The sequence below is a fragment of the Variovorax sp. LG9.2 genome, from assembly GCF_035018885.1.
Lineage (GTDB): Bacteria > Pseudomonadota > Gammaproteobacteria > Burkholderiales > Burkholderiaceae_C > Variovorax.
This window is the reverse complement of sequence record NZ_JASJXB010000021.1, coordinates 1-57671: the sequence shown is the minus strand read 5'-3', so window position 1 is coordinate 57671 and position 57671 is coordinate 1. Positions and strand designations below refer to the sequence as shown.

Sequence of the window (57671 nt, the reverse complement as noted above, 5' to 3'; positions counted from 1 at the left end):
CGCGCTGCCTGCATAGCGGGCGGTTTGCTCTTCGACAAATGTGAGGATGGTGGCGTCTGGCTTGGCCTCGATGACGCCCACCGCCTGGCGGTCGATGAACAGCACGTAGTCCGCCGGGCCAGTGCCGGTCGGATACTCCCGCACCACGACACCCAGACTGGCGCCGAGGTTGAGCTGCTTCATGTCCTGCACCACCCAGCCGGCTGCGACAAGCTTTTCGTCGATGTGTTGGCGGGCTTTGGCTTCGGGTGTCATGCAGCGTGCATTGTGTGCGAGCCGCGACAATCGACACCAGATGCCACCGATCTTCCCCGACTCGACCGCGGACGCAGAAAATCCACCTGAGCCCGCCATCGAAAGGCACGCTCCTCGCGTCGGCGCGTTCGACCCGCTGAGCCTGCCGGTGTTCCGCATGCTGTGGAGCACCTGGCTCATCGCCAATGTCTGCATGTGGATGAACGACGTGGCGGCGGCGTGGATGATGACCACGCTCACCACGACGCCGATCTGGGTCGCGCTGGTTCAGTCGGCCTCGACCTTGCCGGTGTTCCTGCTCGGACTGCCGAGCGGCGCATTGGCGGACATCCTGGATCGGCGGCGCTGGCTGATCGCCACGCAGTTCTGGCTGGCCGGCGCCGCCGTCGTGCTGTGCGCAGCGAGCGTGCTCGACCTCATCAACGCGCCGCTGCTGCTGGCACTCACCTTCGCCAACGGCATCGGGCTGGCGATGCGCTGGCCGGTGTTCGCGGCCATCGTGCCGGAGCTGGTGCCGCGCACCCAATTGCCGGCAGCGCTCGGCCTCAACGGCATCGCGATGAACGCATCGCGCATCATCGGCCCGCTGCTGGCCGGCGCGATCATCGCCAGTGCGGGCAGCGTCTGGGTTTTCGGACTCAACGCGGTGCTGTCGGTGGCCTCCGGCTTTGTCGTGATGCGCTGGCGGCGCGAGCACATACCCAATCCGCTCGGGCGTGAAAAGCTCATCGGCGCGATGCGCGTCGGCGTGCAGTTCGTGCGGCAATCGCAGCGCATGCGCGCGGTGCTCGTGCGCATCTCGATCTTCTTCCTGCATTCCACCGCGCTGCTCGCCCTGCTGCCTTTGCTGGCGCGCGGCCTGCACGGCGGCGATGCCGGCACCTTCACGCTGTTGCTCGCTTCGATGGGTGCGGGTGCGATCGTCGTGGTGCTGTTCCTGCCGCGGTTGCGCCAGGCTTTCGACCGCGATCAACTGGTGCTGCGCGGCACGCTCATCCAGTCGGCCGCCACGGCTGTGATGGCCTACGCGCCCAACACCTGGGTCGCAGTGCCCGCCATGTTCTTCGCCGGTGCCGCCTGGATCACTGTGGCCAATTCACTGTCGGTGTCGGCCCAACTCGCATTGCCGGACTGGGTGCGAGCCCGCGGCATGTCGATGTACCAGATGGCCATCATGGGTGCGACCGCTTTCGGTGCTGCCGTGTGGGGCCAGATCGCCACTGTCGGCACGCTGCAGACCGCCTTGCTGATCGGTGCCGTGAGCGGCGTTCTGATGATGGGCCTGGCGTTGCGCTACGTGGTGGATGGCGGCGGCAGCGACGAAGACAACGACCTGAGCCCCGCGCGTGAAGGCTGGGCGCAGGCGCCTGCGCATCCGGCACCGGGCGAAGGCCGCGTCGTCATCACGGTCGAGTACATCATCGATCCGGCACGGGCCGCGACCTTTCATCTGGTGATGCAGCAGACGCGCCGCACGCGCCTGGCCGAAGGCGCGATCGGCTGGGAACTGCTCAACGACATTCGCGAGCCGGAACGCTATGTCGAGCAGATCGTCGATGCGTCGTGGACCGAGCATCTGCGGCGCTTCAACCGTGCGACCGCCGCCGATCTGGCGCTGCGTGAACGCCGGCTCGCGTTTCATCTGGGAGAAGGCCCACCGGTCGTCACGCGCTACATAGTCCGGCGCTGACGCGCTCTGCGTCAGGGCTTCTTCGTGGGCAATTCGATGCCAGGGAAGATCTTGATCACCGCGCTGTCGTCTTCCTTCGCAAAGCCGGCGGTCGAGGCTTGCATGAACATCTGGTGCGCGGTGCTCGACAACGGCAACGGAAACTTAGTCGCGCGCGCCATGTCGAGCACGATGCCGAGGTCTTTCACGAAGATGTCGACGGCCGACAACGGTGTGTAGTCGGCGGCGAGCACGTGGGCCATCCGGTTTTCGAACATCCAGCTGTTGCCGGCGCTGTGCGTGATGACTTCGTACAGCGCGGCCGGGTCGACGCCTTCACGCAGGCCGAGTGCCATCGCCTCCGCCGCCGCGGCAATGTGCACGCCGGCCAGCAACTGGTTGATGACCTTGACCTTGCTGCCCGCGCCGGCCTTGTCACCCAGGCGGTAGACCTTGGCGGCCATTGCATCGAGCACTTCGCCGACCTTGGCATAAGCCTCGGGTGTCGCGGCCGTCATCATCGTCATCTCGCCGCTGGCGGCCCGCGCGGCACCACCGGAAATTGGCGCATCGATGTACAGCAGGCCCATGGCCTTCAGGCGGGACTCGAAGGCGATCGACACGGTCGGGTCGACGGTGGAACACATCACGAACACACTGCCGGGCTTCATCGTGGACGCGACGCCGTTTGCGCCTTTGTCACCAACACTGCCGAACAGCACGCTCTCGGTCTGCGCCGCGTTCACGACCACCGAGACCACCACGTCGCACTGCGCACCCAACTCGGCCAGCGACGCACAGGCGGCGCCGCCGTCTTTAGCGAACGCATCGGCAACTTCTTTGCGCACATCGAACACGCGCAGGTCGAAGCCCTTGCGGCGCAACGATTGCGCCATGCCGCTGCCCATGGCACCGAGGCCGATCAGACCAATCTTCAACGTCATCTTGTCGTCTCCTTTTGTTGTGTAGCTAAGCCAGTAGTTTTTCCAGATCGACATCGACTCGCGTCGCTTCGCGGTCGAGCACGTTCACGCAATACAGCACCTCGATCCATTGCTCTGCGCGCACCGCTGATTCCAGTTGACGCGAAGCCTGTGCCGCGCCAAGCGCGAAGATGGCCGAGAAGGCGCCTTTGAGCGCGTGAACGTGCTGTAGCAGCACCGGCGCGTCACGCGCGATCGAGGCCTTGCGAATGGCGCGGCGCCGCAGCGCGATGTCTTCTCGCATCACGCCGGCGAGTTCACGGACAGACGCCATGTCGTTGCCCATGGTCTCCATGAGCCGCGCAAGGTCCAGTGCCGATGCGCCCTTGCGCTCGGGAGCAGGCGCAGAGGCGATAGGCGCTGGCGCTGTCACCACGGCGGTGATCGTCTTGCGCACCGACGGTGCCGAAAGTGAAACGGGCGCCACTGGCGCCGGCCTGCTCGGAAAGGCGCTCAGGTCGAAATCGAATTCAGGCACGAGCACTTCAGGCACCTCGCTCGACGCGCGCATCGCCGACTGCATGGCCTCGGCCAGCCGCGCGGGCGACACGGGCTTGGAGACATAGCCGTCCATGCCCTCGGCAAGGCAACGCTCGCGATCGCCGGCCATCGCATGCGCGGTGAGCGCGACGATGGGCGTGCGCGGGCGGCCGGGCATCGCCGCTTCGCGCGCGCGAATCTGCGCGGTGGCATCGAAGCCGCTCATGACCGGCATCTGCACGTCCATCAGCACCAGATCGAAGCGCTGCCGTTGCCACGCGCTCACGGCCTCCTCGCCGTTGCGCACGACCGTGAAGGTGCACCCCATGTCGCCCAGCAGCCGGCGCATCAACAACTCGTTGACGGCATGGTCTTCCGCCAGCAGCACGTTCAGGCCGTGCACCGTGAGCATGTCGAGCGGAGCCGGCTCCGACAGCACGCTGAAGTCGTCGTTGGCCTCGTCGAACACGGCGGTGAAGCTGAAGGTGCTGCCCTGCTGCGGTCGACTCTCGACCCGGACCTCGCCCTCCATCATGTTCACCAGCCGCGCACAAATCGCCAAGCCCAGGCCGGTGCCGCCGTGTCGCCGTGTGGTCGATGCATCGGCCTGCGTGAAGGCCTCAAAAATCTGCCGCTGCTTGTCCTCCGGGATGCCGATGCCAGTGTCGCGCACCGAGAACAGCAGCCGCTGCCGACGCGGCGGAAGATCGCCCTGGTCGTCGTCGACAGCCAGCGTGACATGGATGCTGCCGCGTTCGGTGAACTTGATGGCGTTCGACATCAGGTTCGACATCACCTGGCGCAACCGCCCGGGGTCACCCACGACCACCGGCGGTACATCGGGCTCGATGTCGATGTCGACACTCACGCCTTTCTTTTCCGCAGCCGGGACGTGCAGCGCGACCACGTCGTTGATCCAGCGTTCGACGTCGAAGCGGATCTGCTCGAAGACCAGCTTGCCGGCTTCGATCTTGGACAGGTCGAGCACGTCGTTCAGCAAGCCCAGCAAGGCGGTGGCCGAGCTGTCGACCAGTTGCAGGTAGCGCCGCTGCTCGGCATCGAGCTTCGACTGGTGAAGGAGCCGAGTGAGTCCGAGGATCGCGTTGAGCGGCGTGCGCACTTCGTGGCTCATGTTGGCGAGGAACTCGCCTTTGGCGCGGCTGCTTTCCTCGGCCTCGGCGCGCGCCTTGTCGATCTCGGCCAGCATCTCGCGGCGCGCCGTGATGTCGCGGTTGTAGCCGGTGAGCTTCAGCGGGGCACCGGCGGCATCGCGCTCGGTGATCATTCCGATGCTCTCGATCCAGATCCACCCGGTGGCTGCCGCCACGCGGTGCTCGACCGAATAGCGATCGTTGTTGCCATTGAGGGCAGCCTCGAATGCGGCGCGCACCGCCAGCACATCCTCGGGATGCACCCGCGACAGCAGTCCGCGCAGATCCCAAAGACTGTCGGGCGCGGCATCACCGATCATCTCGTCCCAGCGCAGGCTGAGAAAAATGCGGCCGCTCGGCACATCGCACTCCCACTGCGCAACGCGCGCTGCCTCGGCGACCAGCATGTGGCGCCGCGCCGACACCAGCGTCTTGCGCGAGGCTTCGATTTCTTCGGCCTGGCGCAGCGTCAACGCGTCGAGCGCATCGCGCTCTTCGGACAGCCGCTCGATGCGGACCAGCGCACCTTGCAAGGCGTCGTCGTGCTCAGCATTTGTCATTTCAGATGCGGGTTGTAACTTCGAGGCGTAATAATGAAAACGAATTAGTGCTCGATCAAAAAATCATTTGCCGAACAAATCCACGGCGCCTTTTGGCGCATAAGCCAAAACGAGTATGCACGCGAACGTTGGACTTAAAAACGATGAGGATGATGCCGAGGCAGAGAGCGCCACGGTGCTGCTGGTCGACGACCAGCCAGTCATCGGTCTGATCGTTCGCAAGATGCTGTCGAGCGACACAGCCATCGGATTCCACGAGTGCAACGACGCCACCGCAGCGATCGACACGGCGCGCGCTTGCCGTCCCACTGTCATCCTGCAAGACCTCGACATGCCGGACGCCAATGGGCTCGATCTGGTCATGGCCTATCGCTCGATCCCCTCGCTGCGCAACATCCCGATCATCGTGCTGTCGTCCAACGACGAGCCAGCGATGAAGAAGGCGGCCTTCGCCATCGGCGCCAACGACTACCTGGTCAAGCTGCCGGAGCCGATCGAGTTGATGGCGCGCGTGCGCTACCACTCACGCTCCTACATGGCTCTGCTTCAGCGCGACAACGCCTATCGCGCACTGCACGAGAGCCGGACGAAGCTGCGGCAAAGCAACATGGAGCTGCAGCGCCTGACCAACTCGGATGGACTGACCGGCCTCGCAAACCGTCGCTACTTCAACACGTACATCGAGCAGGCGTGGGCCACATCCCAAAAAGACGCCTCCGTGCTGTCTCTGTTGATGATCGATGTCGACTACTTCAAGCTCTTCAACGATGCGTTCGGCCACCTCGCAGGAGACGACGCGCTGCAGCGGGTCGCGCAAGCGGTGCAGGGCGCGATGGTCGAACCGATGAGTCTTGCCGCGCGATTCGGCGGTGAAGAGTTTGCCGTGATCCTCCCCCTCGTCGGTGCCGAAGCGGCCTGTGAAATCGGCGAACGCGTGCGCCGTGTTGTCGAGGCATTGGGCATTCCGCATCCTTCGGTCGCAGGCGCCAATGTCACCGTGAGCATCGGAGTTGCGACGATGACGGCCAGTGTCGCGACGCGCTCGACCGATCTGATCGCCGCAGCGGATGCCCGGCTCTATTGCGCCAAGTACGACGGACGTAATCGGGTGGTCGGCGCGGCTTAGCGGTCGCGGCGATTGCGCTTGTCCGCAATCGCACATATGCAACAGCAGGGCGTTGTGCACGCCATGTTGGTTGGCAACAAGGAGGTCGTCCGCGAAAATGAAATCTCTCAGATTCGCTCATGATTTCCCACAAAACCCTCTTGAAGTACCACGAACGTTCTACTTGCTCGGTTCAGTGGCCCGAATTCGATCGGGCATTCGCTGCCGACTCGAGTGACGGCCTTGAATTTCCATGACGACCGAAGGCGATCAGCCCGAGGACATCGCTTGCCTGTTCCGTAAGTTCGGCGGCGATCCGACGACATACAAGGAGTTCGCGCCACGCGACGAGCCCGCTGCCGATGTGGGCGTACGGCCACTGATTTCGCCTTTCCCCGCGACTGCACCGGCGCCCGAGCCTGTGCCGCCCTCCGCCGTGACGGCACGGCGTGGCTTGCTGTCCCGATGGCGCAGACCCAGCTGACCAACGTCGTCACGCTGCCGCCCGAGCCGCCACCGGCCGAGTCGCTGCTGCTCGACCATCCGGTGCTGCGTGTCGTCGCTTGGGTCGCCACCTTCGCGCTACTGCCCGCCGTCGTCATCACGCCGCTGACGCTGCACCAGCAGCTCACGCTGTCGGTTGTCATTTTGATCACCGGTCTCGTCGTCAACCGCTTTGCCGGACGCTTCGCCAGCCTGGTGCTTATCTTTCTTTCCGTGGTGGCATCGTCGCGCTACATGTACTGGCGCGTGACCGAGACGATGACCATGGACAGCGCGCTCCAGGTCGTGCTCGGCGCGGGTCTGTTGATGGCGGAGGTCTACGCCTTCATCGTGCTGCTGCTCGGCTATGTCCAGACCGCTTGGCCGCTCGGCCGCAAGCCCGTACCCATGCCGGCCGACCCGGCAGTCTGGCCGACCATCGACGTCTTCATCCCGACCTACAACGAGCCGCTGTCGGTGGTGCGCCCGACGGTGCTTGCCGCGCAGGCGATCGACTGGCCGCGCGACAAGATCAACATCTTCGTGCTGGACGACGGGCGGCGCGAAGAGTTCCGCGTGTTCTGCGAGGCGGTCGGCGTAGCGCACGTCACCCGCACCGACAACAAGCACGCCAAGGCCGGCAACATCAACGCCGCGCTGAAGAACACCAGCGGTGAGTTCGTCGCCATCTTCGACTGCGACCATATTCCGACGCGGTCGTTCATGCAGATCGCATTGGGCTGGTTCGGCCGCGAGCCCAAGCTCGGCATGGTGCAGTTGCCGCACTACTTCTTCTCGCCCGATCCGTTCGAGAAGAACCTCGATACCTTCGGCACGGTGCCGAACGAAGGCGAGTTGTTCTACGGCCTTATCCAGGACGGCAACGACCTCTGGAACGCGACCTTCTTTTGCGGCTCGTGCGCCGTGCTGCGGCGGACCATCTGCGAAGAGGTCGGCGGTATCGCCACCGAGACGGTGACCGAAGACGCGCACACCGCGCTCAAGATCCATCGGCTCGGCTACAGCACCGCGTACCTCGCGCTGCCGCAAGCGGCGGGCCTGGCGACCGAAAGCCTGTCGGGCCATGTCGGGCAACGCATTCGCTGGGCGCGCGGCATGACCCAGATCTTTCGCATCGACAACCCGCTGTTCGGCAAGGGCCTGAGCTGGGCGCAGCGCCTTTGCTACCTCAACGCGATGCTGCACTTCCTGTACGGCCTGCCGCGCATCATTTACCTCACAGCGCCACTGGCTTACCTGTTCTTCGGCGCGAGCGTGATCCACGCCTCGGCCTCGATGATCTTCGCCTACGCGCTGCCGCACGTGTTCCACGCCAACTTCACCAACAGCAGGGTGCAGGGGCGGTTCAGGTATCTGTTCTGGAACGAGGTGTACGAGGCGGTACTGGCCTGGTACATCTTCAGGCCGACGCTGGTCGCGCTCATCAATCCCAAGCTCGGCAGCTTTAACGTGACGGCCAAGGGCGGCCTGATCCAGAAGCAATATTTCGACGCCGAGATCGCGCGCGCGAGCATGTTGCTGATGGCGATCAACTTCGTCGGCGTCGTCGTCGGCTTGTGGCGTCTCACCTTCGTGGATGCCGACAACATCGCGACGGTGTGGCTCAACCTGGCGTGGACCGTCTACAACCTGATGATCCTCGGCGCCTGCGTGGCGGCCGCCAACGAGTCGCGCCAGGTGCGCAGCGCACATCGCGTCGCGCTCGAAGTGCCGGCCACGCTGTACTTTGCCGACGGCCGTTCGATGCACTGCACCACCTCCGATTTTTCGACCGGCGGCCTCGCCCTCGACCTGCCGACCGAGGTGCTGGCCGAGGATGCGACGCCGTTCGAAGTCGCGCTCTATCGCGGCAGCACCGAGTACCGCTTCCCGGCCGTCGTTCGCTTCAACAGCGGCAAGCGGATGGGCCTGCGCTTCGACGCCATGAGCTTCGCGCAGGAGCGCGCGCTGGTGCAGTGCACCACCGCCCGCGCCGACATCTGGGTCGCGCGCTGGGGCAACCATCCGCGCATGGCGGCTCACCGCGTCATGGCACGCATCGCGCACATCAGCGCCATCGGATTCAAAGACATGTTCGCTCACTATCTTCATGCCGCAGCCGGCAAGTTCCACGCGCCGGCGCCCGCCACGGCCGCCCTGCGCGACGCCAAGGATCCGATCTGATGCGCGCCGCTCTCGTTGCCCGTTCCGGCGTCGTGTGCGGCGTCGTCGCGCTGCTCGTTTTGGCGACTGCACCGGTCGACATCGCATGGGCGCAAGCCCGGCCTGCGGCGAGCGCCGTGCCGGCATTGCCCGCGGCTGTTCCAGCCGCCAGCGGCGACCCCCGCACGCTCAACCTCACACAGCTCGGGCTCAACTACGCCATCAAGCTGCGTGGCGTCAGCGGGACTGTCGGCATTCCGTTCAGCGTGCGTGCCGACGAGCTCGTCACCGCTGCTTCTCTGCGGCTCAACTACGCCTTCTCGCCGTCGCTCATTCCCGCGCTGTCGCACCTCAAGGTGAGCGTGAACGATGTCGAGGTGACGACCTTGCCGTATGGCGCGGCCGAGGCAGGCAAACCGCAGACCGTCGACATCCCGATCGACCGCCGCCTCATCGCGGACTTCAACCGCATCAACATCGAGCTGGTCGCGCACTACACGAACGAATGCGAAGACCCCGACCACAGCAGCCTGTGGGCCACCGTCGACGCGTCGAGCGCGCTGACGCTCAACGTGACGCCGCTCAAGGTCACGAGCGACCTCGCGACGCTGCCGCAGCCCTTCTTCGACCGGCGCGACGTGCGGCGCGCGAGCATTCCGTTCGTCTTCGCCGGAGCGTCGGCCTCTGCAGCGTCGACCACCGCTGCGCTGAGTGCGGCCGGCATCGTGTCGTCGTGGCTCGGCGGGCTTGCCGGCTATCGCGGCGCGACCTTTCCGGTGACGACCGGAGAGTTGCCCACTGCGGCGCACACAGTCGTCTTTGCCACGCCGGAGAGCAGCATCGCAGGCCTCATCCTGCCAGCGATCAAAGGACCGACTCTGACCGTGGTCGACCATCCACGCGACCCGGCCTTCAAGCTGTTGCTGGTGATGGGCCGCAACGCTGCCGAGCTGACCACCGCTGCATCGGCGCTGGCACTCAACAGCCGCGCGTTCACCGGCGCGACCTCGACCATCGCCGACCTGCAGTTGCCCGCGCCGCGCAAGCCGCACGATGCGCCGCGATGGATTTCAAGTGACCGCCCTGTCATGCTCGGCGAGCTGGCACCAGGGCCCGTTTTTTCCGTGTCGGGCTACACGCCGGATGTGGTCAAGGTCGATCTGCTGATCCCGCCAGACCTCTTCACCTGGCGCAGCCGCGGCATCCCGCTCGACCTGCAATACCGCTACACGCCCCGCGTGCGGCCCGACCAATCGACGCTGAACCTGAGCGTCAACGACACCTTCATCGGATCGTTGCCGCTGCGTGCGGCCAACATGGCGAGCGATGCCTGGTGGAACGTGTTCGCGCTGAAGTTGCTGCCCGATGGTTCGGCCCTGCACAGCACCCAGCTGCATCTGCCGCCGCTCGCCATGGGCTCGCGCAGCCAGCTCCGGATGCACTACTACTTCGAGCAGCCGAGGACCACCTGCACACCCGTACTGGACAACGTGCGCGGCGGCATCGACCCGACCTCGACCATCGACGTATCGAGCTTTCCGCACTACATCGCGATGCCCGAACTGGCCGCTTACGCAAATGGCGGCTTCCCGTTTTCGCGGATGGCCGACCTGGCCGAAACCGCGGTCGTGATGCCCGATCGCGCGGAGCGGGGCGACATCGAAACCTACCTCGCGCTGATGGGCCACATCGGCGACGTGACCGGCTACCCGGCCCTGCGCGTCACGGTCGGCTCGGCTTCCAACGTCGATCAGTGGGCCGACAAGGATCTGCTGGTGCTCGGCAACCTGAAGAACCAGCCGCTCTTCACCCGATGGGCCGCACAGATGCCGTTGCGGCGCGACCCTGCCGCAGCTGCAGGCCAGGGCGCCGAGCAGTTCCACATCGGTACCTGGTTCGAAGACACGCTGAATTTGATCCAGGGCTCGCGTCAACGCGAAGACCTGCCCACCAGCACCACGCAGATGTCGGTGTTCGAAGAGCGCACCGATGCCGTGCTGGCGGGCTTTCAGTCGCCGCTTCGTGCCGGCCGCAGCGTGGTCGCGGTGGTGGCCAACGAAGCCTCGCAACCAGCGCTCGTCAACGCGCTGCTGACGCCCGATCTGCTGCAACGCATCCAGGGCAGCATGTCGATCGTGCGGTCGGCGCAGGTGAGCAGCCTGCTGAGCGGCGAGACCTACTACGTGGGCACGCTACCGCCGTTCACCTGGCTGCAATGGAACCTGTCGCGCAGCCCGTTGCTGCTGGCAGGGCTGGTCGTGCTCGTCGCGCTGCTGGGTGCCGGCGTCTCTTTCGCCAGTCTGCAATTGCTGGCCCGCAAGCGCTTGCGTCGCCAATGAATCCATTTGTTTCCTCCATCGCAGACCGGCGTCGCTGGCTGGCCGGCCTGGCGCTGTCACCGCTTGCTGCGAGCCTTGCCGCATGGCCTGCCTGGGCGCGCGCTGGCGCCGGCGACTGCATCACGTCGTCCGACTGGTCGCGCTTTGCCGCACGCCACATCCAGGCCGATGGCCGCGTGATCGACTTCGACACGCCGCAACAGCAGTCGACCTCCGAGAGCCAGTCGTACGGCCTGTTCTTTGCGCTGGTGCACAACGACCGCGACACCTTCGCCCGCGTGCTGACATGGACCGACACCAACCTGGCCGGCGGCAGTCTTGCCACGCGCTTGCCGGCCTGGCAATGGGGACGCCAGCCCGACGGCAAAAGCTGGGGCGTGCTCGACAGCAATCCCGCTTCCGACGCTGACCTGTGGCTCGCCTATTCCCTGCTCGAAGCGGGCCGCCTGTGGAACCTGCCGCGCTATCGCTCGCTCGGCCGTGCCGTGCTGCAAATGGTCGCGCGCGACGAAGTCACGACGCTTGACGGACTCGGCCGCATGCTCTTGCCTTGGCCGCAGTCAGTGGCCAAGGGCCCGACCTGGCGGCTCAATCCCAGCTACATGCCCCTGCAATTGCTGCGCTACTTTCAGCAGGAGTCGCCGCGAGGGCCGTGGGGCGAGATTGCCGACAACACGCTGCGCATGGTCGGTGCCGTCACGCCGCAAGGCTTCGCGCCCGACTGGTGTGCCTGGTCGAGCGACGACAAGGGCTTCGTCGCCGACCCGGACAAGGGTCCGGTCGGCAGCTACGACGCGATTCGCGTGTACCTGTGGGCCGGCATGCTGGATGCCGAAGACCCGGCCCGCACTTCGCTCCACAAGCACCTCTACGGCCCGCGGCACGCCATCGAGCAAGGCAAGCCGATGCCCGAGTACGTCGACACGGCGACAGGCGTCGGCCGCGGCATCGGCCCGACCGGCTACAGCGCGGCGCTGTTGCCGTACCTCAAGGCGCAAGGCGCCCCCGTGCCTTCTTTGCCGCCGCTGTCCCCGACGCACAAGCCGCTCCCGTACTACGAACGCGTGCTGATCCTCTTCGGCCAGGGCTGGCTCGAGGGCCGCTTCGCCTTCGGCAAGACCGGCGAGCTGCAAACCCATTGGAAGTCTCCATGTCCTTCCGCACGACCGACATGAACACCCCCCTCCATGCGCCCTTCGCTTTGTCGCCGACCTCGGTGCGGCAACGCGCTCCGGCACGGCAATGGATCGTCCGGCTCGGCTTGCTCGGTACCTTGTGCGCAGGGGCCGGCGCCGGTGGTTCGGCTTTCGCGCAGAGCGACGCGCGCTCGGCCCTGATCGAGCAAGGCAACTACTGGCAGAGCCTCGGTCGCGCGGAGCTCGCGGAAGCGAGCTGGACGAAGCTGCTGCGCGTCGATCCGAAGTCGGCCGATGCGATGTACGGCATGGCGCAGGTCGAGCTCACTCGCGGCAATGCCGAAGCCGCACGCGGCTGGATCACACAACTGCAAAGCGCGCACCCGACCGATGCGCGTGTGGCGCGTCTGCAGCAGCAGGCTCGGCAGCCCGGTGCACCGGCCAGCGACCTGCAGCGTGCCCGCGCCGCCGCGCAGGCCGGCCACGCGGTTGAAGCCGTGCAGCTCTATCGCGCGCTGTTCGACAACCGGCCACCCCCGACACCACTGGCGCTCGAGTTCTACGAGGTGCTGGGCGGTACGCAGCAGGGCTACGACGAGGCCCGCAAGGGCGTCGCGCAGCTGATCAAAGACCAGCCGAGCAACCTCAACGCCAGGCTCGCATCGGCGCAGTTAGACACCTACCGCGCGCCGAGCCGGCGCGACGGCATCAAGCAACTGGCAGACCTGTCCAGCCAACCCGGCGTGACGGCGCGCGCCAGGGCAAGTTGGCGGCAGGCGTTGCTCTGGCTCGACGCTGGTGCGGGCGACGCCCCGCTCTATCAGGACTACCTGGCGGGTCAGCCCGACGCGGCCGTTTCGGCGCGGCTCGGCACGCTCACGGCAGAACGCAAGGCATCGACCGCTTCGCCGGCTGCACAAGCGCTCGGCGAAGGCTTCAAGGCACTGGACCGCGGCGACAACGCCCTGGCGCAGCAGCGCTTTCGGCAAGCGTTGCACGCGCAACCCGGTGATCTCGACGCACTCGGCGGGCTCGGTTTGATCCGTCTCAGGCAGAAGCGATTTGCCGAAGCCGAGCCGTTGCTGCGACAGGCATCGAAGGCACCGAACGGCGGCAAATGGGCATCGGCCTTGCGCAGCGCCAGCTACTGGACGCTGATCGGCCAAGCCACCGCGGCGCGCGACAGGAACGACACGACCGCCGCGCGCGCGCTGCTGGAGCGCGCTGTGAAGCTCGATGCACGCGAGCCCGTCGGGCAAAAAGCGCTGGCCGATCTGCGCCTTGCCGCGGGCCCGTCCGGTGATGCCGGGCAAGGCTCACGCGTGCGCGTCGAACAGGCGCGCGCGCAAGCCCGCGCCCAAGTCGAAGCGGGCGACAACGCCGGTGCGCAACGCACGCTCGAAGACGCGAGGCTCACCGCGCCCGACAGCCCGTGGGTGCGACTCGACCTCGCCAGCATCTATCGGCGCGACGGCCTCATGACACAGGCGCGCGACCTGATGGACGGCCTCTTGCTGTCACAGCCCGACAAGCCCGACGCGTTGTATGCCAGCGCCTTGTTCGCATCCGATTCAGGCGACCCGGCGTCCGGCCTGCAGTACCTCGATCGCATCCCCGCCAACGCCCGCACGCTCGACATGTCGGCGCTGCAGAACCGCCTGTGGGCGCAGGGCCAGGCACAGCGTGCGCAAGCGCTTGCAATGCAGGGCCAGCTGGCGGCGGCACGCGAGGTGCTGGCACAGGCCGAGGCCGCGCTGGGCGCCAACATGACGGCTGCGCAACGCAGCGATTTCGACAGCTTGCGTGTCGCCTTCACGCTGCGTCAGACCGATGCGCTGCGCGATACCGGCAATCTCGAAGCCGCCCACGACGCGATCGCGCCACTGGTGGCCGAGCGACCGAACGACCCACAGGTGATGGCGGCGCGTGCGCGCCTGTACTCGGCCGCGCACGACGAACGTCAGGCGCTGGCGCTGTACCAGCGCATCCTGCAGCGCAGCCCGACCGATGTCGACACGCTCATCGCGGCGGCCGGCAGCGCGAGCGCATTGCGCGACCACAACGAAGCCGAGCGCTACATCGCCGCTGCGCTGCAACAGGCACCCGACGAATCGCGCGTCCTGGCTGCGGCCGGCCGCATCTATCGCGACGCCGGAGACAACGCGCTGGCCGAGCAGTACTTGCGCGCTGCCGTGTTCGCAGGCATGCCGTTGCCCGGCACGCCGACGGTCGATCCGGTGCTGGCCGAGTTGCAAGCGCTCGAAGCCGAACGCCGTCCGACCCTGAGCGTCGGCACCAGCTTTCGCACACGCGCCGGCGAGGCCGGCATGAGCAGGCTGTCGGACAGGGAGATCCCGATCGAGGCCCGCATCCCGGTCGGCAACGGCAAGATCGTGCTCGGTGCGACGCCGACGTTTCTCGATGCCGGCACGCTGTCGCCGGCGTTCGGCGCGGCCGGTCGCTTCGGCGCCGGGCCGGCCGCCGCGCTCGCGCAACTGCAGGGCACCGCACCGGCCGTCGGCTCGCAGACCGCCAGCGGCGTCGGACTGAGCGTGGGCTACGAAGGCAAGAACTTGAGCGCCAGCATCGGCACCACGCCGCTCGGCTTTCCTGAGACCAATGTCATCGGCAACGTCAGCTACGCCGGCCAGCTCAGTGACAAGGTGTCGCTGAAGGGCGAGCTGTCGCGCCGCGCGGTGACCGACAGCCTGCTGTCTTTCGCAGGTGCCAAAGATGCGCGCACCGGAGAGAAGTTCGGCGGCGTGGTCGCGACCGGTGGCCGGCTCGACCTGACGCGCGACAACGGCACCTACGGCTTCTACGGCTACGGTTCGTACCACGCGCTGACCGGCACCAACGTGCAGAACAACAATCGCGCCGAACTGGGCGGCGGCATCTACGTGCACCTGATGAAGAGCGCCACGTCGAGCCTCACCGCGGGCATCAACATCGACCTGCTGCACTACGACAAGAACCTGAGCTACTACACCTTCGGGCAGGGCGGCTACTTCAGTCCGCAGCGCTACATGAGCGTCGCGTTTCCAATCGACTGGACCGGCCAGGACGACCGTCTGTCGTGGCGGCTCAACGCATCGTTGGGCGTGCAGTCGTTCACCCAGAACGATTCGCCGTATTTCCCGACCGACCCCACACGCCAGTCGGACGCCGCCCGCGCGACCGCGGTCGCCACGGCGCTCGGCGTCAACAGCGTGCCGTTCACTGGCTCGTACCTGGAATCGAGCAAGACCGGCCTCGCCTACAACCTGGCCGGCCTGCTCGAATACCAGTTGGCACCGCAGGTCTACCTGGGTGGTTTGCTGAGCTTCAACAATGCGCAGAACTACCGCCAGGTCACCGGCGGCATCTACCTGCGCTACCTATTCGGCGGCTCGTCGGAGGCAGGCCGGTCGCGCAACGGTGGCGCCACGCTGCGTCCGCTCAGCTCCCCTTACACGCCGCTGCTTTGAAGCGTTGCTTTGGGGCGTTGCTTCAAGCCGCAGGTGCCGCGTGTCCCCACGGCGGCGCGCGCTCGAACTCCGCGATCCACTCCGGAATCTGCGGCGCGAACATCGGCCGGGCGATGCCGTAGCCCTGACCGAGCGTGCAGCCGAGCGCCATCAGCGCATCGCCATGCGCGACCGACTCGACGCCCTCTGCAATGGTTTTGCGACCCAGGCCATGCGCCATCACCAGGATGCCTTCGACGATGGCCCGGTCTTCTGCGTCCTCGACCATGCCGCGCACGAAAGACTGGTCGAGCTTGAGCGCTGCCACCGGCAACTGGCGCAGGTAGGTGAGCGATGAATAGCCGGTGCCGAAGTCGTCCAGCGTGACCGGCACACCGAGCATCTTGCAGGCCAGGATGAAGTCGGCCACCGCACCGAAGTCCTTGATGGCCGTCGTCTCCAGGATTTCGAGTTCGAGCACGCCGGGCTGCAGTTGCGGATAGCGCGCCAGGTGCCGCGTCAGCCGCTCGATGAAGTCGGGCCGCAGCAAATGGCGCGGGCTGATGTTGACGCTGATCGACGTGCGCAAACCGCCATCGAGCCACGCTGCCGCCTGCCGCATCGACTCGCCGATGACCCAGTCGCCGAGCAGCTCGACCAGTTCGTGGTCTTCGATGAGCGGCACGAAAGCGACCGGCTGCATCAGCCCGTATTGCGGATGTTGCCAGCGCACCAGCGCCTCCATGCCGATGACCTTGCCGTGCGCCATGTCAACCTTGGGCTGGTACGCCAACACAAATTCCTTTTGCTCCAGACCGCTGCGGATGCGCTGGCGAATCTGCTGCTCCTGGTGCTGCTCGAGCGCACGCGACGCGTCGAAATACTGCACCTGACTGCCACCACCGCGCTTGGCGAAGAAGAGCGCATAACGCGCGTGCTGCAGCAGCACTTCGGTCGGCTCCTCGCCATAGCGCATCAACGCCACGCCGACGCTGACGCGAATGCGCGTGGTGCGTTCCTGCAGCCGGAACGGGTGGGCCAGTCGGGCCAGCACCTGCTCGATCAAATCGTCGCATTGCGTCTGGCTGGTGAACGACATCACCAGCGCGAACTCGTCGCCGCCGACGCGGGCCACGGTGGCATCGTGCGGCACCGCGGCCTTGAGCCGGCGCGCCACTTCGCGCAATACGGCATCGCCGCCGACCGGGCCGAAGCCGTCGTTGACGTTGCGGAACTGGTCGAGGTCGAGATAGCAGATCGCCAGCAGCCGCTCGGGGTCGCCGTCGTGCATGTGCGGCGCGCGCTGCAGTTCTTCGAGGGTTGGAATGCGGTTGGGCAGCCGGGTGAGTGCGTCGTGTCGCGACAGCATGTCAAGCCGCTCGGCGCGCGCGCCGCTCGCCTTCAGACCGAAGCTCCACAGAATGGACTGGTCATCCATGCGCTCCGCACGCATGGCAACACGCAGCCCCTCGCCGTGCAGCGCGCGTAAGACGACGTTGTCGCGCTCGACCACGCCCAGCGCCGGCACCGCGACGTCGCTCAGGGCTTCGGTGCTGAATGTGGTTTTTGCGCCGACCGTGGGGCCACCCCCGACTCCCGCTTCAACGGCCACCGGTTCGAACACCTCGGTCAACGGCAGATCGGTCAGCGAGCCCGGCGCGTAGCCCAGCATGTGGTGCGCGTCCACGTCGGCCCAGAGGATCTGCCCATCGCGAATCTTGAGGTGGCCGACGAGCGTGCGGGTGAACATGGCGGCAATTGTTCACCAAAGTACGCCCGCCGGGGCGCAGGAATCGCATCGAGCGCACAAAACAGCGTTAGGCGACGACTCAGCGCATCGCGTGCCGCGCAGCCCGAACGATGCTGGCCGCATCGACACCGAAGAAGTCGCGGAGGGCGGCACGCGTGTCGCTGCGGCCGAAGCCGTCGGTGCCGAGCGTGAGGTAGCGCCGGCCTTCGGGCAGGTAGGCGCGCACGCTTTCAGGCACGGCACGGACATAGTCGGTCGCGGCGACGACGGGGCCGTTGCCCCGGCCGAGTTGCTGGGCGATGAAGGGCATTGAGACGGCATCGCCACGCAACGCCGCCGCCTCGCACGCGCCGCCATCGCGCGCGACCTCGCTCCAGCTGGTAACGCTGAACACATCGACCGCGATGCCCTCGCTCGCCAGTTGCTGCGCTGCCTTGATGACTTCCGTGAGGATTGCGCCGGAGCCCAATAGCGTGACGTCCGCGACTCCCTTCGCTTCACCGTACCGTCCGAACCGATAGCACCCGCGCAACACATCCGCATGCACTTGCGCCGGCAGGCTCGGCTGCGCGTAGTTCTCGTTCATCAAGGTCACGTAGTAGAAGACGTCCTTCTGCTCGACCAGCATCTCGCGCATGCCGGCATCGACGATCACCGCCATCTCGCCGGCGAAGGCCGGGTCGTAGGCCTTGCAATTGGGGATGGTCGCTGCGATCAGATGGCTGGTGCCATCCTGGTGCTGCAGCCCTTCGCCGCCGAGCGTGGTGCGGCCCGATGTGGCGCCGAGCAGAAAGCCGCGCGAGCGCTGGTCGGCGGCTGCCCAGATCTGGTCGCCGACGCGCTGGAAGCCGAACATCGAGTAGTAGATGTAGAACGGCAGCATCGCGAGGCCGTGCACGCTGTAGCTCGTCGCGGCAGCGGTCCAGCTGGCGATGGCACCGGCCTCGCTGATGCCTTCTTCCAGGATCTGCCCGTCGGTGGCTTCGCGGTAGCTCAGGATGGTGTCGATGTCTTCCGGCGCATAGCGCTGGCCCACGCTCGAATAGATGCCGACCTGCTTGAACAGGTTGGCCATGCCGAAGGTGCGCGCCTCGTCGGCCACGATGGGCACCACGCGCGGGCCCAATGCCTTGTCTTTCATCAGCGCGCCGAGCATGCGGACGAACGCCATGGTGGTGCTCATGTCCTTGCCGTCGGCTTCGAGCGCGAACTTGGCGTAGGCATCGATGGTTGGCACGGGCACGATGTCGCACTCGGTTTCGCGTCGCGGCATCGCGCCACCGAGCGCTTCGCGATGCCCCTTCAGGTAGCGCATCTCGGCGCTGTCGTCGGCCGGCTTGTAGAAAGACAGCGAGGTCGCCTGCTCGTCCGAGAGCGGCAGGTTGAAGCGATTGCGAAAGCCGATGAGGTCGGCACTCTCGAACTTCTTGTGCGAGTGCGTGGTCATCTTGCCTTGCCCCGCACCCATGCCGTAGCCCTTCTTGGTGTGGGCCAGGATGACGGTCGGCTGCCCGACGTGTGCAGCCGCTGCGGCGTAGGCGGCGTGGATCTTCACGAAGTCGTGGCCGCCGCGCTTGAGGCGATCGATCTGTTCGTCGGTCATGCCTTGCGCCAGGCGCTTCAACTCTTCGTTCTGGCCAAAGAAGGTGTCGCGGTTGAAGCGGCCGTCCTTTGCGGCGAATGTCTGCATCTGACCGTCGACCGTGTTGGCGAAGGCGCGGGCCAGCGCGCCGGTGGTGTCGCGCGCGAAGAGGCCGTCCCAGTCGCTGCCCCAGATCAGCTTGACGACGTTCCATCCTGCCCCGGCGAAGAGCTTTTCGAGCTCGTCGATGATGCGGCCGTTGCCGCGCACCGGGCCGTCCAGGCGCTGCAGGTTGCAGTTGACGACCCACACCAGGTTGTCGAGCTTCTCGCGCGCAGCCAGGGTCAGTGCGCTCATGGATTCGGGCTCGTCCATCTCGCCGTCGCCGAACACGCCCCAGACTTTTCGCTTGGTGCAGTCGAGCAGTTGGCGGTCGGTGAGGTAGCGCATAAAGCGCGCGTGGTAGATCGAGCTGATCGGGCCGATGCCCATCGAGCCGGTCGGGAATTGCCAGAAGTCGGGCATCAGGTAGGGATGCGGGTAGCTGCTCAGGCCGCGTGCGCCCTTGCCCTGGGTGAAGGCGGGGGCGGTCAGCTCCTGGCGGTAGTGCGTGAGATCGTCTTCGCTCAGTCGGCCTTCGAGAAACGCCCTTGCGTAGACACCCGGCGCGCTGTGCGGCTGGAAGAACACCAGATCACCACGATGGCCCTCGTTCTTGGCATGAAAGAAGTGGTTGAAGCCCATCTCGAACAGATCGGCCGCGCTGGCGTAGCTGGCGATGTGGCCGCCGAGTTCGCCGTAGGAATGGTTGGCGCGCACCACCATCGCCAGCGCGTTCCAGCGCATGAGGGAGGCCAGGCGTTCTTCGATCGCGAGGTCGCCGGGGAAGGCCGGTTGCGCATCGACGGCGATGGTGTTGACGTACGGCGTGCACAGCTCGGGTTGCCAGCCGATGCGTTGGGCGCGGGCCTGCTCGGCGAGAGCGTCGAGGATCTGCTTTGCGCGCTCCGGGCCACTGGCTTCGACCAGCGCGGCGAAGGCGTCGCGCCACTCGGCTGTTTCCTGCGGGTCAGGGTCCCCCGCCCACGCCCCCGTGGGCGCGCCAGCGAGGACACTGAGTTGAAGCGTGGACAAGGCGTTCATTCGTTGGTTCCGATTCGGTGTGCTTCGACAGTATCGCCACTGCCGCGCATTGCCACGAAACCGTCACATCGCGTGGATATGGTCAGGCTCCCGTCAGCTAGCAACAAAAGCCATAGCCCGCCATGAACGATAGAACGCTTCCGACTTCTCTTGTCAATCCGTACGCCGACCCGGACGACTTCGACAACAACCCGAGCGCCAACACAGCGCTCGGTGACGTCATCGCCACACGCATGCATCGGCGGCATCTGCTGCGCGGCGGCGTCGGCGCACTCGCTGCCGCGACGCTCGGCCCGCTGGCACTGAGTGCCTGCGGCGGTGGCGGCGGCTTCCCGATCATTTCGCCGGCGCCCGCTCCCGCACCGGTGCCCGCACCGCCGCCCCCTGCACCGGCACCCGCGCCAGCCGCTGGTCCAGCGCTGGGCTTCACGGCAGTGAGCAAGAGTCTGGCCGACAGCATCGTCGTGCCGCTCGGCTACACCGCGACCGTGATCTACGCGACCGGCGACTCGATCGACCCGGCCGTCAGCGACTACAAGAACGACGGCACCGACGACAACTTCGGCCGCCGCAGCGGCGACCAGCACGACGGCATGCACTTCTTCGGCCTGACCGGCGACGGCAAGCCGACGCTGACCAACAGCGACCGCGGCCTGATGTGCATCAACCACGAAGCCATCAACGGCACGGTGGCCTTTATGCACCCGAACGGCCAGACCAATGCCGGCGCTACTGCCGGTGCACGGCCCGAAGCCGAAGCGCTGAAAGAAGTCGAGGCGCACGGCGCATCGGTGGTCGAATTGGCCCGCAGCGGCGGCAAGCTGGCGACCGTCAAGACATCGACCTTCAACCGCCGCATCACGCCACGCACGCCGATGACATTCGGCGGTCCGGCCAAAGGCACGGCCTTGCTGAAGACGCTGTACTCACCCGCCGGCACAACCACGCGCGGGATGATCGGCAACTGCGCCAGCGGGTACACGCCGTGGGGCACGTACCTCACTTGCGAAGAGAACTTCGCCGGCTTCTTCACCCGTGGCGCGGCCGACGATGCGCAACGCACGCCCAAGGAACTCACGGCCTTCCTGCGCATCGGGCTGAAGCAGAACGTGACGGGCGGCCAGCGCTGGTCGACCGTGGTTGCAGCCGACCCCGCGAGTACCGAATACCAACGCTGGAACGCCAGCAAAACCGGCGCATCGACCGACGGTACGGACGACTTCCGCAACACGCACAACACCTTTGGCTGGGTCGTCGAAATCGATCCGTACGACCTGTCGTCCACACCCGTCAAGCACACCGGCCTCGGCCGCTTCGCGCACGAAGGTGCATGGCCGAGCAACCCGGTTGTCGGCAAACCGCTGGCCTTCTACATGGGCGACGATTCGCGCAGCGAGTACGTCTACAAGTACGTCTCGAAAGCCACCTGGATCGCGGCCAATGCGAACCCGAGCGACCGCCTCGCGACCGGCGCCAAGTACCTGGACGACGGCACGCTCTACGCAGCCAAGTTCAACGCCGACGGCAGCGGCACCTGGCTCAAGCTCGACCTGACCAACGCGGCGATTTCGGGCAACACGGCCTACGCTTTCGCCGACCTGGCCGACGTGCTGGTCAACGCGCGTCTGGCTGCCGATGCGGCCGGCGCCACCAAGTGCGATCGCCCCGAATGGACGGCGGTGAATCCGCTCAATGGAGAGATCTACATCACCATGACGGAGAACCCGGACCGTGGCAACGTCGGCTCCACCAGCAGCAACAACGTGCCCAACCCCGACGTGGATCCGGCCTTTCCGCGCTACTGGCTCGACAACAAGGCCATCACTACACAAAACGCTGCGGTGCAGGCCAACAAGGGCGACGTCAACGGCCAGGTCATGCGCATTCGCGAGACCGGCAACGACGCATCGGCCACCACCTTCAACTGGGACATCTACCTCTTCGGCAGCCAGGCCAAGGCCGATGCAGGGCTGGACGATGTCAACTACCAGAAGAACGTGAACCTGTCGGGGCTCTCCGACTTCAACGATCTCTCCAAGCCCGACGGCTGCTGGTTCTCGCGCGCCAGCGGCATCCTGTGGATCGAGACCGACGACAACGCCTATTACGACGTCACCAACTGCATGCTGCTGGCAGCCATCCCGGGCAGCTACGGCGACGGCGGAAAGATCGAGGTGGTGAACCAGCCCAACGGCAAGCCGGGCACCGCCGGCACCGCGCCGGTGACCGTCACGACCTATGCCGGCAAGAAGATGACCGACACGATTTTCAAGCGCTTCTTGACGGCGCCGAAGGGATCGGAAGTGACTGGCCTGGCCGAGTCGCCGGACGGCAAGGCGCTGTTCATCAACATCCAGCATCCGGGCGAGAACACCGCCGCCGCGAACATCGGCGACCCGACCAAGTACGAGAGCCATTGGCCAGGCACCGGCGCCGGCATCGCGCTGCCTTATGGTCCCGGTGGTGCCGTGGCGCGCCCGCGTTCAGCGACGGTGATGATCACGAAGAACAACGGCGGGATCATCGGGTTGTAGACGTTGATTGCCGCCGACATCGACGACGATGCCGAGGGCTTGAGGGCACCGCTCCGGCCTGTGACCCGGTGCCGGTCGTGTCGCACATCGTCACCGATGGCGGAAACGAACCTGGACACAGGTTGCCCGGTCATGGTCAGCCCCGCGTGCCGGGAACTACGGCTTCAACGAACCCAACTCGACAGATGGCTGACGTGCGGGCCCGGTATTCAACGCGAAATAGCACGCGCCGCCGGCAATAAAGGCGCAGATGGCGGTCGACATCTGAGGGGCAAAGGTTTCCACTGCAAAGGCGACAAGTGAACCGACGATCCAGGCAATGAATGCGCGCGGCCTCCAATTGGCTTCGATGGTTGCACCGGGCCGAATGAAATACAGATCCGCAAGCACGATCGCTCCGATCGGGGGCACCAGAATGCCGAGTACCGAGAGCCATGGAATGAACAGCGCCCACACATTGGCTGCTGCAATAAAGATACCAACGACCGCCAGACCCACGGCAAACAAACGCATCCGCCCACCACCGATGCGTGACCAGCCAACCGCTGAGTTATAGAGACAGTGCGCGCAGACCGAGCCCAGATTGCAGAAAAGAAAAACGAACGCAAGCACAGACAGCCATGGTTTGTTTTGCCCGATTAAATAGCCGAACATATTGTCCAGTCCAAAAGGTTGCGGGTCAGGCAGCGCCAGCGCAGCCGTCATTACGCCACCGACAAGCATGGCCAGCAAATTGGCAAACGGAAAAGCACAGAAGGTCGCAATCAGGGAAGACTTCGTATTGGTGGCCCAACGATTGAAATCGGCCGTCACGGTTCCGGCATCGACGAACAGCGTGATCACGATGGTCAGCGCCACGCCGAACGACATCGACATTTCAGGCTTGGTGCCCGCATAGGCTAGAACCTTGGCCCAACCTGCAATGGAGGCCGAATCCAGAGCGACCCAGCCGCCGAGCACGACGAAAAGAGGTACCGACACCAGGCCGATCCAGTGCAGCCCTTTGATGCCGACATAGATGATTCCCAGGTACAGCGCTCCCGCAGGCACCGTCATTGTCAGATAGTCCAGTTTGAAAGCGGTATGAATCAGGTTGCCGGTAATGCCGGTCTGAACCGCGTACCAGCCGAGCAGCAGTGTGGAAAGCAGGCCGGAGGCCAGCACGTAGCCCTTCTTGCCGAACACCGCGCTGGCGATCAACGCAAAGTTATGACCGCGCGTGGTGCCGAGCACGCCATTGGCCCCGACATAGGCGAACATCAGCGCATTGCCGATCACCATGGCCCACAGCGCCGATTTGAAACCCATCCCTGCCACCATGATCGACCCGGTCATGGCCCCGGTAATGATCATCGGGAATCCGAGCCAGACCATCGAGATGGAGAACGTACTGCGCCGCGCTTTTGCCGGGACCGCCTCGTGCTCGTACTCATTGCTGAGCACTTCCTGTACAGAGTCAAGTTCAGACATAAAACCTTCGCGGAGTTAATTTGTCTTTAAATACTAGATGAAAAGCGTCCTTTTGTGTGATTTAAATCATAACTATCAATGAACCAATTACGCACCGGAAACAAGAATTGTTATACGCTAAAACACGTATTGCTTTTTAAATCTTCACCAGCACGGTGCATCACTAATTCACTCTGTCATTTATTTTTTAATAATCAGAAATTGACCATGCCACCGTAGCGCGTTGCTGAAATACTCCCCACTCGAAGCAATCCCAATTGCGCGGCAGGCATGTTTTCTTGCTGTTGTGTGTCGCGTCCCGAGCGCCTCAGCTCTACGGTCGAATCTTGAGAGTCCGAACGCGCCACTCGACGCGTCTTTTGCCCTTCACGCCACCTGCGGACCGACCTGCCACGACCAGCGCATGCGCCCCACCGGCTTGACCCAGCCGGATCCCTGCCCGAGGAGCTTTTTCTTCGGCTGCGAGACCTCATTGCCCGCGCTGCGGGCAATGAGGTCGGGCACCGCCAAGCGTCGATTGGATGTGTGCTGCGCCAGGTGCGGCGTGACGCGCATCTCCAAACATGCATCGAACGTGACTGACCCGAATTTCCGCTCAGGGCGTGGCAACCGCCTTCGGCCACAGCGCCCACAAGCGCAACGGCTGGTTCACCTTGGCGGCGAGCCGCCCCGCATCGATGCCGGTGCCGGCGAAGTAATCGGCGCGCACCGCGCCGAGGATGGCGCTGCCGGTGTCTTGCGCGACCACGAGCTTGGCGAGCTGCAAGGTTGGGCCGTTCGACGCGAGCCAGACCGGCGTGCCGTACGGAATGCTGTCGCGATCGACCGCGATGGAGCGACCGGCAGTGAGCGGCACGCCCTGCGCGCCGCGCGGGCCAGCGTCCACATCGGTCAACGCTTCTTCACGGAAAAACACGTACCGCGGGTTACTCCACAGCAGTTGCGGCACGCGCTGCGGGTTTTGCGCGGCCCAGGCCTTGGTGTCGTCGGGCCACTTGGTGACACGCGTGGCGCCTTGGCCGACGAGCCATGACTGGATGCTCTTGTAGGGCTGATCGTTCGTGCCGGCGAAAGCCACGCGCACCGTGCGTTGCGAGCCATCGGCTTCGGTGATGTGCAACCGGCCCGATCCCTGGATGTGCAGCATCATCATGTCGATGGGGTTGGCCAGCCATGCGATCTCGCGGCCGCGCAATGCGGCCTGTGCTTCGGGCACCGTGTCGATCTCTTGTCGGGTGAACCAGGGCCTTCGCGCACCGATGCTCGCAGGCGGTTGATAGAGCGGGACGCTGAACGCAGCGGTGGGCCGACGCGAGGCTTCGAACACCGGTTCGTAATAGCTGGTGAGCTGACCATCGCTCTGGCCGGCAAGCGACTCGATGCGGTACGGCTGCAGCCGGTCGATCATCCACTGGCGCTGTTCGTCGGGGCTGCCGATCGACAGCCGCCGCACGTCGCCGCACAGTGGCTTGAACACCGCATTGGGCCGAGCGCAGTTCGATAGCAATGCGATCCAGCCTTCATTCAGCGGGTCTTCGACGAAGCCGGGAAGCTCGGTCCAGGTGACCGGCACCCAGCGGCTTTTGGGATGCATGAGCGATCCGGTGAGCGGGCCGAGATCGGGCGGGGGCGTGGCGGCCGAAGGCACAGTGGCATCGGGCAGGCGCGGGCCGAAGGAGCACCCCGCCAGCATTGCCACTACCATCGCCACCCCAAGCCGCCACCGGAGTCCTTGTTTCATGGGTCTGATTTTGCTCGAAGCCTTCGCAGCCGGCGCGGTGCTTGTCCTCATCGTCTGGTGGACCATGTTCTCCGGCCGCAAGCGCGGTGAAATCGATGACACACCCGCACACAAGGACGGGGATGCGGCCGACGCTGACGACAAGCTGCCGCCAACATAATCGCGACTCTTTCGCTAACCAGTTCAGTCACCGAGTCAAAGGGATCACCATGAAAAAACTCATTCTTGCAACAGCTACTGCTGCCGTCGTTTTGTCGGGCTGCGCCGGTATGACCGATACGCAACGCACCACCGGTGCGGGCGCCGGCATCGGCGCGTTGGCCGGTGCCGCCATCGGCTCCGCCACGGGCGGCAACCGCGGTGCGATCGGCACCGGTGCAGCGGTCGGCGCACTGGCCGGCGCAGCAGGCGGCTACTTCTGGTCGCAACGCATGGAAGCGCAAAAGCGCCAGATGGAACAGGCCACGCAAGGCACCGGCATCGCGGTCACGCAAACGGCCAACAACGAGCTCAAGCTGGCGATTCCGAGCGACGCGTCGTTCGACGTCGGCCGCGCCGCCATCAAGCCCAATCTCGCACCGGTGCTCGACCAGTTCGCGACCGGCCTGCGCAATAACGCGAATGCCGACGTGCGCATCATCGGCCACACCGACAACACCGGCTCCGACGCGATCAACAACCCGTTGTCGGTCGAACGCGCCGCCAGCACGCGCGACTATCTGGTCTCGCGCGGCGTGCGCTCCTCGGCAATCAACATCGATGGCCGCGGTTCGCGCGAGCCGGTGGCCAACAACGCGACCGACAGTGGCCGCGCACAAAACCGCCGCATCGAAATCTACGTGGGCGAGCGTTCGCAGGGCTGATGACTCGGGCTTCGGCCTGAATCGATTGGGGCTCGTCCTAGGCCGGCCGCAGCAGGTTGGCGAGCTCGACGGCCGACCGGACGTCCATCTTTTCGAACAGCCGCGCACGGTGCACTTCCACCGTGCGCACGCTGATCGATAGCTGGTCGGCAATCAGCTTGTTGGGCAGGCCTTCGACGACGAGCCGCATCACCTCGCGCTCGCGCTCCGTGAGTTCTGCGATGCGATCGGTAAGCCGGCGCTGCGCCTGCTTGCGGTCCAGCGATCGCAGCGATGCGCCCAGCGCGTGCTCGATGCGATCGACCAGCGCGTTGTCTGAAAACGGCTTCTCGCAAAAGTCGAACGCGCCACGCTTGACCAGGTCCACTGCGGTCGGCACATCGGCATGGCCGGTCAAGAAAATCACCGGCATCGCATCGAGCAGACCTCGCTCTGCCAACCGATCGAACAACACGAGCCCGCTGGTGCCGGGCATGCGCACGTCGAGCAGCAGGCAATGCGGCCGCTCGGTCACCGGCATGTCGAGAAGCCGCTCTTCGAACGCCTCGGCGGTGGCGAAGTGTTCGCTCTCCAGCCGACGCGAGCGCAGCAGCCACGCCAATGCTTCGCGCACGCTGGCGTCGTCGTCGACGATAAAGATGAGGGCATCGTTCAGCGGTTGCACGGACGTATGTTCTTTCAGGCAGCGGGCAAGGTAAAGCGGAACACGGTGCCGCGCGGCCGATGCGGTGCATAGATCAACGCACCGCCATGTTGTTCGACGACCGTGCGACACAGGCTCAGGCCGAGCCCCATGCCGTCGGCCCGCGTGGTGAAGAAGGGCGTGAAGAGCCGCTCTTCGACGTCCTTGCTGATGCCACTGCCGATGTCGGCCACCGAGAACTCGACCCAGCGACGGCCTTCAGAGGCGCGTGCGATGCCCTTGTTGCTACCGCCGATGAGCAGCACGCGCAACGTCAACACGCGATCGACAAACTCGTGCAGGTCCATCGCCTGCATCCCGTTGCGTGCCAAGTTGAGCAGCACCTGCTCGACCAGCGTGCGATCGCACAGCACGGCCGGCAGTGGATCTTCCAGCGCCATGTCGATGCGCGCGCCGAGCTTGCGCGCCTGCAATTGCACCAGCGGCAGCACGGCATCGATGAGCGCACGTGGCGCCACCGCCTCGCGCGTGCGGTCGCGCCGCCGCACGAAGTCATGCACGCTGCGAATCACCTGCCCGGCGCGGTCGGCCTGCTCGGCGATGCGGCGCACGGCCATCGCGACTTCGACATTGGTGTCGATCACCGCGCCATGGTTCGCGTCACCCCGATCGGCTCCACCTTCGAGCAGGTTGAGAGAGCCGCTCGCATAGCTGGCAATCGCCGCGAGCGGCTGCGCGAGTTCGTGGCTCAGCAGCGAGGCCATCTCGCCGACGGTCGCGAGTCTGGCGCTGGCCTGCAGCCGCTCCTGGCTGGCGCGCGACAGTTCTTCGATGCGGCGCTGCTCGCTGACATCGATAAAGGCGCTCATCCAGCCGGTTTGCACGCGCTGTGCGTTGAGCAGCGGCGCTTCGAAGATCAGCACCGGAAAGCGCGAGCCGTCCTTGCGCATGAAGACCGATTCGAAGCCTTCGCGCGGTGGCATGCCGCTGGCCAGACGATGCGCCTGTCGCTGCTGATATTCGTGCGCCAGTTCGGTCGGCCAATAGGGCGCCTCGGGCATGCCGGGGTCATCGCGATGACCCGACTCCGATCCAGCCGTCTCCCCGTGCACGGCCATCAATTCTTCTGCGCTGAAGCCGACCATCTCGCAGAAGGCCGGGTTGACATAAGTGAGCCGGCCACGGAGGTCGCGCGCGCGCAAGCCGGTGATCACCGAGTCTTCCATCGCCTTGCGGAACGCGAGCGTCTCGGCAAGTTCGAACTCCGCCTTGAGGCGCCTCCGCGTGTCGCGTGCCAGCAGCACCAGCACCGACACCAGCGCGATCGAGATGGCAGTCACCAGCGCGGTCAGCAGGTTGGGGAAGATATCGGGCGCAGCGCGCCAGCCGTCGACGCGCAGCATGAGCGTGACGCCCGGCAAGTCGACCAGCTGCTGCGAAGTGAAGATGCGCGTGCCGGCGCGACGGCGCACGCCGATGATGGCGAGACGTGTGCCATCGGGCTCGGCAAAGGCGACCTCCTGGCCGCGTGCGAGCGTCGGGCCGAGCAGCTCGGTCAGCATGTCGCGCAAGCCATAGGTCGCAACCAGATAACCGCCCTCGACCGGCACGCACAGCTCCATCAGTTCGATGCCACCGCCTTCGGGCATCGGCACGTAGTGGCTCGGCGAATAGGCCGGTGCCACCAGCTTGCGCGCTGTGGTGCAGGCCAGCGCCACATCGTTTTGCTCGCTGCCCCGCGTGACCTTGTCGAAGATGCGCATGCGATAGGGTGTTTCGAGCACGGCCAAAGGCATCAGACCCGCATCGCGCCGCTCCAGCCGGACCATCTCGCGGTGCTCGCGCAGCAGCGCTGCTGCCTCGGGTGGCCACGCTGCATCGCCTGGCGCGTTTTGCGCGGGCAACCGCAACGCGCGCAGGCTTTGAATGTTGCGCTGCAGACTTGCGCGCAAATCAGCTACTGCGTCGGTGGTGTCGCGATCGAGCGCGGCCTGGGCCTGCTCGACCTCATGGCGCCCCGCCAGCCAGACCACGGTGCCCAGCAATGCAAGCACGAGCATGGCGAGCAACAGCCACAGATACCAGCGCTGCCAGGCGTTGCGCTCGAAGCCAGGGACGCTCACCACACGCTCATGCTTCGAGCGGCAAGGCATGCGTGCGCGCCAGATTGACCCCCCACGAGACGGCGGAAACCATCTGGATCGCAGCGACTTTCATTGCTTGATCTCCGTGTTGGACGGTGTGCCAGGCGCCGTCGTCGATCCCGCCAGTGGCGTTCGGCGCGCCACCTTGGTGATCTTCGGGTCGGTCCACGAGCCTTCGATCTGGAACTCCTGTGTGGCGGCTGCGGACAACGGCTTACTCAGCAACCACTGCGCCAGGAAGGTGCCGAGCCCGATGGCCGGATTGATGGCAGTAGCGACCAGCGCAGCCGTGCCGGCCGTGATCTCGGGCACCACCACCACGCGCAAATTTTGCGTCTCGTGCACGATGTCGGCCGAGCCCTCCAGCAACGCCGCGGCATTCACGCCCTTCATTTGCAGGTTGTTGGTGGTGGCGGTGCCGTCGACGATGCGGGCGTCGCCACGCACGAAGTCGAAAGCGAAGCCCTGGCTGAACACATCCCGAAAATCGAGCGTGAGGCGGCGCGGCAGGGCTTGCAGATTCAGCACGCCCAGCAGCTTGGCCAAGCCCGGGTCGGCCTTCAAAAACTGGCCTGATTCGACATCGACCTGCAGTTGTCCGTTGAGGCTCGGATAGTCGAGCGAGAACGGTGATCCTTGCCAGTCCACATCACCGCCCAGCTTGCCTTTGCCGCGGCGCAGAACGTCCTTCATGCCGAAGCGATTGAGCAGAGCCCCGGCATCGGCGATGTCGAGCTTGAAGTTCATCGAAGTGCGGCGCGGTGCGGCACGGCCACGCGGCGCCGCACCCGGCACTGCCGCCCACGAACCCTGCGCTGTGAAGGTGGCTTCAGGCATCGTGAGGCTGAGCTTGTTGAGCTTCCATTCGCGCGTTGCGCCGCCGAGGTTGACGGCATCGATTTCGGCACGGCCGAGCCGCTTGCCGAGCAGCTCGAAATCATCGACCACTACATCGAGCGCGGGCAGCGTGTCGGGTTGCTCGTCGAGCAGCGATTCGACCGCGTGCGCCTCGCTCGGCGCGATCTTCAAGCGCGCCAGTCGCGCGTGCAATCGACCTGCCTGCGTATGCCGATATTCGGCATAGCCGCTCAGTTCGACGGCGTCGATGTTGGCCCGCCACAGCGTGCCGTCGCGCGTGCCGCCCAGCACCACGTCGTGCAGCGTGCGGCCCGATACCGCGAGCTCCTTGGCGCGCACGGCGATCATCGTCGGCAAATACGAGAGCGCATCGTCGGCGCTGGTGGCGTTGGCCACGGCCTCGGGCGCACTGCCGGTGGTCTCGGTGAAGAGCGTCTGCCAGGCCGCGAGGTCGAGCCGCGGGAGGTTGATGTTGGCCTGCACACCGTTTGGTGGCGGCGCAGCGGCTTCGCCCGCGTTGAGCCCGACTGCGATGAAGCCGCGCAACACCTTGGCATCGTCGCCCGACACATCGCGGACGTATTGCGCCGATGCGACCTTGCCGAGTTCGACCGACAACTGGTCTTGCACCAGCGGCGTGCGGCCGGCGCGGGCCTCGCGAGACAACACTTTCTTCTCGACCTTGAGCGGCATCGCCTCGTCGGCTGGCTTGGCAAGTGGCGCCGGCAAATTCAGCCCGAGGCCGACGAGGCTGCTGGTCAGCAGAAACTCCGGCGTGCCGTCGCGCACCGACAGAGCGGCGTTGTAACCGGCGCTGCCGGTCGCCTTGGTCGCCAGGCGCGCAAGCCAGTCGACCTCACGCGCGGCACGCAAGCCTTCAGCGGTCACGGTGCCCGTCGCCTTGAAGCTCAGGTCTTGCGGCGTGGCGCCCGCCCCCACGGCTGATCCACCAAAGCGTCCCTTGCCTTCGATGCGCGTTTCGCCGCCCATCAAGCGCGCCTGCACGCCGGCCAGCGAGAAACCGCCTTCGGTGAAGTTCAGGGTGCCGCGCGCCTGCGTCAGCGCGGGTGCTTCGGGCACGAGTTGCAGGTCGTTGTCGGTCAGCGCGATGCTGGCCTGTACCTTTGCCTTGTCGACGGCCGCGAGCGGCAGGTCGAGCTTGAGCCGGTAGTCCGCATTGCCGGTAGCGCGCACCCTGCCCATGGGCTCGCCGAGCGGGCCAGCCAGCGGCGCGCCGGCATGCAGCAGCTCGGCCAGTGGCCCGCGCGCCTGTGCATCGACCTTCAGCAGCGCGGCAGGGTGCGCCATGTCGGCGATCTGCGCTTCGGCCTTTTCGATCTCGATGCCGGGCGCGCCGACGATGCGGCCACGCGCGTTGCGCACCAGCATGCCGGCGCGCTCGAACACCAGTTCGCCGGAAAGGCGATCGAGCGCCGGCCAGACGACGGCGGGTGACACGCCCCGCGCCATGGCGCCGGTCGATTTGGCAAGCTGCGGCGGCACGTAGGCGTAGGTCACATCGGCCACCTTGGCCGCGATACGAAAGTCGCCATCGCGCGGGTCCATGAAGGGCATGTCGTGCAGGTCGCCCTTGACGCGAAACTCCACGATGCTGGCGCTACCCTTGTTGACGGCATCGCGCACGTAGTCGCGCGTCGGCTTGGGGATGTCGAGCGGCAGGTAGCGAAACACGCGCGTGCCGTCGGCGCGGGTCAGCTTGCCCTGCAGGTCGAGCACGCCCGGGTGGCGGCTCTTGCCATGCGACACGGCCGGATCGCTGGTGCGCCAGGTGGCTTCGGCCTCGCCCTCGGCATCGGCGTTGGCAAAGCGCGCTTTCGACACCTGCACCTGCACTTTGTCGCCGTCGAGCTTCCATTGCAGTTGCGACGAAAGCTGGTCGATCGGTACCACCGGCTCTTCGAACACGCCGGGCAAATCGAGCGCACCCTTGCCGATCGACAAGCTCGCGGTGCCGCCGGCCTGGCTCGCATCGAACTCGGCGGTGGCACCGCGCAAGCCCGGCGTGCCGATGCGCACACCTTCCGGTGGCGCTTGCGACGCCAGGCTGAAGCCGCTGACACGCCCTTTGGCCTGGTAGGTCTCAAGCGCATCGAACGGGCCTTGCCAACGCGTGTCGATGCGCTCGACCAGGCCGCGCGGCGCGAACGATTCGATGGCCTTGTGCGTGGCATCGCCCAACGGCAGACGATCGGCGATGAGCGCGAGCGCGCCCAGGTCGAGACGATCGGCCTTGAATGCGCCGTGCTCCGCCGTCTTGCCGCGCGCCGGCGTGTGTTGAAACCACAGGTTGCCGCCGGGCCAGCGCGAGCCGTCGGCGGTATCGAACTGCAGGTCGCGCGTCGAGAATTCGAGCGTCTGGTCCTTCAACTGGCCGGCCAGTCGTCCGGTCACCGCGCGCAGCACCAGCGGCTGCAGCTTGTCGCCGAGCGAGGCATCGATTCGCGCCAGCCCGAGATCGGCCGCGCCGCCGACGAGCTTGCCGTCGTCCACATCGGCCCAGACGCGCAACGCGCCGTTGCCTTCGCGAATGCGCGCGTCGAGCGCTACGTAGCGACCGAGCCGCGTGGCATCGATGTTCGGCAGGTCGGCGTAGATCTGCCCGCCCCAGTTTTGCCACTTGCCGCTGTGCACCGACAGCAGGGGCTGGCGGAACTGGCCCCGCAACGTGAAGCGGTCCCCCCAACCTGCGGGCGGCGTGGCGTCGAGCCGCAATGCATGGCGCCGCGCGCTGTTGCGCGAGACGAACTCCACATTGGTCAGTAGCACCGGTTCGGCACGGCGACGCTCGTCGGTCCAGCGCACCGTGCCGCCCTGGATGATGAATTCGCGCTGGCTGAAGAACCAATCGGCCGCACGCGTTTCTCCAGTGGTGTCGGTCGACACATCGAGACCAGCGACATGCAGCTTGCCTGCGGCGTCGAGTCGCACTTCGAGCTGCGGGCTTTCGATATAGAGCTGCTCGAAGTTGGTCTTCCAGAGCGACCGCGGCGACACGCTCGCCACCACGCGCGACAGGCGCAACGCGTCGCGCTGTTGGACGTCTTGCAGCACCACGTCGCGCAGCTCGAAAGTGGGGAACAAACCGTTCGATTGCGCGGTGATGGAACCGATGCGAACAGGTACCCCGATGACCCTGCTGGCTTGTGCCTCGAGCGCACCGCGGTAATCGCCGATTCGCGGCACAATCCAACCGTGTAGGACAAGCACTGACAGCGCGAAGACCAGCCACGCGCCCATCAGCAAACCCAACAGCCAGCGCGCCGTGACAGCGGTGACTTTGAGCAGACGTGAAGGGGAAGACACCGTGTCGTTCATTGAGAGTCGCGCTGTAGCAGGAATTATGACTGCCAGCCTCCAGACGGGTTCCACCGAAGACGGTGATAAGACAGCCGGTGCCGCGTTGGCGCCGCTGGCTTCACCGTTGTCGTCGCACTCGCGCTTCGTGCAGCGACTGCGACGCCGATACGCGGCTGAATTGACCCTGCTGCCGAAGGGCACACCGACGCGCGCAACGATGCAGATCGCCTTCGATGCGTTGCAGGCACGCGGCGACAAAGTGAGTGGTGTCAACGTTGCCGATGCGCTGCGCACCGTGCGCCAGTTGGTGATGGAGCGCCTGGCCGTGCTCGACTGCGACGAAGGCGCACCGCTCGCCGATGTCGTTCGCGCCGTGACCGAGCTGGCCGAGTTCGCACTCGATGTCGCCTGCCGCACCGCGTTGTCGGAACTCGAAGCCATCCACGGCGCGCCGCTTGGTGAAGAAGAAAAGGCTGGCCAAGTCGCGCAATTGTGGGTCGTCGGGATGGGCAAGCTCGGCGCGCGCGAACTCAACGTTTCGAGCGACATCGACCTTATCTACCTGTACGACCACGACGGCGAAACGGCGGGCAACGCCGAAGGCCGCGGCAAGCTGTCGAACCAGGAATATTTCGCGCGGGCGGTCAAGCGCATCTATGCGCTGGTCGGAGACACGACGGAGCACGGCTTCGTCTTTCGCATCGACCTGGCATTGCGTCCCAATGGCAACTCCGGGCCAACCGTGGTGTCGCTCGACGCGCTCGAGGAATACTTGCAGGTGCAGGGCCGCGAGTGGGAACGCTTTGCGTGGCTCAAGAGCCGCGTGGTGGCGCCTTCGTCGGCGGTAGCCGATGGCTCGGCACAGGCGCTGCGCGGCGTGGTGCTGCCGTTCGTCTTTCGTCGCTACCTCGACTACAGCGTGTTCGATTCGCTGCGCATCCTGCATCGGCAGATCCGGGAACAATCGGCGCGCCGCAGCGCCGGGCGGCCGGAGCGGGCGAACGACGTCAAGCTGTCGCGTGGCGGCATCCGCGAGATCGAGTTCACCGTGCAATTGCTGCAGGTGGTGCGCGGCGGGCAGTTCCCGGAATTGCGCACGCGGCCCACGCTCGACGCCTTGCAGCGGCTGGCACGCGCTGGCCTGATGCCGCAGGAAACCGCGGATGCGATGGCCGCTGCCTATGAATTTTTGCGCCGTGTCGAACACCGCATCCAGTACCTCGACGACCAGCAGACGCACATGCTGCCGGTCAGCGACGACGACCTGCGCTGGATCGCGGCGACTCTGGGTTTCAACGGCGTCTGCCCGTTTTTGGAACAGCTCGATACGCACCGCGAGTTCGTTGCGGAAGAGTTCGACAAGCTGCTCGGCGGCGAAAAGAACTGCAGCAAATGCAAAGGCGGCAAGAGCAGCGGCACCTCGGGCGAACTGGCAGATTTGATCGACAGCCTGCCGCCGGCTTTCGGTGAGCGCATCAAGGCGTGGTGCGAGCATCCGCGCATCCTGGCGTTGCGCGACGACACGCGTACACGCTTGCGGCAGTTGGTGCAGCGCACCGCCCAATGGCTGCGCGAGCCCGACAGCGATGGCCCCGGCCAGATATCGCGCCACACCGATGCGGCGCTGCGCTGGGCCGACTGGATCGAGCCCTTGCTGCGGCGCGAAAGCTACCTCGCGTTGCTGGTCGAACGGCCCGCCGTACAGGAGCGCTTGCTGCGCTTGCTGGGCTCGGCCAAATGGCCGGCGCGCTACCTCACGCAAAACCCGGGCGTCATCGATGAACTGGCCAGCGACGAAATGCTCCTGGGCCGCTTCGACGCCGCGGACTTCGAGCGCGAACTGGAAGCGCGGCATGCATCGCTGCGCGGCACCGGCGAGGCCGATGAGGAGCGGCTGCTCAACCTGCTGCGCCATGCGCATCACGCCGAACTGTTTCGCACGCTGGCACGCGATGTCGATGGCCGCATCACGGTGGAACAGGTGGCAGACGACCTGAGCGCGCTGGCCGACGTGGTGCTGCGTGTGACCGCGCGCTGGTGCTGGAAGCAAGTGCGCAACCCGCATCGTGAAGAGCCGCAGTGCGCCATCATCGGCTACGGCAAGCTGGGCGGCAAAGAGCTCGGCTACGGCAGCGATCTCGACATCGTTTTCGTCTACGAAGACGACGACGAGCGCGCCGGCGACGTGTACGCGACCTATGTGCGCAAGCTGATCAACTGGCTCACCGTGAAAACGCGTGAGGGCGACCTCTTCGACATCGACACGGCCCTGCGGCCCAACGGCAACTCGGGCTTGCTTGCCAGCAGCTTCGCGGCCTACGAAAGGTACCAACTGGGCCGCGGCAGCAACACGGCGTGGACGTGGGAGCACCAGGCCATGACGCGTGCCCGCTTCGTGCTCGGTGATGCCGCGCTCGGCGCGCGCTTCGACGCGGTGCGGGAGGCCGTCATCGTGGCGCCACGCGACCGCGACGCGTTGAAAGCCGAGATCATCGCGATGCGCGACAAGGTGCGCGCCGCCAGGCCGGTGAAGGCCGGCAAGTTCGACGTCAAGCACAGCCGCGGCGGCATGGTCGATGCCGAATTCGCGGTGCAATTCCTCGTGCTCTGCGCGGCCAAGGCGCACCCGGAACTGATCGACAACGTCGGCAACATCGCACTGCTGCTGCGGGCCGAAGCCGCCGGCTTGCTGCCTGAAGGCGTCGGGCGCGGTGCTGCTTCGGCGTACCGCGAATTGCGCCGTGTGCAGCATCGGGCGCGTCTTAACGAAGAGCCGACGCAGGTCGACCTGCCGGGCCTGGCGGTCGAGCGCGAAGCGATGCTGGCGCTGTGGAAGGCCGTGTTTGGTTGAGGCGATGACGCGGTCGTCGACCGTCTCGGCAGTTGCTGTGGCGATGACCGCGGCCGTGCTGCTCGCTGGCTGTGCCAGCGGACCGCGCGGTGGTCGCGATGGCGCGCCGTCGAATCCTCCTTCAGGACTGTCGCGCACGCCCGACGCCGAACCCCGCGTCGAAACCATCCGTGGCACCCATGGCACCAGCAAGCCCTACACCGTGCTCGGCCGTTCGTATGTGCCGATTGCCGACGATCGGTCTTTCAAGGAAACAGGACTGGCGTCGTGGTACGGCAGCAAGTTCCACAGCCAGTCGACCGCCAGCGGCGAGCCCTACGACATGTACGCCATGACGGCCGCACACAAGACGCTGCCGCTGCCGAGCTACGTGCGCGTGCGCAATCCGGCCAACGGGCGCGAGGCGATCGTGCGGGTGAACGACCGCGGCCCGTTCCACGACGATCGGGTGATTGACCTCAGCTATGCGGCGGCGGCCAAGCTGGACTTGCTGCGCGGCGTGGCGCCGGTCGAGATCGAGCGCATCACGAACCAGGAGATTCAGGCGGGAACCTGGCGGAGCGTCGACGTACCCGCGGTTTTCACGTCGCCGGTGGTTTCTTCGCCCCGGGCTGAAGTCGCAGAGCTGCCGATGATGCAACCGCTGGCGCCGGTAGCTTCAAGTGCACCGACCGGGCCGACCGCTCCTACCGCCGACGCGCCGCCGGGCATGTCGACCGCGGGCTTCTGGGTGCAGCTCGGTGCCTTCAGCCAGCGCGATGGCGCAATCGCTTTTCAGCAGAGGATGACGACGGCGATGCCGCAACTCGCGGCCAACCTCAATGTGTTCAGCGAGGGCAATACGCACCGTGTGCAGGCCGGTCCGTACGCGTCGCGGGACACGGCACGGAGCACAGCAGAGCAGGTCCGGAACGACCTGCAACTGGCGCCGATCATCGTCGAGCGACGCTGAACCAGGCGCCCTTTTTCAAGCGCCCTGGTAAACCGTCTTCGGAGCGATCGTCGCCGCCAGCTCCTTGCGGTAGCGGTTCAGCTCCTGCACGGTCTTGAAGCTGCGGTTCATCAACAGGCTCAGGTTGTGCAGGATGCGCTCGCCGACCTTGCTCTCCCACACCGCATCGAACTTGATCTGGTTGTCGAGCCAATGCTCGAGCCAGTCCGGGTCGGGCATGCGGCTCTGGATCGTGTCGCGCGGAAAGTGCGCCTTGCTCACGTGCAGGTTGGTAGGGTGCAGCGCCTGGGCCGTGCGGCGCGCGCTGGCCATCAACACGCCGACCTTGGTGAAAGCGGCACGCGCTTCGTCACCGAACTTTTCCATCGCACGCTTCATGTAGCGCAGATAGGCGCCGCCGTGGCGCGCTTCGTCCTGGCTCAACGTGGTGTAGATGTGCTTGATGACCGGCTCTGTATGCCATTCGGCGGCGCGACGATACCAATGGTTGAGGCGAATCTCGCCGCAGAAATGCAGCATGAGCGTTTCGAGCGGCGGCGCCGGATCGAAATCGAAGCGCACGTCGTGCAGCTCCTGCTCGGTCGGCGCGTGCTGGGGGCTGAAGCGCTTGAGGTATTCCATCAGCACCAACGAATGCTTTTGCTCCTCGAAAAACCAGATCGACATGAATGCCGAAAAATCACTGTCGTGCCGGTTGTCGCGCAAAAACATCTCGGTGGCCGGCAGCGCCGCCCACTCGGTAATGGCATTCATCTTGATCGTCTGAGCCTGCTCTTCGGTGAGCTTGGTCGCGTCGAATGACTGCCACGGAATATCCCGCTCCATGTCCCAACGGACGGATTCGAGTTGTCTGAAAAGTTCCGGGTAGAGCATTCAAATCTTTCTAAGGCAGGCGGATTTTAATAGGCACGTTCAGCACGCCTGTGACAACCGCGCGATGATGTGGGTACGCGCATCTTTCTCGAACGGATGCGCCCCTTCTATTTGCAGGAGATTCCCCATGCGAATTACCGTCTTGAAACCTGCTTTTCGTTCTGCGCCAACTTTCACGTTCGCCCTCGCCTGTGTAGTGTCTCTTGCCCTGTTTGCGCAGATGGCACGCGCTCAGAGTTCACCGGCTACGGCCCCTGGGGCTGCCGCCGCGCCATCCGGCGCCGGCGCATGCCCCGCCATCCTGAACTACACCTTCCCCCGGCTGCAAGACGAAAAGCCCCAGTCGCTGTGCCAGTACAGCGGCAAGGTCGTGCTGATCGTCAACACGGCGAGCTTTTGCGGATTCACGCCGCAGTACAAGGGGCTCGAAGCGCTCGATACCAAGTACCGGTCGCGCGGGTTGGTGGTGTTGGGCTTCCCATCGAATGACTTCTCGCAGGAATCGGGCTCGAACAAAGAGATCGCCGACTTTTGCGAAAGTACCTTCGGAGTGAAATTTCCGATGTTCTCGAAAAGCTCGGTTCGCGGCAGCGAAGCCAACCCGCTTTTCAAACAACTTGCCAAAATTTCGGGCACCACGCCGAAATGGAACTTCTATAAATACCTGATCGGCCGGGACGGCAAAGTGGTCGATGCGTATTCGAGCATGACCGCGCCGGAAGACCGCAGCTTCATTCGCGAACTCGAGAAGCAGCTCGGCGCAGATTAGGCCGACCTGAGCTTGGCGCGCCGCATTTCGACTTCACAAATGTTTACGAAGACACCGGGAACTGGCTGGCGCGCAAAGCGCTCATAACTGGCTCGGGCGCCAAAGAAAGCCCGTCAGTTTTCATGTTGCGAGGTCTTCCGAATGCTTGCCGTTCGGTCGAAATCCCGAGGCGATTCTTCTCCTCCTCCCTCCCTCCCTTCTTCGCGTCGGGGCACCTCGCAACATTTTTGTATGAAAGAAAAACGGCACCCTCGGGTGCCGTTTTCATTGGTGCAGTGCGATGTGCCTTCAGGGCTTGGTGTCCGCAAAACTCGGACGCAGCATTAACTTGTCGTAGAGCTTTGCGAGGTTCCCATGATTGGCGCGCCAATCGATCTCCGGAAAGCGATAGCCCAACCAGCCCAGCGCGCAACCGACCGCGATGTCCGACAGGCTCAGGTGAATGCCGCTGCAAAAAGGCTTGTCGCCCAAGCCCTTGGCCATGGCGGCAACACCGTTCTCGATCTTGGCGCTCTGGCGGTCCATCCACGCCTGACTGCGCTCGGTGTCGGCACGGTTCGCCCAGGTGGCTTCGAGCCGCCATGCGATACCGGCGTCCATGACGCCATCGGCCAGCGCTTCCCAGGTTTTGACTTCGGCCCGCTCGCGGCTTTGCGCCGGAATGAGCTTGCCGACCGGCGACAGCGTGTCGAGATACTCGACGATCACGCGCGAATCGAACATGGCCTCGCTGCCATCCATGATCAGGCACGGCACTTTGCCGAGCGGGTTGGACGTCGAGATGGTGGTGTCGGCCGCCCAGACGTCTTCGATCACGAACTGGTATTCGAGTCGCTTTTCGGCCAGCACCACGCGCACCTTGCGCACATAGGGGCTGGCAGCAGATCCGATCAATTTCATGTGGACTCTCTCCCTCGGGTGACGTGTAGTTTCGACCTCATTCTAGGGGACGGTGCAGGGCAAAATGTCGGGCACTAACAACGCAGGGAGAAGGATCATGGGCATAGACATGCAGATCGACGCGCGGCCGGAAAGCGGGCCACCGCACCGCCATCCGATCGAATTCACGGCGAGCGGCAGCGAGTATTTCCGCATCTGGATCGTCAACCTGCTGCTGATCGTCGTGACGCTCGGGCTCTACCTGCCATGGGCCAAAGTGCGCAAGCTCAAATATTTCTACAGCAACACCTGGGTCGGCGGCGACGCGCTCGACTTTCATGGCCAGCCGGTCAAGATGCTGCGCGGCACGCTCATTGCCGCCGCCTTCCTGATCGTCTACTCGGTAGGCAGCAAGTTCTCTGGCTGGGCGGCGTTGTTCGCGGCGCTGGCGTTCGTCTTGCTGTGGCCGGCGCTGTTCCGTGCGTCGATGCGCTTCCGGCTCGCCAACACCAGTTGGCGCGGGTTGCGCTTTCACTTTGCCGGCAGCACGCGCGGCGCCTATGCGGCGATGCTGCCGCCGCTTGCGCTCGCACTGTTGCCCGTGGCGCTGGCGGGTGCATTGGCTGGCCCGACCGACGGCATCAAGCCGGGCACCTTGCCCGTGTTGGCGACATCGCTGGTCGGCATCGGTATGACGATCTTCTTTCTCGGCCTGCCCTACTTTCTCTGGCGCCTGAAGCGCTACCAGCACAACCACTACGCGATCGGCGGCCTGCAAACGCGCCTCAGCGCCGACGTGGGCGTGCTCTACGGCATCTTCATCAAGTTGATAGGCGTGGGGTTCGTGGCGGTGATTGCACTGCTCGGCGTCGTGGCCATCTTCGCGTTCACCGGCTATGCGAGCCGCAAGAGCGGCGGCGGCTTGGGCGCGACCTTCATCATCCTGTCGTTCGTGCTCGGCATCGGCGGCGTCTTCTTGCTCAACGTGCTGCCCAAGTCATACCTGCAAGTGCGGCTGCAGAACCTGCTGTGGTCGACCACCGGCAACGACCTCATGCGCTTCGACAGCCAATTGAAGCTCAAGCGGTATCTGCCATTGCAGTTCAAGAACTATCTGCTGATCTTTTTGACGCTGGGCCTGTACTGGCCGTTCGCGGTGATCGGCACGCGGCGCGCGCAACTGGAAGCCGTGGTGCTTGAAACCCGCATTGCGCTCGACGACATCACGCAGACCGCGGCGCGTGAAAACCCGACGGCGGCGGGTGACATGGCTGCGGATCTGTTCGGCATGGACATCGGGTTGTGAGCCTTTGGTGAGCGAGGCTCCACACGACGCGCTGTCGGCGCGCTTCTTCGACGGCGTCCACAGCCGGTCGCACGCCGCGCTGCTGCAAACGCGCGAACGCATGCTTCTCATCACGCCCACCGAAGAGGGCGCATTCGCGCCGCTGTCCGTGCCCCTCAGCGCGGTCCGCTGGCCCGAGCGCACCCGCCATGGGGGACGCCTCGCGCAGCTGCCCGACGGCGCGAGCCTGCAAGCGCTCGACGTGGGTGCCTGGGACGATTGGGTCGGCCGCCACCATCGAAGCGACAGCTGGGTGGTGCGCGCGCAGCAAACCTGGCGCAGCGTCGCAGTCGCGCTGGTGCTGCTCCTCGGCGCCGTCGCCGCGATGTACCAATGGGGCTTGCCCTGGGTCGCCACGGGCGTGACGGCGGCCGTGCCGCGCAGTGTCGACGCGCTGGTCGGGCAGCAGGTGCTGGCGTCGCTCGACGACAGCTTGCTGAAGCCGACGACCTTGCCGCCACACGCCCAGCAGCGCATCCGCGACGGCTTCGCGCGGATGATCCATCGGGCCCATCCCGATGGCGCGCCCGAGGTGCGGCTCGAGTTCCGCAGTGCCCGCGATCCGCGCTTCGGGCCCAACGCACTGGCGCTGCCCGGCGGCACCATCGTGCTGACCGACGCGCTGGTCGAGCTCATGCCGGGCAACGACGATGCCGTGCTCGGCGTGCTTGGGCACGAGTTCGGCCATGTGCTGCGGCGCCACGCGATGCGGCAACTGGTGCAGGCGTCGGCGGTGGGCTTCGCTGTGTCGATCGCTTTCGGCGACTACGGCACGCTGATCGGCAGCGCGCCCGTGTTGCTGGCCACGCTCGGCTATTCGCGCGACCTCGAGCGCGAAGCCGATGCCGAATCCGTGCGGCTGATGCGCGCCAGCGGCATCTCGCCGCGCGCCATGGCGACTTTCTTCGAGGCGCTCGAGCGTTGGCGCACAGATCGAATCGGTAAGAAGGGCGAAAAGGACAGCACGGCCGGTGACGATGCGATCGGGCTGGCGTTCTCGTCGCATCCCGCGACCGCAGAGCGCATCGAGTTCTTCAAAAACGCCGCGCAGGAGTAAGAGCCGCTGCAGCCGTTTCGGCCCCGGTCTCCGCCGCCTAAAATTGGCCCATGGCCTTCTCTACCGTTTCCGCTCTTTCCCCCCTCGATGGCCGCTACGCGTCGCGGCTCTCGGCGCTCCGCCCGTTGATGAGCGAGCAGGGCTACATGCACCGTCGCGTGCAAGTCGAGGTGGCCTGGTTCATCGCGCTCTCGGACTGCGGCTTCGTCGAGTTCAAGCCGCTCACCGGCGGCGCGCGCAAGTATTTGCTCGGCCTGGTCTCGCATTTCAGCGAAGCCGATGCGCTCGCGATCAAGGAGATCGAAAAGGTCACCAACCACGACGTTAAAGCCGTCGAGTACTGGATCAAGTCCAAGTTCGAGGCGCGGCCGGAGCTGCTCTCCGCCGCGGAGTTCGTGCATTTCGCCTGCACCAGCGAAGACATCAACAACACCAGCCATGCGCTGCAGATTCAGGCCGCGCGCGACGTCGTCGTGCTGCCCGCCATCGACGGGCTCATCACCAAGCTCCGCGATATGGCCCACCAGTTCGCCAACGTTTCGATGCTGGCGCGCACGCACGGCCAGACGGCGAGCCCGACCACCGTCGGCAAGGAGATCGCCAACGTCGCGGTGCGCCTGGCCAAGGCTCGCGAGCAGATCGCCAAGGTCGACCTGCTCGGCAAGATGAACGGCGCTGTCGGAAACTACAACGCGCACATGGCGGCGTGGCCCGATTTCGATTGGGAGGCGTTCAGCCGCAAGGTCGTCGAGACGCCGGCACCCCTTGGACTGGGCCTGACGTTTCAGCCCTACAGCATCCAGATCGAACCGCACGACTACATGGCCGAGTTGTTCGACGCCGTGGCGCGTGCCGACACCATCCTCATCGACTTCTCGCGTGACATCTGGGGCTACGTGAGCCTCGGCTATTTCAAACAGCGGCTGAAGAAGGGCGAGATCGGCTCATCCACCATGCCGCACAAGGTCAACCCGATCGACTTCGAAAACGCGGAAGGCAATCTCGGCCTCGCCAACGCCCTGCTGCGGCACCTGAGCGAAAAGCTGCCGATCAGCCGCTGGCAACGCGACCTCACCGACAGCACCGTGCTGCGCAACGTCGGCGTGGCTTTCGGCTATGCGGTGCTGGCGTATTCGAGCCTCTCGATCGGCCTCGGAAAGCTGGAGCTGAACGAAGAAGCGCTGGCCGACGACCTCGACGCATCATGGGAAGTGCTGGCCGAACCGATCCAGACGGTGATGCGCCGCTTCGGCGTGCAGGGCGCTTATGAGCAGTTGAAAGAAGTGACGCGCGGCAAGACGGTGACGGCTGAAGCGCTGCACGGATTGATCCGCTCGCTGGAGATTCCCGAGACGGAAAAAGAGCGGCTGCTGGCGATGACGCCTGCGAGCTACATCGGCAAGGCAGCAGAGCTGGCGAAGCGCGCCTGATGGCACTCAAATCCACCATCTTCAAAGCGAACCTCGCGGTCGCCGACATCGACCACAGCTACTACGCGGACCATCAACTCACGCTGGCGCGGCATCCGAGCGAGAACGACGAACGGATGATGATTCGGCTCATCGCGCTGGCGCTCAACGCCTACAAGCTGCAGAGCGTGTGCGATGGCGATGGCGTGCTGGCCTTTGGCGCGGGGCTGTCGAACCCGGACGATCCGGATGTGTCGCTGCGCGATTTCACCGGGCGCACGCGTGTGTGGATCGAGGTCGGTCAGCCTGAAGAAAAGCCGCTCATCAAGGCTTGCGGCAAGGCAGACGAGGTGCTGTTGTATTGCTTCAGCCATGCGGCCGGCATCTGGTGGAAGGGCATCGAAACCAAGCTGACGCGCCCGCAGAATTTGCAGGTGTGGCGCGTGCCGAGCGAGACGTCGCAGGCTGTCGCTGCACTGGCGCAGCGCAGCATGCAATTGCAGGCGACGATTCAGGAAGGCACGTTGATGCTGGGCGATGGCGTGAAGAGCATCGACATCGAGCTGATGCGGCTCAAGTAGAGCCAGCCGCAGCACCGCAGCAAGAGTTCAGGCCGGCATCATCCGGCCGCAGTGCCAGCATTGCTCGAAGCCGCCTTCGACCAGCTCACCACACTCGCACGCCCATCGGCGTTGCGGCCGGTTCTTCAACTCGTGCAGCAAGCGCTCGGCAGTTTCGAGCTGCGTCGCGTCGTCGATCCATATTTCAGGCAGGCACTGGTCGGGCGGCAACTGACCAGCGGCCGCACCGAGGTACTCGCGCTGCACCGTCGCGCCAATGCCGTCTTCGCGAAGCGCGTGCGCCCAGAGCGTCGCGATCGCGAGGTTGGGTGCTTGCGCGAGTCGGCGCATGGTCAGCCCGGTGGCTTGGTGTCGGTGACGTCATCGGGCCACACTTGCTCCGCTTCACGCGCCCGCTCGGAGTACTTGTTGAAGCGCCAGGCCGTGTCTTCCATCGTGATGCGGCGCCAGGTCTCGCGCTTGGCAGCCGGTGTCATCGCGGGCCAGTGCTGCACCTCGCCGAAGGTGCGACCACAGCCCTTGCACTCATCGTCTCCCTGACTCGTGGAGCAGATCGCGATGCATGGCGTGTCGGGCGTCGTCTCGTACCAAGCAAGCCATGCTGCCCACGCATCTTTCGGGAAGCCGACCTCGTCGACATAGTCTTCATGGTGATAGACCATGAGCGCATAGACCTCTGCCAGGTCGCGAATTTCAGGCGCCAGTGTGATGCCGTCGGGGGAAGGCTTTTTCTCGCGCCAGAAGTTGATGGCGGCCTCGACGTCGGTGATGTGAATGGCGGCCATACGAAAAACAAGCGGGAAGAAAACAGCGAGCTGGAGAGTGAAACTCATCATAGACGGGCAATGTCCCAAGCGTTGTCATGGGTTTGTTTGCTCTTAAATTGATAGCACTGATGCCAGTGGCAGCGCGGCTTCTGCCATCGATTCTTTTAAGCGCAATGATTTTTAGGGTTGTCAGCCGTCGAAGGCCGATGTTCTAATCTGCCCACGAAGGGGAGTAGCTCCCGCCCGTTGCATCTACTGCAGCGGATATCGACAGGTCGTCAATACGGAGCCTCATGCTTCCGGCCTGTCGGGCAACGCGCAGTGCATCAGAGCAGTGCGCGATGTCGAGCAAGACCTTCGATTGAACCTGTTGTCAGGTTGGTCGAAGCGTCGTTTGCAAGCCCCGGCACACCCGGTCTTTCATTCAAACGTTCCGGCCCACGCCGCACCGGACCAGTAGAACGAAAAACAGATCGGAGTGCTTTGCACATGGAGTTTCTTTCAGCCCCTTGGTGGTCAGCCCTGCTGGCGATCATCGTCATCGACCTGGTGCTCGCCGGCGACAACGCGATCGTCATTGCGCTCGCGGCACGCCGTTTGCCACCCAAGTTGCAGAAGAAGGCCATCGTCTGGGGGACCGTCGGCGCCATCGTGCTGCGCTCGGCCATGACCATCGGCGTGGTGTGGCTGCTGAAGGTGCCGGTGTTGATGCTGGTCGGCGGGGTCGGCCTGCTGTGGATCGCCTACAAGCTCATTGCCGACTCAAGCGGGGAGCAGGAACACGGGGCTGGCGCGTCCACCTTCTGGGGCGCGATGAAGACCATCGTGGTGGCCGATGCGCTGATGGGCATCGACAACGTGCTCGGCGTGGCCGGCGCGGCGCATGGCGAGTTCGGCCTGGTCGTCATCGGGCTGGTGATCAGCATTCCGATCGTGGTGTTCGGCAGCACCCTGGTGTTGAAACTGGTCGAGCGCTATCCGTCGATCACGTACATCGGCGCGGCAGTGCTCGCGTACACCGCCGCCAAGATGATCGTTGCGGAACCGTTCCTCGCCGACATCTTCGGCACGCGTGAGGCGCCCGCCACGGCGTTGCGCTACGCAGTCGAAGCCGCCTGCGTCGCCCTGGTGCTGGGCGCGGCCTGGCTCGCGACGCGCAAGCCTTCTGCGAAACGTTCCGCCAAGGGCGAAGCGCCCGAACAACAACAACAACAACAACAAGACAAGACGCCGCACCCGGAGCGACCTTGAACGTTTGAAGTCGCATTCGTCAGCTTTTCAACGAAGGAGCAACACCATGGAAACGATCATCCTGTACGTGGACGACGCGGTTTATGCCCGCGAGCACCTTGCCAAATTGGCGCCCGGCGTGCCGGTGGCGCTGGACGATGAGAGCGCATCGACCGTGCCGGGCACCTTGGGTGTCGATGCTCGCGCGGCTTTCGAACCCAGGCACTGGATCGTGGTCGCCTGCGCACCGCGCATGACGCATCGCATCAGCAAATGGGTGAGCCACAGTGCGCGTGAAAACTGGCGCGGCAAATGGTTCGCCAAGGTGCAGGCGCAACTGGTGCCGTTGCTCGAAGCGGCCGGCGACCAGGTCACGCCGATGCTGGCCGGTGGCTCGCTGACCGAGATGACGCAGCATCTTCGGCAGATCCACGGCATGGCCACGGTGGTGGACGCACGCCGGCCCAAGATCGGGGTCGATCTGGAGCCCGTCGCGCACGGTCAGAAGCCGCCTGCAGCACCGGGCTGGGCGCTGCCAGGCGCGGTAGTGGGCATGGGTGCGCTGCTGGTCATCGCTGGCGAATTGAGCGATTGATTTCAAGCGAGTGACAACCCCGGTCGCTGCGGTATCCTGCCCGCATGCGACTCATCCTGAAATGGCTGCTCAGCGCGATCGCGCTGCTGGCAGTGGCTTATCTCTACAACGGCGTGCAGGTGACGAGCTTCGGCTCGGCGCTCATCGCGGCTGCTGTCATCGGCCTGCTCAACATGGTGGTGCGGCCGGTGCTGGTGGTGCTCACGCTGCCGGTGACGATCGTCACGCTCGGCCTCTTTCTGTTCGTCATCAACGCGTTGATGTTCTGGGCCGCGTCCGGGTTGCTTGGCGGCTTTCACGTCAACGGCTTTGGCGCCGCGCTGCTCGGCTCGCTGATCTACTCGTTGCTCGGGCTGGTGATCGAAGCGGCGCTCGGCGGGCTCTTCTCCAAGCGCTGAACCGGGCCCAGCGGACCGCCTACTTCAGCGGAGGCTCTTCTGCCTGCTGCTTGACCAGCGCATCGACAGCGCGTGCGCGCGTGTCGATGATCGACGCCTCGTAGTGGTCCAACGCGTTGGGTGCGTTGCGCGCAGACAGGTTGCGCGACAACTCCTGCGCCGCCTTGTAGCGGTCGCGCGCGCCGGCGTAGTCGAGGTTGGCGACGTTGGCTTCGGCATCGGCGCGGATCGCGCGCACCGGGTCGTCCTGTGCGTTGTAGAGGCTCGACAGCGCACGCCAGGCTGTGGCATCACGCGGTTGCAGCGCGGTGTAGTCGCGCAGCACCGGCACCATCGGCGCCGGGTTGCGCGTGGCGACGGCGGCCTGCACGGCGAGCAGCATCTCAGGTCGATCTTTGGCCTTGGCGTTGAGCAGAGAAGCGGCCTTGGCGGGGTTGCCGGCATCGAGTTCGATTTCAATAGCGAGCAAGCGGGCGAGACGTGATGCAGATGCATCGCCGGCCGTGCACGTAACCAGACGATCGCTCAATGCGCGCGACGCCTTGAAGTCCTTCAACTCATTGGCCGAAAACGCCGCGGCATAGAGCAGGCCGGCTTGTTGCGCCGGCGTGCTCTTGGTGAAGTCGCTGCCGGAACCGGCTTCAACCCATTGGCGCAACACGTCGACGCCTGGCCGCGTCAACACGCGAGCGCGGGCCGAGATCATTGCGTGGTCCATGACGAGCGGCAGACCCGGCGTCATCGGAACCGGCGCGGCGCGCGCTGCAGTCGGGCCGGACTTGACGACGACCGGTGGCAAGGTGGGCGTTGCTGATGACGATGCTGCGCCGGCTGTGGTTGTCGTTGTCGCCGCGGCCGTCGTTGAGGGCGTCGTTGTCGGCGCCGCCGGCGCACCACCTTGCACCGGGTCTACGATCACCCCCGGCTTCGCCGCATTCATGTCTCGAAACTGAAAGCGACCCTGCATGTCGGCGATGCGCTCGGTGTCCATCGGGTGACTGCGCAGATACGGGTACGAGGCGTTGTCGTTCAGCCGGGCGGCGAACTGCAGTTTTTCGAACATCGCCTCGGCGCCGCGCGGGTCGTAGCCGGCTTGGGTCATCACACCGAAGCCGACGCGGTCGGCCTCGCGCTCCATGTCGCGAGAAAAGGCGAGTTGGCTCTGCATCGCGTAGGCCTGGCTGCCCATCAGCATCGCGTTGCCGGCGTCACCATTGCGGGCCTTCATGGCGGCGAGCATGCCGATCACCATGGCCGCGATCATGAGCGGCATCTGCTTGGCATCGCGCGACATGATGCGTGCGATGTGGCGCTGCGTGACGTGCGACAGTTCGTGGCCGAGCACGGTCGCAAGCTCGTCCCGGCTGCCGATGATGGCGACCAGCCCGAGGTTGAGCCCGAGGTAACCGCCCGGCAACGCAAAGGCGTTGATGGTGCTGTCGCGGCCCAGAAAGATCTGCCAGGCAAAGCGCTCATCGAGCTCGGGCGTGAGCTCGCCACGCACCCGCGCTGCGGCCAGCAAACGCTGCCAGATGTCCTGCACGTATTCGACGATGACCGGGTCGTCGATATAGTCGGTGTCGCGGTAGATCTCGCGCGCGATCTGGTCGCCCAGTCGGCGCTCGGCACTGGCCGTCATCTCGCCGCCATCTCCCATGCCGGGCAACAACTGCGCACGCGCAACAGGCGGCATAAAGGCTTGCGCCGCTATCAAAACGACGGCGCACAACGCCCGAAGTGCGGGCTTCGATCTGGAATTTGAAGTCAGGCTTGGCATCGGTCTTTCCTGGGCCGGGCTCGTATGATGCGGCGTTCTGCCGATCGTTCACCCCATGAGTTCACTCACCCATTTTGACGCCCAGGGCCATGCCCACATGGTCGATGTCGCGGCCAAGCCAGCCACCCATCGCATAGCCGTTGCAAGCGGCCGCATCGTGATGCAGGCCGCCACGCTGGCGCTCATCGAGTCCGGCACCGCCAAGAAGGGCGACGTTCTCGGCGTGGCACGCATCGCCGGCATCCAGGCCGCCAAGAAAACCAGCGACCTCATTCCGCTTTGCCACCCACTGGCGCTGACGCATGTGTCGATTGCCTTTGCCATCGTCAAGGGCGGGGTGCCGCAGGTAGCGTGCAAGGCGACCGTCGAGACAGTCGGGCCGACGGGTGTCGAGATGGAAGCGCTGACCGCTGTTCAGGTCGCACTGCTGACCATCTACGACATGGTGAAAGCCGTCGACCGCGGGATGACGATCACCGATGTGCATGTGCTGGAGAAGCACGGGGGGAAGTCGGGGAGCTTTGTGGCGGGGTAGCGCCAGAGAAAGAGCGGATAGCACGGAGAGTGAGCAGCAGAGACGGCAGTGCGGCTCCGGGCACAACAAGACGAGTGGCAGTTTTGGCCGGGCGAACGGTTTTGCATGTTTTAACGTTTACTGACATTCTGTAACCGTTATGCACTTAACTGTCTCTAATTTGCAAAGCCCGTCTCTTCGAGGGTTTGCCCTTGTAGAACCCCTCATGGTGGCGCTTGGACACGCCCGGACGGGTCTGCGTTCGAGCGCGCAAATACGGCGGGCCGAAAAGGGAATGACCGCCATCGAGTTGCTCGTGGTTCTTGCCGTGATCGCCATCCTGGCGGTGGTCGCAGTGCCCTCTTTCGTCGACCTGACTCAAAGAAATCGCGTGTCCGGGGAAGTCAATGGCTTCGTCGGCGATTTGCAGTTCGCCCGTTCGGAGGCGATCAAGGAAGGGCAAACCGTGACGATCTGCGCGTCGTCGGACGGCTCGACCTGTGCATCCGGCGGCAACTGGAAGACTGGATGGCTCGTGTTTGCAGACGCGAACGGCAACCAGGTTCACGACTCGACCGAGACCGTACTCAGGAAGCAACCCGCTTTGGCCGGAACAGACACGTTCACTGCAAGCGGCAACACCTCGGCCATTTCATACAGCCGCGACGGATTCGCAATGTCTTTCACCGGCACAGTGACCTTGACAGTGCACACCACTCCGCTGAACGCGGCTGCGACTCGCTGCATCGCAGTCAATTTGGTGGGGCGGCAGCAAGTCCAATCGGCCAACGGAGGCACATGTCAATGAATCGAAGCCAAACGCTTAATCGTCGACAGCAAGGCTTCACACTTATCGAAGTGATGATTGCCGTCCTCGTGGTGACAGTCGGCCTGCTGGGCTTCGCCAAGATGCAGGCACTGGCAATTTCAAGCACGCAAGTTGCCAGCAGTCGTTCGATGATTGCACTGCAGAGCGCGAGCCTTGCCGCGGCGATGCATGGAAACAAGACCTACTGGGCGGGCGGAGTCGCCCCGGCCGCATTCAGTACGTCGGGACTCACTGTCACCGACGCCACCGGTGTGTTGAGCGCGACGCCTCCTGTTTGCCGAGCGGCGACGTTGCCTTCGGCTCCGCTTTGCACGCCCGCACAACTCGCAGCCTACGACCTGCAGTTGTGGGCTGCCAGCATGGCCAGCCTTTTCCCCACCTACACGTCGGCAGGGACGTGCACGGTGTCGGCAAGCACGCCCATCAGCTGCACGGTGACGGTTTCCTGGACTGAGAAGTACGTGTCTTCCAACCAGAATACCGCGTCAAACAGTGCCTCCACCGCCGGCACCAGAACTTACACGCTCTACGTCGAACCATGAACTCCGTTGCTTCAACACCGTCTGGCGGCCGTCGCAATCAACAGGCCGGCTTCACGTTGATCGAGCTGATGGTCTCGCTGACGATCGCGCTTTTCATGCTGGCGGCTATCGTCGCGATCTACGTCAACATGAAGGCCACCTTCGTGGCGCAAGACGAATTGGCACAGCTTCAGGACAGCGAGCGCCTCGCACTGACCATGCTGACCACGACGATTCAATCGGCCGGCTATTTCTCCGATCCCGTTAACAGCACCGCCATCACTTCACTGCCAGCGGCCAGCGTGACCTGGCCCAGCGGCACCGTCTCAGCGCTGGCAGCAGGCCAAGGCGTGGTCGGTGCTGGCAACACTTTAGGCACAGGTACGGGCAGCGACACCATTGCTGTGCAATACCAGACCGCCAGTGGCGACGGCTTGATGAACTGCCAGGGTCAGACCAACCCCGCGACATCCGGGGTGAAGCAGGTGTGGATCAACAGCTTTTCCATCAATGCGAGTAACGAACTCACCTGCACGGTCGGCACGGGAACGCCGGTCGCTCTGGCCAGCAACGTCGGACAGATGAGCATCGTCTATGGCGTGGACACCGACGGAGACGCCAATAACAGCACCGACACCTACATGCCCGGCTCGGGTGTTGCCGCTGCCGGGCTGTGGGCCCGGGTACATACCGCACAGATCACGCTCAGATTTCTGAACACGCTCAGCTCCACGCCGAGCGCGCCCGTGCTCCTGACCGGCCCCGGCATCGTCCAGAGCATCAATTTCAAGAACAATCCGTGACACGCCAACACCACCATGGGTCTCGTCCCCAACGAGGCATCGCACTCATCACATCACTGTTGATTCTGGTGATTGTTTCGTTGTTGGCTGTGAGCATGTATCGCAGTTTTGGTCTGCAAGAAAAAATTGCCGGCAACACGCTCGAAAAGCAGCGCTCGCTACAGGCGGCGGAAAGCGCACTCCAATACGGCGAATGGTGGATTGCCCGCGGCAGTGGCGGTGGTGGATCGGCCTGCAGCGGCGTGTTCAGCGCCAACGATCAGACCGCCATGAAAATCTGCAACGTGCCGATGAGCATCGCCACGTCCAGCACACTTCCCTGGGCCGTAAGAGGCAACTACCAGCCGCCGAGCATGACGGTGCAGAGCGGCGGCGGCCTCAATACCGGAAGCACCGGGATTGCCAACGACATCAACTACGCCACCCTGCCGAGCGTCTATGTGTCCTACCTCGGCCTCGCTCCGGACGGCAAGACCATGCTTTATCAGGTGACCGGTGCCGGCTACGGCGGCAGCACTGCGACTGCCAGCGTCGTTCAAAGTACCTATGCAATGAAGTTCAGCGTGACTGACATCGGTCAGCCGTAGTTCAAGGAGACCACATGACCTCAAAATACTTTCGCCTCGCACTGGCACTGGCCGCGCTCGGCGCGCTGTCATTCAGTGCCCAAGCACAGCTCGTGATCAGCGACACGCTCACAGGAACATCCTCTTCCTATAACTGGAAGAGCTTGAATGGGGCGTGCCTCACTGCCGGAAACAACTCGGTGATACCGCCGGCGACTTCGCCCATCATCCCCGCGTGCGTCGGGTTGGCCTACTACAGCGGCAAGACACAGGTTGGCGGTGTGAGCGGCAGGTTGCCGGATGCAGCAGGCAGCGGCGCCCTTCGCCTGACCAATGGCGACACGCAAAACGGCGGCTCCAATGGCGACAACCAGACCGGCGCCATCGTGTCCAACTTCACCTTTCCCACCACGCAAGGACTGCAGGTCACCTTTACCACGGCCACGTATGGCGGCGACGGCGGGACCGGAGCGGACGGCATCAGTTTCTTTCTGTCCGACGGCAGCCAGGCGCCCTCGGTGGGCGGCCTGGGTGGCAGCCTGGGCTACAGCTGCTCCAACGTGAACGGCTCGTACAACGGCGTTGTCGGGGCTTACATCGGCGTGGGCATCGACGAGTACGGCAACTTTTCAAATAGGAACGACAACACGAGCAGTGGACCCGGCTTTCAGGCGGGCCGAATCAGTCTGCGCGGCGCCGGCTCCACAGCGTTCGCGTCGCTGTCGACCTCGCCAGCAACCAGCGCTTATTACCCCACGACGCTCAACGCGAGCGACCAGCAGTCGGCGGTGCAAAACACCTGCAGGACGGGAACGATCTGGAACTACAGCGGCAACAAGATCGGCAACGTCAACAACAAGAACGACACGACGATCCAGCTCGCATACAACTATCCGTTTTTGCTAGGCTCCAATTTGCCCGCGGGGTTCAGCCTGTCCAATCAGCAGGCCATGAACATGCCTGTGCGCGGCAATGCAACGCCGATCACTTACGGCTTGAAACTGACGCAGGACGGACTGCTCAGTCTCTCTTACAGCGTCAACGGTGGCATTGCGCAAAACGTAATGACAAACCAGTCCATCACCGCTTCGAACGGCCCGCTACCTGCGTCTTTTAGATTCGGCTTCTCCGCAGGCACAGGCGGCTCCAACAATGTGCATGAAATCATGTGCTTCAAGGCAGCACAGATCAATGCGGCTGCAAGCTCGGCCGGCATCAATATCCAGCAATCGGCCAAGGTGCAAGTCGGCACACAGGTGTACCTTGCCTATTACCACCCGGTGAACTGGTGGGGCCAACTAACTGCGCAAAATCTTGTCGAAGACGCAACGACGTCGACGGTGTCGATCAACCCCGTCGCGAATTGGGACGCGAGTTGCGTGCTCACCGGCGGCGCCTGCAGTGCCACCGGTGCCGCCAGCACCCCGGTACAAGGATCCTCTTCACGCAATGTCCTGACCTGGAACGGCAGCGCAGGCATTCCTTTGGTGTGGCTCGGCCTCTCCGCCGCGCAGAAAAATGCGCTGGACCCAGCGGCCGGAACAACAGCCACCAGTTCGACGCGGCTGGACTACCTTCGAGGCGATCGAACCCAAGAAGTAGGTGGCACGCCCGGGGGTCCTTTCCGCGCGCGAAACAGCGTGCTCGGCGACATCGTCAGCAGCAGCCCGACATGGGTCGGGGCACCCAACCTGCCCTACAAAGGCATCTGGAAAGACGCGCTCCACCCGACAACCACCATGCCCGAGGGATCGAGCTACGGCGCCTACGCGACAAGCAATGCGACCCGAACCAACGTCGTGTACGCGGGCGCCAACGACGGCCTGCTGCATGGGTTCCGGGCCGGCGCCTACGACTCGAGCGGCAACTTCAACACGGCCGCTGCCAACGATGGCAATGAACTATTGGCTTACATGCCGGCGCAGGCACTCAACACCATCCACGCGACCCCCCCCACAGCCGCCTCGCTCGACTACTCCTCGCCCCAGTACAGCCACAACGCCTTCGTGGACGCCACGCCCGGAACGGGCGATCTCTACTATCAGGGTGGCTGGCACACCTGGCTCGCAGGTGGCCTGGGCGACGGCGGCAATGCCGGCGGCGTCATCGGCGACAACACCACGGCGGCAACCGGCGGCCTTTACGTCCTCGACGTCACCAACCCAGGAAATTTCAGCGAGGCGAATGCCGCCACCCTGGTCATCGGCGATTGGACTTCCACCTCTGCGAGCCTGACCTGCCCGACCGACACCGCCAGCACCTTTTGCCGCGACAACCTCGGAAGTACTTTCGGAACCCCCATCATCCGCCGCCTGCACGACGGCAACTGGGCTGTGATTTTTGGCAACGGCCTCAACAGCAAAAGCGGCAAGGCGGGCGTGTTTGTGATGACGGTCGACCAGACCACCGGTGCGAAGAGCTTTCGCTTCCTCGACACCGGTGTGGGCACCGCTACCGCGCGCAACGGCATCGCCTACGTCGCGTCTGCCGATCTCGATGGCGACCACGTCACGGACTATTTCTACGCCGGCGACGTGCTCGGCAACATGTGGCGCTTCGATGTGACCGGCGCAACCGGGGGCAGCTGGTCAGCGCGATCGACCCCGATCTTCAACACTGGTGGACTTCCCATCACCACACGCGCGACGGTCAATACCGCAGCCACGTCTTCAGGCACGGCACGGGTCATCGTAGGTTTTGGGACCGGCCAAATCTTTCCGCAAACACAGACTGCGGCTGCGACTCCCGTCAGCGGCACCCAATACATATTCGGCATCTGGGACTGGGACATGACCAGCTGGAATTCGCTCAGCGGTGTTCGATACAGCAGCTTGGCCTCGCCCCAGACAGTCAACGCGACCGTGTTGCAAACGCAGACTACTGCAACCCTCGCCTACAGCACCGGTGGTATTTCCGGCGTGCGTACGGTGACGCAATACCCGATCTGCTGGAAAGGCGCGGCGACCTGTTCGAGCGGAAATAGCCAGTTCGGCTGGAAACTCGCGCTTCCGGGGACTAACGAGCAAGTCGTATACAACCCCGTGCTCTCGGATGGGATGTTCGTAGTCAACACCGCCATCCCCGGCGCCACGCAGGCGCTGACCTGCGGTTCACAGCCCGCTTCCGGATACACCATGGCGATTACTGCAGACACTGGCGCGGCAGCGACATCGTCTTACTTCGCAGACGCCAGCAACAATTACGTCACGACAAACGGATTGGTATTGAGTGGCGTCGGATTGAGCGCGGTGGGTTCGCCATCGTTCGTGACAACTGCGACCAAGAAATATCTCGTCAATCAAACTGTCAGTGGCGTCGGATCGGTCACTCAAGTCAATCCCGGCGCCAATAGCAAAGGCGGACGGGTGACTTGGATCAAGCTGCGCTGATCATGACTTCCGCCAAAGGGCCAAAAGGAATACAGATGAATCTGGTGCAGAACTTCAGTCACCGCCGCAACGGTGCCTTGAAAGACGCAAGTGGCTTTACGCTCATCGAATTGATGATTGTCGTGGCCGTTGTCGGAATACTTGCAGGTATTGCATATCCCTCATACAACCAGTACGTTTTGAAATCGCGTCGCGCCGACGCTAGGAATGCAGTGCTGGATCTTGCAAGTCGGCAGGAGAGGTATTTCAGCGTTAACAATTCCTACACAAATCTTCCTAGCGCACTTGGTTACGGTGGTAATTCCGCATTTCCCGTCAGTGTGAATGTTAGTGGGCAGAGCTACTACACTTTGAACGCGACATTTTCTGCGTCGCCGGCAGGTTTTGTAGCCATAGCTACTCCGACTTCGTCCCAGATGGCAGACACAAAATGTTATTCATTCCAAGTCGACCAGTCAGGCACTCAGACCAATCTTGACAGCGGCGGCAGTCCACTGACGAGTAGTGGCTGTTGGTAAGGTGCGGCCCAACGGCGCACTCAACTGAAAGTCAAATCTAGGAACACCATGAACTATGCGCATCGCAATGCGATGCGCACTCAAGATTGCCCGATGTAACGACTTTGAGCATGCACAGGCAAGGTTTTGACCACTTTCGGGGCCGCTTCCCCCATTCAAGACGCACCTCGGGCGTGGGAATCCAACAGTGCCCTTTTGGCGATGACCAGATTGGCCAGGCCAAACAGGCTCAACGGCTGTGCCGGGTTCTCGGCCATCGCCTTGTAGCGAGCCTTCCTGTGACGAAACAGGTTCTTGACCACATGGAACGGATGCTCGACCTTCGCGCGGATGCTCGCCTTCATTTTCTCCGCCCGCTCGGCCAGGAACTGGGGCTCCATGAATTCATTGAGTTTGCGCCGCTTGCCCCAAGGCATAGCCACGTGCCAGGTAAGGCCCTTCGCTTCGGCTCGCTTGTGCGCCCAGGTAGCCAGCGTCCCCGAAGGCCGCATGTTCATCTGATGCATTTCCGGGTCGCGTTTGTCTTCGGCGTTCTTGGTCGTGTCGGCGCCGGTTGAACTTTGACCCACCCTGCCGGTTGAACTTTGACCCGGGGATGGAAGCCGGCATCGTGGATGCCGGCTGTGCATAACTCTACCGTCTTCGTCCTTTCTCGGTTTCCTTTCTAATGACTGATTGCTCGCACGAAGAAGGCGCGAAGGGCGAAGCCCGCAGCGCCTTGTCCCTGCCTGCGATGTTGCTCAACCGGCGTTTCCAACCGCCCCCTTTCGCTCCTGCTCACGAGCTTTGATGCGCTTCTTCGAGTTGGCAGTGGCGTGCGTGATCCGGTAACTGTCGTTGCCCGTCTCGACGATGTGGCAGTGGTGAGTGAGCCGGTCCAGCAGCGCAGTGGTCATCTTCGGATCTACGAACACACTGCTCCATTCAGCGAAGTCCAGGTTGGTCGTCACCACCACGCTGGTGTGCTCGTACAGCTTAGAGAGCAGGTGGAACAGCAGCGCCCCACCGGCCTGGCTGAAGGGCAGGTAGCCCATCTCATCGAGCACCACCGCATCCAGTCGCAGCATGCTCGCGGCAATGCGACCCGCCTTGCCCTGAGCCTTCTCCTGCTCCAGCGTATTGACCAGGTCGACCGTAGAGTAGAAGCGCACGCGCTTGCCATGCTGCGTGATGCCCGCCACGCCGATGGCCGTCGCCAGATGGCTCTTGCCGGTGCCGGGGCCACCCACCAA

General features: G+C 64.5%; 43 protein-coding genes and 2 pseudogenes (1 of these 45 running past the window's edge). 27 read left to right on the top strand and 18 right to left on the bottom strand.

What is annotated here, in order from left to right:
• On the bottom strand, nucleotides 1–255 hold the beginning of the coding sequence (locus QN413_RS19270) for a DEAD/DEAH box helicase family protein (RefSeq protein ID WP_323498191.1). 717 nt of this gene lie to the left of the window's left edge; only the first 255 of its 972 coding nucleotides appear in the window; its start codon is at nucleotides 253–255; its stop codon lies off the left edge, out of view.
• A 40-nt stretch (nucleotides 256–295) separates the two neighbouring features.
• On the opposite strand from QN413_RS19270, the gene QN413_RS19265 reads away from it, so the two are divergent.
• On the top strand, nucleotides 296–1945 hold the full coding sequence (locus tag QN413_RS19265; RefSeq protein WP_323498189.1) for an MFS transporter: 1650 nt from the start codon (nucleotides 296–298) through the stop codon (nucleotides 1943–1945).
• An 11-nt stretch (nucleotides 1946–1956) separates the two neighbouring features.
• Here the strand turns inward: QN413_RS19265 and ltnD are convergent, their stop codons facing one another.
• Nucleotides 1957–2868, bottom strand: a complete 912-nt coding sequence (gene ltnD / locus QN413_RS19260) for an L-threonate dehydrogenase (protein WP_323498188.1) — start codon at nucleotides 2866–2868, stop codon at nucleotides 1957–1959.
• 25 nt (nucleotides 2869–2893) lie between these two features.
• Complete coding sequence (locus tag QN413_RS19255; protein WP_323498187.1) at nucleotides 2894–5098, bottom strand: PAS domain-containing hybrid sensor histidine kinase/response regulator; 2205 nt, start codon at nucleotides 5096–5098, stop codon at nucleotides 2894–2896.
• 115 nt (nucleotides 5099–5213) lie between these two features.
• On the opposite strand from QN413_RS19255, the gene QN413_RS19250 reads away from it, so the two are divergent.
• The 6 genes from QN413_RS19250 to QN413_RS19225 all read left to right on the top strand — a co-directional run bounded on the left by QN413_RS19250 (nucleotide 5214) and on the right by QN413_RS19225 (nucleotide 15791).
• Nucleotides 5214–6224, top strand: coding sequence for a diguanylate cyclase domain-containing protein (locus QN413_RS19250; protein WP_323498186.1), 1011 nt, complete (start codon nucleotides 5214–5216; stop codon nucleotides 6222–6224).
• A 232-nt stretch (nucleotides 6225–6456) separates the two neighbouring features.
• A complete protein-coding gene (gene bcsR / locus QN413_RS19245) occupies nucleotides 6457–6687 on the top strand; it encodes a BcsR/BcsP family cellulose biosynthesis protein (RefSeq protein ID WP_323498185.1) in 231 nt (76 codons plus the stop codon).
• Nucleotides 6669–8870: a UDP-forming cellulose synthase catalytic subunit gene (bcsA, locus tag QN413_RS19240; protein ID WP_323498184.1), complete on the top strand. Its 2202-nt coding sequence runs from the start codon at nucleotides 6669–6671 to the stop codon at nucleotides 8868–8870. Before bcsR ends, bcsA begins: the two co-directional genes overlap by 19 nt.
• Nucleotides 8870–11188 carry a cellulose biosynthesis cyclic di-GMP-binding regulatory protein BcsB gene (gene bcsB, locus QN413_RS19235; RefSeq protein ID WP_323498182.1) on the top strand — a complete coding sequence of 773 codons (2319 nt, stop codon included), beginning with the start codon at nucleotides 8870–8872 and terminating at the stop codon, nucleotides 11186–11188. Before bcsA ends, bcsB begins: the two co-directional genes overlap by 1 nt.
• Nucleotides 11185–12363: a cellulose synthase complex periplasmic endoglucanase BcsZ gene (gene bcsZ / locus QN413_RS19230; RefSeq protein ID WP_323498181.1), complete on the top strand. Its 1179-nt coding sequence runs from the start codon at nucleotides 11185–11187 to the stop codon at nucleotides 12361–12363. The genes bcsB and bcsZ overlap by 4 nt, the downstream gene beginning before the upstream one ends.
• Nucleotides 12339–15791 carry a cellulose biosynthesis protein BcsC gene (locus QN413_RS19225; protein ID WP_323498179.1) on the top strand — a complete coding sequence of 1151 codons (3453 nt, stop codon included), beginning with the start codon at nucleotides 12339–12341 and terminating at the stop codon, nucleotides 15789–15791. Before bcsZ ends, QN413_RS19225 begins: the two co-directional genes overlap by 25 nt.
• Before the next feature lie 22 nt (nucleotides 15792–15813).
• Here the strand turns inward: QN413_RS19225 and QN413_RS19220 are convergent, their stop codons facing one another.
• A complete protein-coding gene (locus tag QN413_RS19220) occupies nucleotides 15814–17520 on the bottom strand; it encodes a bifunctional diguanylate cyclase/phosphodiesterase (RefSeq protein ID WP_323498178.1) in 1707 nt (568 codons plus the stop codon).
• Between the two features lie 79 nt (nucleotides 17521–17599).
• A complete protein-coding gene (gene mdeB, locus QN413_RS19215; RefSeq protein WP_323498177.1) occupies nucleotides 17600–20245 on the bottom strand; it encodes an alpha-ketoglutarate dehydrogenase in 2646 nt (881 codons plus the stop codon).
• A 122-nt stretch (nucleotides 20246–20367) separates the two neighbouring features.
• Between mdeB and QN413_RS19210 the strand changes: the two genes are divergently transcribed.
• Nucleotides 20368–22779, top strand: a complete 2412-nt coding sequence (locus tag QN413_RS19210) for a PhoX family protein (protein ID WP_323498176.1) — start codon at nucleotides 20368–20370, stop codon at nucleotides 22777–22779.
• A 156-nt stretch (nucleotides 22780–22935) separates the two neighbouring features.
• Here the strand turns inward: QN413_RS19210 and QN413_RS19205 are convergent, their stop codons facing one another.
• From QN413_RS19205 to QN413_RS19195, 3 genes and pseudogenes are all read right to left on the bottom strand, one after another.
• Nucleotides 22936–24249, bottom strand: coding sequence for a purine-cytosine permease family protein (locus QN413_RS19205; protein WP_323498175.1), 1314 nt, complete (start codon nucleotides 24247–24249; stop codon nucleotides 22936–22938).
• Between the two features lie 399 nt (nucleotides 24250–24648).
• Nucleotides 24649–24819 (bottom strand): annotated as a pseudogene (locus tag QN413_RS19200) (IS5/IS1182 family transposase); the annotation flags it as partial.
• A 25-nt stretch (nucleotides 24820–24844) separates the two neighbouring features.
• On the bottom strand, nucleotides 24845–25990 hold the full coding sequence (locus QN413_RS19195; protein ID WP_323498174.1) for a murein transglycosylase A: 1146 nt from the start codon (nucleotides 25988–25990) through the stop codon (nucleotides 24845–24847).
• Between QN413_RS19195 and QN413_RS19190 the strand changes: the two genes are divergently transcribed.
• Complete coding sequence (locus QN413_RS19190; protein ID WP_187053606.1) at nucleotides 25989–26150, top strand: hypothetical protein; 162 nt, start codon at nucleotides 25989–25991, stop codon at nucleotides 26148–26150. The genes QN413_RS19195 and QN413_RS19190 overlap by 2 nt on opposite strands.
• A 49-nt stretch (nucleotides 26151–26199) precedes the next feature.
• On the top strand, nucleotides 26200–26853 hold the full coding sequence (locus tag QN413_RS19185; RefSeq protein ID WP_323498173.1) for an OmpA family protein: 654 nt from the start codon (nucleotides 26200–26202) through the stop codon (nucleotides 26851–26853).
• A 37-nt stretch (nucleotides 26854–26890) separates the two neighbouring features.
• Here the strand turns inward: QN413_RS19185 and QN413_RS19180 are convergent, their stop codons facing one another.
• From QN413_RS19180 to QN413_RS19170, 3 genes are all read right to left on the bottom strand, one after another.
• Nucleotides 26891–27517, bottom strand: coding sequence for a response regulator transcription factor (locus QN413_RS19180; RefSeq protein WP_323498172.1), 627 nt, complete (start codon nucleotides 27515–27517; stop codon nucleotides 26891–26893).
• A 14-nt stretch (nucleotides 27518–27531) separates the two neighbouring features.
• A complete protein-coding gene (locus QN413_RS19175; protein WP_323498210.1) occupies nucleotides 27532–29556 on the bottom strand; it encodes a PAS domain-containing sensor histidine kinase in 2025 nt (674 codons plus the stop codon).
• A gap of 153 nt (nucleotides 29557–29709) precedes the next feature.
• Complete coding sequence (locus QN413_RS19170) at nucleotides 29710–33834, bottom strand: YhdP family protein (RefSeq protein WP_323498171.1); 4125 nt, start codon at nucleotides 33832–33834, stop codon at nucleotides 29710–29712.
• A 25-nt stretch (nucleotides 33835–33859) separates the two neighbouring features.
• Here QN413_RS19170 and glnE point away from each other — a divergent pair, with 25 nt between their 5' ends.
• Nucleotides 33860–36667 (top strand): bifunctional [glutamate--ammonia ligase]-adenylyl-L-tyrosine phosphorylase/[glutamate--ammonia-ligase] adenylyltransferase, encoded by a 2808-nt coding sequence (gene glnE / locus QN413_RS19165; protein ID WP_323498170.1) that lies wholly within the window; start codon nucleotides 33860–33862, stop codon nucleotides 36665–36667.
• Nucleotides 36668–36671: 4 nt separating this feature from the next.
• Complete coding sequence (locus QN413_RS19160) at nucleotides 36672–37619, top strand: septal ring lytic transglycosylase RlpA family protein (RefSeq protein WP_323498169.1); 948 nt, start codon at nucleotides 36672–36674, stop codon at nucleotides 37617–37619.
• Between the two features lie 15 nt (nucleotides 37620–37634).
• Here QN413_RS19160 and QN413_RS19155 read toward each other — a convergent pair whose 3' ends face one another.
• The gene (locus tag QN413_RS19155; RefSeq protein ID WP_187053613.1) at nucleotides 37635–38492 is read right to left on the bottom strand and encodes a ferritin-like domain-containing protein; all 858 of its coding nucleotides are present in this window, start codon (nucleotides 38490–38492) and stop codon (nucleotides 37635–37637) included.
• 220 nt (nucleotides 38493–38712) lie between these two features.
• Between QN413_RS19155 and QN413_RS19150 the strand changes: the two genes are divergently transcribed.
• Nucleotides 38713–39261 carry a glutathione peroxidase gene (locus QN413_RS19150; protein ID WP_323498168.1) on the top strand — a complete coding sequence of 183 codons (549 nt, stop codon included), beginning with the start codon at nucleotides 38713–38715 and terminating at the stop codon, nucleotides 39259–39261.
• Nucleotides 39262–39549: 288 nt separating this feature from the next.
• Here QN413_RS19150 and QN413_RS19145 read toward each other — a convergent pair whose 3' ends face one another.
• Nucleotides 39550–40161, bottom strand: coding sequence for a glutathione S-transferase N-terminal domain-containing protein (locus QN413_RS19145; protein WP_323498167.1), 612 nt, complete (start codon nucleotides 40159–40161; stop codon nucleotides 39550–39552).
• Nucleotides 40162–40258: 97 nt separating this feature from the next.
• Here QN413_RS19145 and QN413_RS19140 point away from each other — a divergent pair, with 97 nt between their 5' ends.
• Genes QN413_RS19140 through QN413_RS19125 form a run of 4 tightly spaced genes read left to right on the top strand, consistent with a single transcriptional unit; the run spans nucleotide 40259 to nucleotide 44532 of the window.
• Nucleotides 40259–41446: a YjgN family protein gene (locus QN413_RS19140; protein WP_323498166.1), complete on the top strand. Its 1188-nt coding sequence runs from the start codon at nucleotides 40259–40261 to the stop codon at nucleotides 41444–41446.
• Between the two features lie 7 nt (nucleotides 41447–41453).
• Complete coding sequence (locus tag QN413_RS19135) at nucleotides 41454–42542, top strand: M48 family metallopeptidase (RefSeq protein ID WP_323498165.1); 1089 nt, start codon at nucleotides 41454–41456, stop codon at nucleotides 42540–42542.
• A 50-nt stretch (nucleotides 42543–42592) separates the two neighbouring features.
• Nucleotides 42593–43972, top strand: coding sequence for an adenylosuccinate lyase (purB, locus tag QN413_RS19130; protein WP_323498164.1), 1380 nt, complete (start codon nucleotides 42593–42595; stop codon nucleotides 43970–43972).
• Nucleotides 43972–44532, top strand: coding sequence for a YaeQ family protein (locus QN413_RS19125; protein WP_323498163.1), 561 nt, complete (start codon nucleotides 43972–43974; stop codon nucleotides 44530–44532). Before purB ends, QN413_RS19125 begins: the two co-directional genes overlap by 1 nt.
• 27 nt (nucleotides 44533–44559) lie before the next feature.
• Here the strand turns inward: QN413_RS19125 and QN413_RS19120 are convergent, their stop codons facing one another.
• Together QN413_RS19120 and QN413_RS19115 are read right to left on the bottom strand one after the other, a co-directional pair.
• Nucleotides 44560–44862: a putative signal transducing protein gene (locus QN413_RS19120; RefSeq protein WP_323498162.1), complete on the bottom strand. Its 303-nt coding sequence runs from the start codon at nucleotides 44860–44862 to the stop codon at nucleotides 44560–44562.
• Between the two features lie 2 nt (nucleotides 44863–44864).
• Nucleotides 44865–45317 carry a DUF3717 domain-containing protein gene (locus QN413_RS19115; protein WP_323498161.1) on the bottom strand — a complete coding sequence of 151 codons (453 nt, stop codon included), beginning with the start codon at nucleotides 45315–45317 and terminating at the stop codon, nucleotides 44865–44867.
• A 471-nt stretch (nucleotides 45318–45788) separates the two neighbouring features.
• On the opposite strand from QN413_RS19115, the gene QN413_RS19110 reads away from it, so the two are divergent.
• The 3 genes from QN413_RS19110 to QN413_RS19100 are packed head-to-tail and all read left to right on the top strand — an operon-like array spanning nucleotide 45789 to nucleotide 47522.
• Nucleotides 45789–46550, top strand: a complete 762-nt coding sequence (locus QN413_RS19110) for a TerC family protein (RefSeq protein WP_323498160.1) — start codon at nucleotides 45789–45791, stop codon at nucleotides 46548–46550.
• Between the two features lie 46 nt (nucleotides 46551–46596).
• The gene (locus QN413_RS19105) at nucleotides 46597–47124 is read left to right on the top strand and encodes a hypothetical protein (protein WP_323498158.1); all 528 of its coding nucleotides are present in this window, start codon (nucleotides 46597–46599) and stop codon (nucleotides 47122–47124) included.
• A gap of 44 nt (nucleotides 47125–47168) precedes the next feature.
• Entirely contained in the window at nucleotides 47169–47522 is a 354-nt protein-coding gene (locus tag QN413_RS19100; protein WP_323498157.1) for a phage holin family protein, read from the top strand.
• 19 nt (nucleotides 47523–47541) lie between these two features.
• On the opposite strand, the gene QN413_RS19095 is transcribed toward QN413_RS19100, so the two are convergent.
• Nucleotides 47542–49299, bottom strand: coding sequence for a M48 family metalloprotease (locus QN413_RS19095; RefSeq protein WP_416352211.1), 1758 nt, complete (start codon nucleotides 49297–49299; stop codon nucleotides 47542–47544).
• Between the two features lie 55 nt (nucleotides 49300–49354).
• Here QN413_RS19095 and moaC point away from each other — a divergent pair, with 55 nt between their 5' ends.
• The 7 genes from moaC (at nucleotide 49355) to QN413_RS19060 (ending at nucleotide 56439) form a co-directional block, all read left to right on the top strand.
• Nucleotides 49355–49834 (top strand): cyclic pyranopterin monophosphate synthase MoaC, encoded by a 480-nt coding sequence (gene moaC / locus QN413_RS19090; RefSeq protein WP_187053625.1) that lies wholly within the window; start codon nucleotides 49355–49357, stop codon nucleotides 49832–49834.
• 205 nt (nucleotides 49835–50039) lie between these two features.
• Nucleotides 50040–50621 (top strand): Tfp pilus assembly protein FimT/FimU, encoded by a 582-nt coding sequence (locus tag QN413_RS19085; RefSeq protein ID WP_323498155.1) that lies wholly within the window; start codon nucleotides 50040–50042, stop codon nucleotides 50619–50621.
• A complete protein-coding gene (pilV, locus tag QN413_RS19080; protein ID WP_323498154.1) occupies nucleotides 50618–51184 on the top strand; it encodes a type IV pilus modification protein PilV in 567 nt (188 codons plus the stop codon). The genes QN413_RS19085 and pilV overlap by 4 nt, the downstream gene beginning before the upstream one ends.
• Nucleotides 51181–51966, top strand: a complete 786-nt coding sequence (locus tag QN413_RS19075) for a prepilin-type N-terminal cleavage/methylation domain-containing protein (RefSeq protein ID WP_323498153.1) — start codon at nucleotides 51181–51183, stop codon at nucleotides 51964–51966. The genes pilV and QN413_RS19075 overlap by 4 nt, the downstream gene beginning before the upstream one ends.
• The gene (locus tag QN413_RS19070; protein ID WP_323498151.1) at nucleotides 51963–52553 is read left to right on the top strand and encodes a pilus assembly PilX family protein; all 591 of its coding nucleotides are present in this window, start codon (nucleotides 51963–51965) and stop codon (nucleotides 52551–52553) included. Before QN413_RS19075 ends, QN413_RS19070 begins: the two co-directional genes overlap by 4 nt.
• 14 nt (nucleotides 52554–52567) lie before the next feature.
• On the top strand, nucleotides 52568–55921 hold the full coding sequence (locus QN413_RS19065) for a pilus assembly protein (protein WP_323498150.1): 3354 nt from the start codon (nucleotides 52568–52570) through the stop codon (nucleotides 55919–55921).
• A gap of 2 nt (nucleotides 55922–55923) precedes the next feature.
• Nucleotides 55924–56439: a type IV pilin protein gene (locus QN413_RS19060; protein ID WP_323498148.1), complete on the top strand. Its 516-nt coding sequence runs from the start codon at nucleotides 55924–55926 to the stop codon at nucleotides 56437–56439.
• A gap of 155 nt (nucleotides 56440–56594) precedes the next feature.
• On the opposite strand, the pseudogene QN413_RS19055 reads toward QN413_RS19060, so the two are convergent.
• Together QN413_RS19055 and QN413_RS19050 are read right to left on the bottom strand one after the other, a co-directional pair.
• Nucleotides 56595–56934: pseudogene (locus tag QN413_RS19055) on the bottom strand (transposase); the annotation flags it as partial.
• A gap of 245 nt (nucleotides 56935–57179) precedes the next feature.
• Nucleotides 57180–57671 (bottom strand): ATP-binding protein (locus QN413_RS19050; protein WP_323498147.1); only part of this gene is annotated, 492 nt, incomplete at its 5' end.

Bases quoted from the DNA above. Each gene is read 5' to 3' on its own strand.
- QN413_RS19170 (WP_323498171.1), bottom strand. From the start codon at position 33,834: ATGAACGACACGGTGTCTTCCCCTTCACGTCTGCTCAAAGTCACCGCT.
- QN413_RS19190 (WP_187053606.1), top strand. From the start codon at position 25,989: ATGGGTCTGATTTTGCTCGAAGCCTTCGCAGCCGGCGCGGTGCTTGTC.
- QN413_RS19210 (WP_323498176.1), top strand. From the start codon at position 20,368: ATGAACGATAGAACGCTTCCGACTTCTCTTGTCAATCCGTACGCCGAC.
- QN413_RS19115 (WP_323498161.1), bottom strand. From the start codon at position 45,317: ATGGCCGCCATTCACATCACCGACGTCGAGGCCGCCATCAACTTCTGG.
- QN413_RS19155 (WP_187053613.1), bottom strand. From the start codon at position 38,492: ATGCTCTACCCGGAACTTTTCAGACAACTCGAATCCGTCCGTTGGGAC.
- QN413_RS19100 (WP_323498157.1), top strand. From the start codon at position 47,169: ATGCGACTCATCCTGAAATGGCTGCTCAGCGCGATCGCGCTGCTGGCA.
- bcsR (WP_323498185.1), top strand. From the start codon at position 6,457: ATGACGACCGAAGGCGATCAGCCCGAGGACATCGCTTGCCTGTTCCGT.
- mdeB (WP_323498177.1), bottom strand. From the start codon at position 20,245: ATGAACGCCTTGTCCACGCTTCAACTCAGTGTCCTCGCTGGCGCGCCC.
- QN413_RS19060 (WP_323498148.1), top strand. From the start codon at position 55,924: ATGACTTCCGCCAAAGGGCCAAAAGGAATACAGATGAATCTGGTGCAG.
- QN413_RS19095 (WP_416352211.1), bottom strand. From the start codon at position 49,299: ATGCCAAGCCTGACTTCAAATTCCAGATCGAAGCCCGCACTTCGGGCG.
- QN413_RS19220 (WP_323498178.1), bottom strand. From the start codon at position 17,520: ATGTTCACCCGCACGCTCGTCGGCCACCTCAAGATTCGCGATGGGCAG.
- QN413_RS19160 (WP_323498169.1), top strand. From the start codon at position 36,672: ATGACGCGGTCGTCGACCGTCTCGGCAGTTGCTGTGGCGATGACCGCG.
- QN413_RS19255 (WP_323498187.1), bottom strand. From the start codon at position 5,098: ATGACAAATGCTGAGCACGACGACGCCTTGCAAGGTGCGCTGGTCCGC.
- ltnD (WP_323498188.1), bottom strand. From the start codon at position 2,868: ATGACGTTGAAGATTGGTCTGATCGGCCTCGGTGCCATGGGCAGCGGC.
- bcsB (WP_323498182.1), top strand. From the start codon at position 8,870: ATGCGCGCCGCTCTCGTTGCCCGTTCCGGCGTCGTGTGCGGCGTCGTC.
- QN413_RS19265 (WP_323498189.1), top strand. From the start codon at position 296: ATGCCACCGATCTTCCCCGACTCGACCGCGGACGCAGAAAATCCACCT.
- QN413_RS19075 (WP_323498153.1), top strand. From the start codon at position 51,181: ATGAACTCCGTTGCTTCAACACCGTCTGGCGGCCGTCGCAATCAACAG.
- bcsZ (WP_323498181.1), top strand. From the start codon at position 11,185: ATGAATCCATTTGTTTCCTCCATCGCAGACCGGCGTCGCTGGCTGGCC.
- QN413_RS19125 (WP_323498163.1), top strand. From the start codon at position 43,972: ATGGCACTCAAATCCACCATCTTCAAAGCGAACCTCGCGGTCGCCGAC.
- glnE (WP_323498170.1), top strand. From the start codon at position 33,860: ATGACTGCCAGCCTCCAGACGGGTTCCACCGAAGACGGTGATAAGACA.
- QN413_RS19195 (WP_323498174.1), bottom strand. From the start codon at position 25,990: ATGAAACAAGGACTCCGGTGGCGGCTTGGGGTGGCGATGGTAGTGGCA.
- QN413_RS19185 (WP_323498173.1), top strand. From the start codon at position 26,200: ATGAAAAAACTCATTCTTGCAACAGCTACTGCTGCCGTCGTTTTGTCG.
- moaC (WP_187053625.1), top strand. From the start codon at position 49,355: ATGAGTTCACTCACCCATTTTGACGCCCAGGGCCATGCCCACATGGTC.
- QN413_RS19105 (WP_323498158.1), top strand. From the start codon at position 46,597: ATGGAAACGATCATCCTGTACGTGGACGACGCGGTTTATGCCCGCGAG.
- QN413_RS19065 (WP_323498150.1), top strand. From the start codon at position 52,568: ATGACCTCAAAATACTTTCGCCTCGCACTGGCACTGGCCGCGCTCGGC.
- QN413_RS19145 (WP_323498167.1), bottom strand. From the start codon at position 40,161: ATGAAATTGATCGGATCTGCTGCCAGCCCCTATGTGCGCAAGGTGCGC.
- QN413_RS19085 (WP_323498155.1), top strand. From the start codon at position 50,040: ATGGTGGCGCTTGGACACGCCCGGACGGGTCTGCGTTCGAGCGCGCAA.
- QN413_RS19110 (WP_323498160.1), top strand. From the start codon at position 45,789: ATGGAGTTTCTTTCAGCCCCTTGGTGGTCAGCCCTGCTGGCGATCATC.
- QN413_RS19140 (WP_323498166.1), top strand. From the start codon at position 40,259: ATGGGCATAGACATGCAGATCGACGCGCGGCCGGAAAGCGGGCCACCG.
- QN413_RS19120 (WP_323498162.1), bottom strand. From the start codon at position 44,862: ATGCGCCGACTCGCGCAAGCACCCAACCTCGCGATCGCGACGCTCTGG.
- QN413_RS19225 (WP_323498179.1), top strand. From the start codon at position 12,339: ATGTCCTTCCGCACGACCGACATGAACACCCCCCTCCATGCGCCCTTC.
- QN413_RS19250 (WP_323498186.1), top strand. From the start codon at position 5,214: ATGCACGCGAACGTTGGACTTAAAAACGATGAGGATGATGCCGAGGCA.
- bcsA (WP_323498184.1), top strand. From the start codon at position 6,669: ATGGCGCAGACCCAGCTGACCAACGTCGTCACGCTGCCGCCCGAGCCG.
- pilV (WP_323498154.1), top strand. From the start codon at position 50,618: ATGAATCGAAGCCAAACGCTTAATCGTCGACAGCAAGGCTTCACACTT.
- purB (WP_323498164.1), top strand. From the start codon at position 42,593: ATGGCCTTCTCTACCGTTTCCGCTCTTTCCCCCCTCGATGGCCGCTAC.
- QN413_RS19175 (WP_323498210.1), bottom strand. From the start codon at position 29,556: ATGCTCGTGCTTGCATTGCTGGGCACCGTGGTCTGGCTGGCGGGGCGC.
- QN413_RS19150 (WP_323498168.1), top strand. From the start codon at position 38,713: ATGGCACGCGCTCAGAGTTCACCGGCTACGGCCCCTGGGGCTGCCGCC.
- QN413_RS19205 (WP_323498175.1), bottom strand. From the start codon at position 24,249: ATGTCTGAACTTGACTCTGTACAGGAAGTGCTCAGCAATGAGTACGAG.